General features: G+C 58.9%; 43 protein-coding genes (1 of these 43 running past the window's edge). 18 read left to right on the top strand and 25 right to left on the bottom strand.

The window, feature by feature from the left end; translation table 11 throughout:
- Positions 1-292: 292 nt before the first annotated feature.
- Positions 293-1,885 carry an MBL fold metallo-hydrolase gene (locus GVK95_RS09740; RefSeq protein ID WP_159948955.1) on the top strand — a complete coding sequence of 531 codons (1,593 nt, stop codon included), beginning with the start codon at positions 293-295 and terminating at the stop codon, positions 1,883-1,885.
- A 35-nt stretch (positions 1,886-1,920) separates the two neighbouring features.
- On the opposite strand, the gene GVK95_RS09735 is transcribed toward GVK95_RS09740, so the two are convergent.
- Positions 1,921-2,097, bottom strand: a complete 177-nt coding sequence (locus GVK95_RS09735) for a hypothetical protein (protein ID WP_159948953.1) — start codon at positions 2,095-2,097, stop codon at positions 1,921-1,923.
- Between GVK95_RS09735 and GVK95_RS09730 the strand changes: the two genes are divergently transcribed.
- From GVK95_RS09730 to GVK95_RS09720, 3 genes are all read left to right on the top strand, one after another.
- A complete protein-coding gene (locus GVK95_RS09730) occupies positions 2,096-2,872 on the top strand; it encodes an amino acid ABC transporter substrate-binding protein (RefSeq protein WP_159948951.1) in 777 nt (258 codons plus the stop codon). The genes GVK95_RS09735 and GVK95_RS09730 overlap by 2 nt on opposite strands.
- 120 nt (positions 2,873-2,992) lie before the next feature.
- Positions 2,993-3,673, top strand: coding sequence for an amino acid ABC transporter permease (locus tag GVK95_RS09725; protein WP_159948949.1), 681 nt, complete (start codon positions 2,993-2,995; stop codon positions 3,671-3,673).
- Complete coding sequence (locus tag GVK95_RS09720; RefSeq protein WP_159948947.1) at positions 3,670-4,431, top strand: amino acid ABC transporter ATP-binding protein; 762 nt, start codon at positions 3,670-3,672, stop codon at positions 4,429-4,431. The genes GVK95_RS09725 and GVK95_RS09720 overlap by 4 nt, the downstream gene beginning before the upstream one ends.
- Before the next feature lie 75 nt (positions 4,432-4,506).
- Here GVK95_RS09720 and GVK95_RS09715 read toward each other — a convergent pair whose 3' ends face one another.
- The 7 genes from GVK95_RS09715 to GVK95_RS09685 all read right to left on the bottom strand — a co-directional run bounded on the left by GVK95_RS09715 (position 4,507) and on the right by GVK95_RS09685 (position 11,727).
- Positions 4,507-6,126, bottom strand: a complete 1,620-nt coding sequence (locus GVK95_RS09715; protein ID WP_159948945.1) for a dihydroxyacetone kinase subunit DhaK — start codon at positions 6,124-6,126, stop codon at positions 4,507-4,509.
- Between the two features lie 12 nt (positions 6,127-6,138).
- On the bottom strand, positions 6,139-7,134 hold the full coding sequence (locus GVK95_RS09710) for an ABC transporter ATP-binding protein (RefSeq protein ID WP_159948943.1): 996 nt from the start codon (positions 7,132-7,134) through the stop codon (positions 6,139-6,141).
- Positions 7,127-8,224, bottom strand: coding sequence for an ABC transporter ATP-binding protein (locus GVK95_RS09705; RefSeq protein ID WP_159948941.1), 1,098 nt, complete (start codon positions 8,222-8,224; stop codon positions 7,127-7,129). Before GVK95_RS09705 ends, GVK95_RS09710 begins: the two co-directional genes overlap by 8 nt.
- Before the next feature lie 3 nt (positions 8,225-8,227).
- Positions 8,228-8,416, bottom strand: coding sequence for a hypothetical protein (locus GVK95_RS09700; protein ID WP_159948940.1), 189 nt, complete (start codon positions 8,414-8,416; stop codon positions 8,228-8,230).
- Positions 8,413-9,354, bottom strand: a complete 942-nt coding sequence (locus GVK95_RS09695) for a carbohydrate ABC transporter permease (protein ID WP_159948939.1) — start codon at positions 9,352-9,354, stop codon at positions 8,413-8,415. Before GVK95_RS09695 ends, GVK95_RS09700 begins: the two co-directional genes overlap by 4 nt.
- Positions 9,351-10,298: a sugar ABC transporter permease gene (locus tag GVK95_RS09690; protein WP_159948938.1), complete on the bottom strand. Its 948-nt coding sequence runs from the start codon at positions 10,296-10,298 to the stop codon at positions 9,351-9,353. Before GVK95_RS09690 ends, GVK95_RS09695 begins: the two co-directional genes overlap by 4 nt.
- Before the next feature lie 94 nt (positions 10,299-10,392).
- Positions 10,393-11,727 carry an extracellular solute-binding protein gene (locus tag GVK95_RS09685; RefSeq protein WP_159948937.1) on the bottom strand — a complete coding sequence of 445 codons (1,335 nt, stop codon included), beginning with the start codon at positions 11,725-11,727 and terminating at the stop codon, positions 10,393-10,395.
- Between the two features lie 299 nt (positions 11,728-12,026).
- Between GVK95_RS09685 and GVK95_RS09680 the strand changes: the two genes are divergently transcribed.
- The 6 genes from GVK95_RS09680 to GVK95_RS09655 all read left to right on the top strand — a co-directional run bounded on the left by GVK95_RS09680 (position 12,027) and on the right by GVK95_RS09655 (position 17,945).
- Positions 12,027-13,049, top strand: coding sequence for a LacI family DNA-binding transcriptional regulator (locus GVK95_RS09680; RefSeq protein WP_159949507.1), 1,023 nt, complete (start codon positions 12,027-12,029; stop codon positions 13,047-13,049).
- 183 nt (positions 13,050-13,232) lie between these two features.
- A complete protein-coding gene (locus GVK95_RS09675; protein WP_159948936.1) occupies positions 13,233-13,985 on the top strand; it encodes a FadR/GntR family transcriptional regulator in 753 nt (250 codons plus the stop codon).
- A 451-nt stretch (positions 13,986-14,436) separates the two neighbouring features.
- Positions 14,437-15,456, top strand: coding sequence for an ABC transporter permease (locus GVK95_RS09670; protein ID WP_159948935.1), 1,020 nt, complete (start codon positions 14,437-14,439; stop codon positions 15,454-15,456).
- On the top strand, positions 15,453-16,343 hold the full coding sequence (locus tag GVK95_RS09665) for an ABC transporter permease (protein WP_159948934.1): 891 nt from the start codon (positions 15,453-15,455) through the stop codon (positions 16,341-16,343). Before GVK95_RS09670 ends, GVK95_RS09665 begins: the two co-directional genes overlap by 4 nt.
- Positions 16,344-16,347: 4 nt before the next feature.
- Positions 16,348-17,187 carry an ABC transporter ATP-binding protein gene (locus GVK95_RS09660; RefSeq protein ID WP_159948933.1) on the top strand — a complete coding sequence of 280 codons (840 nt, stop codon included), beginning with the start codon at positions 16,348-16,350 and terminating at the stop codon, positions 17,185-17,187.
- Positions 17,184-17,945, top strand: coding sequence for an ABC transporter ATP-binding protein (locus GVK95_RS09655; protein ID WP_159948931.1), 762 nt, complete (start codon positions 17,184-17,186; stop codon positions 17,943-17,945). Before GVK95_RS09660 ends, GVK95_RS09655 begins: the two co-directional genes overlap by 4 nt.
- 201 nt (positions 17,946-18,146) lie before the next feature.
- Here the strand turns inward: GVK95_RS09655 and GVK95_RS09650 are convergent, their stop codons facing one another.
- The 8 genes from GVK95_RS09650 to GVK95_RS09615 form a co-directional block, all read right to left on the bottom strand.
- Positions 18,147-19,745 carry an ABC transporter substrate-binding protein gene (locus tag GVK95_RS09650; RefSeq protein WP_159948929.1) on the bottom strand — a complete coding sequence of 533 codons (1,599 nt, stop codon included), beginning with the start codon at positions 19,743-19,745 and terminating at the stop codon, positions 18,147-18,149.
- A 63-nt stretch (positions 19,746-19,808) separates the two neighbouring features.
- The gene (locus GVK95_RS09645) at positions 19,809-20,468 is read right to left on the bottom strand and encodes an SGNH/GDSL hydrolase family protein (RefSeq protein WP_159948927.1); all 660 of its coding nucleotides are present in this window, start codon (positions 20,466-20,468) and stop codon (positions 19,809-19,811) included.
- A 13-nt stretch (positions 20,469-20,481) separates the two neighbouring features.
- On the bottom strand, positions 20,482-21,630 hold the full coding sequence (locus tag GVK95_RS09640) for a mandelate racemase family protein (protein ID WP_159948925.1): 1,149 nt from the start codon (positions 21,628-21,630) through the stop codon (positions 20,482-20,484).
- A gap of 411 nt (positions 21,631-22,041) precedes the next feature.
- Entirely contained in the window at positions 22,042-23,670 is a 1,629-nt protein-coding gene (locus GVK95_RS09635; RefSeq protein ID WP_159948923.1) for an FGGY-family carbohydrate kinase, read from the bottom strand.
- 63 nt (positions 23,671-23,733) lie between these two features.
- Positions 23,734-24,462, bottom strand: coding sequence for an SDR family oxidoreductase (locus GVK95_RS09630; RefSeq protein WP_159948921.1), 729 nt, complete (start codon positions 24,460-24,462; stop codon positions 23,734-23,736).
- Between the two features lie 21 nt (positions 24,463-24,483).
- Positions 24,484-25,749 (bottom strand): sugar ABC transporter permease, encoded by a 1,266-nt coding sequence (locus GVK95_RS09625; RefSeq protein WP_159948919.1) that lies wholly within the window; start codon positions 25,747-25,749, stop codon positions 24,484-24,486.
- A complete protein-coding gene (locus GVK95_RS09620) occupies positions 25,746-26,567 on the bottom strand; it encodes an ATP-binding cassette domain-containing protein (protein WP_159948917.1) in 822 nt (273 codons plus the stop codon). The genes GVK95_RS09625 and GVK95_RS09620 overlap by 4 nt, the downstream gene beginning before the upstream one ends.
- A 76-nt stretch (positions 26,568-26,643) precedes the next feature.
- Positions 26,644-27,690: a sugar ABC transporter substrate-binding protein gene (locus GVK95_RS09615; RefSeq protein WP_159948915.1), complete on the bottom strand. Its 1,047-nt coding sequence runs from the start codon at positions 27,688-27,690 to the stop codon at positions 26,644-26,646.
- A gap of 280 nt (positions 27,691-27,970) precedes the next feature.
- Between GVK95_RS09615 and GVK95_RS09610 the strand changes: the two genes are divergently transcribed.
- Positions 27,971-29,044 (top strand): LacI family DNA-binding transcriptional regulator, encoded by a 1,074-nt coding sequence (locus GVK95_RS09610; RefSeq protein WP_159948913.1) that lies wholly within the window; start codon positions 27,971-27,973, stop codon positions 29,042-29,044.
- Positions 29,045-29,114: 70 nt separating this feature from the next.
- Here the strand turns inward: GVK95_RS09610 and GVK95_RS09605 are convergent, their stop codons facing one another.
- The 8 genes from GVK95_RS09605 to GVK95_RS09570 form a co-directional block, all read right to left on the bottom strand.
- Entirely contained in the window at positions 29,115-29,759 is a 645-nt protein-coding gene (locus GVK95_RS09605; RefSeq protein ID WP_159948911.1) for a carbon monoxide dehydrogenase subunit G, read from the bottom strand.
- Between the two features lie 44 nt (positions 29,760-29,803).
- A complete protein-coding gene (locus GVK95_RS09600; RefSeq protein WP_159948909.1) occupies positions 29,804-30,622 on the bottom strand; it encodes an XdhC/CoxI family protein in 819 nt (272 codons plus the stop codon).
- A 2-nt stretch (positions 30,623-30,624) separates the two neighbouring features.
- A complete protein-coding gene (locus GVK95_RS09595) occupies positions 30,625-31,812 on the bottom strand; it encodes a VWA domain-containing protein (protein WP_159948907.1) in 1,188 nt (395 codons plus the stop codon).
- 1 nt (position 31,813) lies between these two features.
- A complete protein-coding gene (locus GVK95_RS09590; protein WP_159948905.1) occupies positions 31,814-32,695 on the bottom strand; it encodes a MoxR family ATPase in 882 nt (293 codons plus the stop codon).
- 11 nt (positions 32,696-32,706) lie between these two features.
- The gene (locus GVK95_RS09585) at positions 32,707-35,136 is read right to left on the bottom strand and encodes an aerobic carbon-monoxide dehydrogenase large subunit (RefSeq protein WP_159948903.1); all 2,430 of its coding nucleotides are present in this window, start codon (positions 35,134-35,136) and stop codon (positions 32,707-32,709) included.
- The gene (locus GVK95_RS09580) at positions 35,133-35,633 is read right to left on the bottom strand and encodes a (2Fe-2S)-binding protein (RefSeq protein WP_159948902.1); all 501 of its coding nucleotides are present in this window, start codon (positions 35,631-35,633) and stop codon (positions 35,133-35,135) included. The genes GVK95_RS09585 and GVK95_RS09580 overlap by 4 nt, the downstream gene beginning before the upstream one ends.
- A 10-nt stretch (positions 35,634-35,643) precedes the next feature.
- Positions 35,644-36,510, bottom strand: a complete 867-nt coding sequence (locus tag GVK95_RS09575) for a xanthine dehydrogenase family protein subunit M (RefSeq protein WP_159948900.1) — start codon at positions 36,508-36,510, stop codon at positions 35,644-35,646.
- Positions 36,511-36,722: 212 nt separating this feature from the next.
- A complete protein-coding gene (locus GVK95_RS09570; RefSeq protein ID WP_159948898.1) occupies positions 36,723-37,931 on the bottom strand; it encodes an MHYT domain-containing protein in 1,209 nt (402 codons plus the stop codon).
- A gap of 721 nt (positions 37,932-38,652) precedes the next feature.
- Between GVK95_RS09570 and GVK95_RS09565 the strand changes: the two genes are divergently transcribed.
- Positions 38,653-39,345, top strand: a complete 693-nt coding sequence (locus GVK95_RS09565; protein WP_007608762.1) for a response regulator transcription factor — start codon at positions 38,653-38,655, stop codon at positions 39,343-39,345.
- Here the strand turns inward: GVK95_RS09565 and GVK95_RS09560 are convergent.
- Complete coding sequence (locus GVK95_RS09560; RefSeq protein ID WP_244618722.1) at positions 39,335-40,708, bottom strand: histidine kinase; 1,374 nt, start codon at positions 40,706-40,708, stop codon at positions 39,335-39,337. The two genes, GVK95_RS09565 and GVK95_RS09560, sit on opposite strands and share 11 nt — an antisense overlap.
- A 380-nt stretch (positions 40,709-41,088) precedes the next feature.
- Here GVK95_RS09560 and GVK95_RS09555 point away from each other — a divergent pair, with 380 nt between their 5' ends.
- The 6 genes from GVK95_RS09555 to GVK95_RS09530 all read left to right on the top strand — a co-directional run.
- A complete protein-coding gene (locus tag GVK95_RS09555; RefSeq protein ID WP_159948894.1) occupies positions 41,089-50,553 on the top strand; it encodes a peroxidase family protein in 9,465 nt (3,154 codons plus the stop codon).
- Positions 50,554-50,623: 70 nt separating this feature from the next.
- Entirely contained in the window at positions 50,624-52,357 is a 1,734-nt protein-coding gene (locus GVK95_RS09550; protein WP_159948892.1) for a type I secretion system permease/ATPase, read from the top strand.
- Positions 52,358-52,386: 29 nt separating this feature from the next.
- On the top strand, positions 52,387-54,816 hold the full coding sequence (locus GVK95_RS09545) for a cadherin-like domain-containing protein (RefSeq protein ID WP_159948890.1): 2,430 nt from the start codon (positions 52,387-52,389) through the stop codon (positions 54,814-54,816).
- A 38-nt stretch (positions 54,817-54,854) separates the two neighbouring features.
- Positions 54,855-56,159 carry an HlyD family type I secretion periplasmic adaptor subunit gene (locus GVK95_RS09540; protein ID WP_159948888.1) on the top strand — a complete coding sequence of 435 codons (1,305 nt, stop codon included), beginning with the start codon at positions 54,855-54,857 and terminating at the stop codon, positions 56,157-56,159.
- A 305-nt stretch (positions 56,160-56,464) separates the two neighbouring features.
- Complete coding sequence (locus GVK95_RS09535; protein WP_159948886.1) at positions 56,465-56,980, top strand: sigma-70 family RNA polymerase sigma factor; 516 nt, start codon at positions 56,465-56,467, stop codon at positions 56,978-56,980.
- A gap of 186 nt (positions 56,981-57,166) precedes the next feature.
- A protein-coding gene (locus GVK95_RS09530) for a FecR family protein (protein ID WP_244618721.1) crosses the window boundary here: on the top strand, positions 57,167-57,671 show its 5' portion. It continues 491 nt past the right edge of the window; only the first 505 of its 996 coding nucleotides appear in the window; it begins with the start codon at positions 57,167-57,169; its stop codon lies beyond the right edge, outside the window.

The following is a 57,671-nucleotide window of genomic DNA, read 5'->3' as shown; positions in this document are numbered from 1 at the left end:
GACGCCAGCAACCTTGCTTCAGTTCCAACGTCGTTTCGATGATTGGAATATAGGCGCTTCCCCGCCCTAACAAAAGTGACAAGCTCACAGGTCAGCCATGCAAATCATGCATCGCCAAAGTGAGATCGAAGTAAACAGGGACTTTCAAACACATCAAGCAAGACCGGAAGGCGCCCGTCGCCACGGAATAGCATGGGCAAATGCGACCTCAAATGGCTTGATGTGGATCATGGTCAATCCGGACCTACAAATTACGATCGCCCTTCCACCATTTGCTTTAGGAGGATGAAGCATGTCGGACGAACCCATTATCCGCTTTCACGGAGCAGCAGGGGCCGTCACCGGCTCATGTCATCTGCTGGAATGGCGGGACCAGCGGGTCCTGATCGACTGCGGCATGTTTCAAGGTTCCAAGACCGAAAAGGAACTGAATTACCGGCCCTTCCCGTTCCAGACGAGCCAGATTGATGCTGTCATCCTGACGCATGCCCATATCGATCATTCCGGCCTGTTGCCCAAGCTTTCAAAGGCCGGGTACGAAGGGCCGATATATGCGACGCAACCAACGGCGGACTTGTGTTCGATCATGCTGCCTGACTCTGCCCATATTCAGGAGAGCGAGGTCGAGCACCTGAACCGGCGTAACGAACGTCGGGGCCGCGACAGTGTCGAACCAATCTATACGGCAGAAGACGCAGCCGTTGCTCTCACCCTGTTCAGGCCGATCGATCTCGAAGTCTGGCAGCAGGCAACGCAGTCCATCCGCTTTCGGCTGTGGAATGCCGGACATCTGCTGGGCTCGGCGTCGGTTGAAATCGAAATCGCCACGCCCGACCGACCGCTCCGATTGTTGTTTTCCGGTGATATCGGTCCCAGCCACAAATTGCTGCAATTCGACCCGAAGGCGCCGGCCGATTTCGATTATGTCATTTGCGAAAGCACTTATGGCGACCGCGAGAGACTTGAAACATCGGATACTGCGCGCCGTGCGGCCCTCATGGCAGAGGTGCGTGCGGCCAATCATCACGACGGCGCTCTGATCATTCCATCCTTCGCCGTCGAGCGAACCCAGGAACTTCTGGCCGACCTCGTCTACCTGATGGACACAAAGGCGGTGGATACCTGCCCGATCATCATCGATTCGCCTCTTGCCACGCGCGCCAGCGAGATCTTCGGCCGACATGCCCGCAGGATGCAAAACGGCCAATTGCTGAGCAAGGCGCTGCATGCGAAAAACGTGCGCTTCACCCAGACGGTCGAGCAGTCCAAGGCCGTCGACTTCATCCGGGGTTTTCATATCGTGATCGCGGCCAGCGGCATGTGCGAGGCCGGGCGGATCCGCCACCGGCTGAAAAACTGGCTTTGGCGAGACAATGGTACGGTTCTCCTCGTCGGATATCAGGCGGCTGGAACGCTGGGAAGAATTCTCGAAGACGGCGCAACCACGGTCCGCATTCAAGGCGACGAAATCACGGTGCGTGCCCGCATCCGCAAACTCGAAATCTACAGCGGCCATGCCGACGGCACCGAATTGCTGGCATGGGTCAAGGCGAGACAGCCGATCAGGTCGGGTGTATTTCTGGTCCATGGCGAAGAGGCCGCCCTTTCGGGTCTCACCCAGCGCCTGACATCCATCCTGGCCGATGACCGGATCATCACACCCCATCTCGATTCCGCATTCAAGCTGACCCGGGATGCCGCGATTGATGTGTCCGAGGCCCGCGCGTTGCGGCTGGAACCATTGAAGGCCGGACACCACGACTGGCACAACACCTTCCAGTCCTTCATCCTCGAACTACAGGCAGAGTTGCAAAATGCCGCCAGCGACAAGGAGCGCGGCGTCGTGCTGCGCAAATTGAAGCGAGCGTTGGCCGGTGCGGATTGAGACAAGATGCCAGCTCGTTGATACATCGGTCCGCCTCATAAATTTTTGACCGGAAGGTTAAAAATTCTGCTTGCGGTTCGGCCGATGACAAAACCTTCGCGGTTTGGCGCAAACATTGGGGATTTGTCCGCTGCTATAACCGGACCGACATGCGAGGCTTGTTTCAACGCCGGATTATCAGGCCAACGATCAACAGATTGGACAATCACCATGAAATGGTTCCAGACACTCGCCGCTGCCGCAGCATTGACCCAGCTTCTTTCCGTCGGCATTGCACATGCAGGCGCCAATCTTGACGAGATCAAGTCGGCGGGCGTCCTGAAGATCGGCACAGAAGGAACCTATGCCCCGTTTACGTTTCATGACACGTCTGGCGCCCTGGTTGGCTTCGATGTCGAAATCGGCAAGGCCATTGCGGAAAAGCTTGGCGTTACCGCAGAGTTCCTCGAAGGAAAATGGGACGGCCTGATCGCCGGACTCGATGCCAAGCGCTATGACATCGTGATCAACCAGGTCGGCATCACCGACGAGCGCAAGAAGAAGTATGACTTCTCCGACCCCTACATCGCCTCCAAGGCCGTGCTGATCGTCAAGGCTGACAATGACGGTATCAAGTCGTTTGCCGATCTGAGCGGCAAGACGGCGGCGCAGTCACTTTCCAGCAATTTCGGCAAGCTTGCCCAGGCATCCGGCGCTGAACTCGTCGGCACGGATGGCTTTGACCAGTCGATCCAACTGGTGCTGACCGGCCGCGCGGATGCTACCATCAATGACAGCCTCTCCTTCCTCGACTTCAAGAAGCACAAGCCCGATGCGCCGGTGAAGATCGCCGCCGAACAGGCCGATGCCGATTTTTCCGGCGTGATATTGCGCAAGGGCGAGACAGAGCTGCAGGATGCCATCAACAAGGCTTTGAGCGACATCAAGGCTGACGGTACCTATGAGGCGATTTCGCAAAAATACTTCGGCGCCGACGTTTCCAAGTAAAAGGCACAGATAGTCGAAGCGCGGGACGGTATCGAACGGACCCGCCTATCGCTATAGTCTGATCCGCTCCGAACGACTCAAAGCGTTTGGAGCGGATCGTTTCATTCGAGGGATCAGAACTTGCCCGCCTGGCTTCAACTCATGCTGGATTCGCTCCAGCCGCTTTTATGGGCGGGTCTGGTCTTCACCATCCCGCTGACCCTCCTGTCTTTCGTGCTCGGTCTTGCGCTCGGGCTTACTGTCGCCGTCACGCGCCTCTTCGGGCCGAAGCCGCTGGTCGCCGCCGCCCGTTTCTACGTCTGGGTGATCCGTGGCACGCCGCTTCTGGTTCAGCTCTTCGTCATTTTTTATGGCCTGCCGAGCCTCGGCATCTTGCTGGATGCCTTCCCTGCAGCCCTGATCGGCTTCACTTTGAATGTCGGTGCGTACACGTCGGAAATCATCCGCGCCGTGATCGCTTCTGTCCCGCGCGGACAATGGGAAGCTGCCTATTCTATCGGGATGAGCTGGGGCCAGGCCATGCGCCGGACCATCCTTCCGCAGGCGGCGCGCGTTGCCGTGCCACCGCTGTCCAACACCTTCATTTCCCTGGTGAAAGACACGTCGCTCGCAGCGGCCATCACCGTACCTGAACTCTTCCAGACCGCGCAGCGCATTGTTGCCACAACATACGAGCCCTTGATCCTCTATATCGAGGCCGCCCTCATCTACCTCGCCATGAGTTCTGTTCTTTCTGCCTTGCAGGTTCGGCTGGAAAAGCGCTTTGCCCGGTATGGCGGCTTTCTGGAGGCCAGGACATGATCGAGCTATCCCATATCGAAAAACGCTTCGGCGACAATGTCGTGCTGAAGGATATCAGCGTCACGATCGCAGAAGGCACTGTGACTGCACTCGTCGGCCCATCCGGCGGCGGCAAGAGCACGCTGCTGCGCTGCATCAATCTGCTGGAAACGCCGACATCCGGGACGATCCGGCTCGGCGATGAAACCATCCGGTTCCAGCCCGGCCAGAAGACCGGCTGGGATGCGACCCAGCGCCTGCGTCGCCAGACCGGTATGGTGTTTCAGAATTTCCAGCTTTTTCCCCACCAGACGGCGATTGAAAACGTCATGGAAGGGCTGGTCACCGTGCTCAAATGGCCGAAGGAAAAGGCACGGCTTCACGCCGCCGACCTGCTGCAAAAGGTCGGCATGGCGCACAAGGCCGATGCCTGGCCCGCAACGCTTTCCGGTGGCCAGCAACAGCGCGTGGCAATCGCACGTGCACTGGCGCCCTCGCCCCGCGTGCTTCTCTGCGACGAGCCGACTTCGGCACTCGACCCGGAACTGGCGGAAGAAGTGGTCGAAGTGCTGAGCCGGCTTGCCCGTGAAGGCACAACCATGATCATGGCGACCCATGACCTCAGACTTGCCTCGCGTGTTGCCGATCAGGTTCTGTTCCTGGATGGCGGCCTGATCGTGGAGAGCGGAGCCCCGAAGTCGATCTTCCAGTCACCGGAACGCGATCGCACGAAGAAGTTCATCTCTTCACTCAGCGCCGGCCACAGCTATGACATCTGAAGGGCGCAGCGAGTTGCCAACGACCCGACTGATAACGTAGCCATCTCCCAGCAACTTTACGCTGGCCGAAGAAGACTAGCGCGCGACATATTCAAACAACCGCGCTACCGCTTCCGCACCCGGATCAACATGACCTTGCAACTGTTTGGCGTTTATGTAGGCGGCGCGTCCGGCCTTGGCGCGTTCCAGCGTCGCGGTCATATTTGCGCCTTCCCGCGCGGCTTTCGCAGCGACCCGGATACCGTCAGCTAGGGCGTCGAGTGCTGGTGCCAAGGCATCAATCATGGTGCGATCACCAACCTGTGCGCCACCGATCTCCTGCATCCGCAAAAGCCCCGCCTTCAATGCATCGCGCATCGATAGCCCGCTTGCTGCGCCGTCGCCGGCCGCGGTAAAGAATATTGCCAGGAGTACGCCGGACGAGCCGCCCATTGTCTGACTGAGTTCCTGGCCGATGGCGCGGTAGAGCTGGGTATGATCCGACAAAGGAAGACGATCCATCGCTCTGATCAGGGCCTTTGCCGCCCCCGCCAAAGTCGATCCGGTATCGCCGTCACCCGACTTGGCATCCAGCATGTTTAAATCCTGCTCCGCCGCGATCATGACATTGCAGCAACCGATGATGAACTGCCTGGTTTCAGCATGATCCGAGGCCAAAGGCGTGATCGGTGTCAAACCATCCGGAAGCGCAGCAACATTGATCGGCGTGATCGCGGCAAGCCCAGGCCAAGCGGAAAGCAAGACCGGCCGCGAAAGGGCATCAAGCTCCTGCGTCTCAGCCGGCAGTAGCGAAATCGAAAAGCCGCGCATGTCGAGTGAGGTCATCATCGGGGCTGGTCCAACGACATGCGAGATTTGCCGGCCAAGCGAAGAATGCAACAGTTCATGGGTCAGGACCGACATTTCCAGCACCGACGTTCCGCCAAGATTATTGATCAGAGCCACATGTGGCCTGTCTGCAATATGAGGCCCCAGTTTCGCAGCAACGGCGGCCATCGCGGTTCGGGCATCGGAAAAATCGATCTGTTCGACCCCTGCTTCCCCGTGAATACCGAGCCCAAGCTCTACCATGCCCTGCGGAATGCGATCTTCCTTTGGGGAGCCGGGAACTGTGCAGGTGTCAAGCGACATGCCGATGCTCATCGTTGAAGCGACCACGCGCCTTGCCGCTGCTGTCACGGTATCAAGGTCGGCGCCGGTCTCAGCCAGTGCACCGGCAATCTTGTGAACGAATAAGGTGCCGGCAAGCCCACGCGCTTGCGGGAGATCCGGCAATGCGATGTCGTCATCAACAATGACCATGCTGACATTCAGTCCGAAAGCGCGGGCGCGTTCCGCGGCCAATCCGAAGTTCAGCCGGTCGCCGGTATAATTCTTGACGATCAGGAGACAACCGGCCGGACCTGTCACGGCAAGGATTCCGGCCAGCACGCCATCGACGCTGGGGGAGGCAAAGACGTCTCCACAGACCGCCGCGGTCAGCATGCCGGCACCGACAAAACCGGCATGGGCGGGTTCATGGCCGGAACCGCCACCGGACACCAGCGCCACCCGCGACTTGTCCCAATCATTGCGGATGACGACACGGATATGGGGATAGCCGTCCAGCCGTGCGAGCATGCCGCGAGACGTTGCCAGCAAACCATCGATCGCTTCGGTGACGACATCTTCCCGCCTATTGATGAACTGGGCCATTTTCTTCCTCCCTTAAGAAATACGCATGCCGTCTGCATCGAAATAGAGCGGCTTATCTGGCTGGATTTTTACGATATCGCCATGGCGCAACAGGCTATGGGGCTCGGTCACGGTGACGAGTTCATGATTGCGAAACGACAGGTGCAAGCGTGTCTGGTCGCCCAGATGCTCGACGCGGGTGACCAGACTGTCTTCGCCCTGACCTTGGGTAATTTGTTCCGGTCGAAGTCCGATGGTGAGGGCTCGCGGCGGCGCGCCTGCGAACACGTCGGCCGGGAGCAGATTGATGCGGGGCTGCCCAAGCCGCGTCGCAGCATAGGTGCTGACCGGCCTCTCGTAAACGTCACGGGGAGAACCAAACTGTATGAGCTTGCCATTCTGAAGAACGCCGACATGCGTTGCCATGGTCATCGCCTCGATCTGGTCATGGGTCACGTAGAGCAGTGTCGCCCCGGAATTGGCCTGAATGCTTTTCAGTTCGATACGCAAATCGGAACGGAGCTTGGCGTCGAGCGAACTTAGTGGCTCATCCATCAGGTAGACCTGCGGATTGCGGACCAGCGCACGACCGATCGAAACGCGCTGCATCTCGCCACCGGACAGGGCTGTCGCCTTGTTGTCCAGTTTGTGCGATATCTGAAGTATATCGGCTATTGCCCTGACTTTGCGCTCTATTTCGCCTTGAGGCGTGTTCAGAAGCGGCGATTTCAGCGGGAACTCAAGGTTTTGGCGCACTGTCAGATGCGGATAGAGCGAGTACTGCTGGAAAACCATCGCCACATTGCGCTGGGCCGGCGTCAGGCCTCGCATCGGCTGGCCGCCGATCAATACATCTCCACTATCCGGCTGATCAAGCCCCGACACCATGCGCAACGTGGTTGTCTTTCCGGCTCCAGTCGGGCCCAGAAGGACAACGAAAGAGCCATCGGGAATGGTCATCGACACATTGTCCAGCGCCACGTGATTGCCGAAAGCCTTGGTGACGCCCCTCAAGATAACTTCAGCCATGGCGCAGCACCCCCTCATTCGCTTGCGACAACAGCGCCAGGCCTCTTTCCTCGGTAAAGATGGTGAGCGTGCGCGCATCGAATTCCAGGCCGATGAGATCGCCTGGATTGACCACTTTGTGGGAGGAGATCCGTGCCTTCAGCACCCCATTGGCGGTCGACATGGTGACGATCTGCGTTGTACCGAGATATTCGGTGGCAATGACCCGGCCGCGAAATTCGGAGGCGTCGGAAAAACGGATATGTTCGGGACGCACTCCGAGCGTCAACTTGCCCTTGGCGCCTTGTCTGGTCACCGGAACATGAACTTTTTGACCCGACAGATCGATGCTGTCGGCGCCGTTTCCGATCATGCCCTCGAATTCCAGGAAATTCATCGCCGGAGAACCGATGAACTTGGCAACGAACTTGGTTGCCGGCCAATCATAGATCTCCTGGGGTCGGCCGAACTGCTCGACCACACCATGGTTCATCACCACGATCTTATCGCCCATCTGCATGGCTTCGAGTTGGTCATGCGTGACATAGACCGTCGTCGCGCCCATGCGGTCATGCAGTGCGCGAAGCTCTTCAGCCATGTGCTCGCGAAACTCAGCATCCAGTGCACCAAGGGGTTCATCCATGAAAAAGGCCTTGGGTCGGCGCACGATTGCCCGGCCGAGCGCCACGCGCTGGCGGTCGCCGCCGGACAGTCCGCCAACAGGCCTTTCGAGGATATCCTCGATTTTCAGGATATTGGCCACCTCGGCTACACGCTGCCTGACTTCTGCCCTGGGCACACCTTGACTGAGGAGTGGATAGGAAATGTTGCGCCGTACGTTCATGTGTGGATAGAGCGCGAACATCTGGAAAACGAAGGCGATGTCGCGCTGGCTCGCCCGTTTCATGCCGACTTCTTCGCCGTCGATATAGATTTCACCGCTGGTCGGTAGTTCGAGGCCTGCCATCATGCGCAAGGTCGTCGTCTTGCCGCAGCCGGAGGGACCAAGGAGCATGAAGAACTCACCGTCCTCGACCGTGAAGCTGGAGGATTGGACGGCCGTGAAGCTTCCGAATTCCTTGCGCACATTTTCAATACGAATCTGGGCCATGCTTCACTCCGGAAAATGGCTGACGATGATGAACATCACCGTGCCGACCAGGGTGACAACAAAGGAATATGAGAACATCCAGAGAGCGAAGGGCTGCATGAGCATGAAGACGCCTAAAGCGATCAGGACGGAAGCGACAAGCTCCCAGGCGCTGCGTCGCATATGCAGTAATCCATTCAGAAATTCAGTCATTTACGGACAGCTCCGAAAGTGATGCCACGAAGCAGATGCTTGCGCAGGAGGATGGTGAAGACCATCACGGGAACCAGGAATAGTGTGGCGCCGGCCGCAACGGCCGGCCAGTCCTGCCCGCCCACGCCGATGATGGTCGGAATGAAGGGCGGTGCCGTCTGCGCCGTGCCGGAGGTCAACAGGACCGCAAAAGCATATTCGTTCCAGGCGAAGATCAGGCAGAAGATGGCGGTCGAAGCGATGCCCGTCGCCGCCTGCGGCAGCACAACCTTGTAGAACGCCTGGAAGCGCGTGTAGCCATCGATCAGCGCAGCCTCCTCGTATTCGATCGGGATCTCGTCGATAAAGCCCTTCAGTAGCCAGACCGAAAGCGACAGGTTGACCGCAGTATAGAGCAGGATCATGCCGGCATGAGTGTCGCTCAGGCCGAGCGAGCGGAACATCAGAAAGATCGGGATTGCGACCGCAATCGGCGGCATCATCCGGGTCGAGAGGATGAAGAACAGGAGATCATCCTTCAGCGGCACCCGAAAACGGGAGAAGGCATAGGCCGCAGCGGTACCAAGCACGATGCACAGCACGGTCGAACCGAAGCCGATGATCACCGAATTGGTGAACCGCTCGCCGAAGCGCGACGGACCGGCAATCACCAGACCATCCTTGCGAACGATCCGCTCATACCAGGTCTTCGGCTCGCCCAACTGCTGCAGCGTTTCTTCGGAGACGCGCGTACGGGTGGTGAAAAGGTTCACATAACCTTCCAGCGTCGGTTCGAAAACGATCTTGGGAGGATAGGCGATGGCGTCGGAGGGCGACTTGAAGCCGGTGGTGATGATCCAGACCAGCGGCAGGATGGTGACCACCGCATACAAGATCACCAGGGTGCCGGCGAGCCATTTCTGGCGCAGCGACGGTTCTGTAACGGAATAGCTGCTCATCTCTGTTTCACCTTGTTCAAGGCCTTGACGTAGATCGACGCCAAACCAAACACAGTCACGAAGAGAATGACCGCATAGGCGGAGGCGTAACCTGTCCGCCACTTCTCGAAGGCTTCGCGCTTCAGGTTGATCGAGGTCAGTTCCGTCACAGAGCCGGGGCCACCGCCGGTCAGTTGCACCACGAGATCGAACATCTTGAAATTCTCGATGCCGCGAAACAGCACCGCCAACATCAGGAACGGCAGCACCATGGGTATGGTGATTGTCCAGAACTGGCGCCATTTGCTGGCGCGGTCACATTCCGCCGCTTCATAGATACTGTCTGGAATCGAGCGCAGTCCCGCCAAACAGATCAGCATGACGAAAGGCGTCCACATCCAGGTATCGACAATGATAATGGCCCAGGGCGCCAGATTGACATTGGCGATCATCGAGAAGCTGGAAGGATCCGCACCGGTAAAGAAGCTCACGGCGTAGTTGAAAAGGCCGATCTGCGGCTGATAGAGGAAAGTCCAGAAATTGCCGACCACGGCCGGGCTTAGCATCATCGGCAAGACGATCAGCGTCGTCCAAAGATCGTTGCCGCGAAACTTCTTGTTGATCAGATAGGCGAGTGAAAACCCCAACAAGACCTGGAGCACGATCGTCCAGATCAGGAAATGGGCAGTGGCCTGCATTGTCAGCCAGATATCGGGGTCAGTCAGGATGCGTCGATAATTCTGCAATCCGATGAACTCGATCTCGGCATTGGGGCGGTTGACGCGGAAATTGGTGAAACTCAGCCGGATCGTCCAAATGAGCGGGAAAATATTGACCGCAAGCAGAAGGACAATCGACGGCGCCACGAACAGCCAGGCAATGGAGCGGTCGGAAAGGCCGGTGATCCGCCTTGCCACAGCCGGCGGCGTCGCCTGTGCAATCCGGTCTATCGGTGTATCGGACATGACACCCCCTCAACATATGTAGGATGAATGGCAGGACCGGATGATTGGTCCCGGCCCTGCCTGTTGCCGTCCGCTAAGGCGGACCGGCGGCGGATCAGTACTTGCCTTCATCCTCGAAGACGTCGGTCCAGTCCTTCACCAGGCCATCCAGCGCCTCCTTCGACGTGCCCTGCCCAGCCACGACATAGTCATGGAAACGCTTCTGCGACGCCTGAAGCAGGGACGCATAGGAGGGCTCGGCCCAGAAATCCTTCACGATCGCCATGGAATCGAGGAAGGTCTGCGCATAGGGTTGGCTGGTGGCAAAACCTGGATCCTCGACCACCGCGCGCAGAGCCGAGTAGCCGCCGAGGCTCCACCACTTGGCCTGGATCTCAGGCTGCGCGAACCATTTGATGTATTCGAGCGCCGCAGCCTGCTTTTCCGACGCAGCAACGACGGAGATGCCCTGGCCACCGAGCTGGGCAAGCTGCTTGCCGCCTGGGCCTGCAGGATTGGCGAAATAGCCCGACTTCTCGCCGCCAACCTTGGCGTCTGCATGAATGCCCGGCCAGATGAAGGCGAAGTTCATCTGAAGTGCGACCTGTCCGGATTTATAGGCATCGATGTTTTCGGACATATAAGCATCCGAAGAGCCGGGCGGCGTGCAGCAATCATAGAGCGCCTTGTAGAATTCCAGGCCGGCGATAGCATCCGGCGAATTGACGAAACCTTCCAGTTCATAGGGCTTGTCGGGATTGTCGTAGCTGAAGCCGTAGCTGTAGAGCACATCCATGGCCCCCATGGTAATGCCCTCCGAGCCACGCTCGGAATAGATTGCCGCTCCATAGACCTTGGTGCCGTCGATATCCCTCCCTTGGAAGAACTCGGCAATATCCTTCAATTCGGCAAAGGTCTTGGGCACGGCCAGTTCGCGGCCATATTTGCTTTTGAATTCGCCCTGAAGCTCGGGCCTTGCAAACCAGTCCTTGCGATAGGTCCAGCCTACCACGTCACCGAATGCCGGCAGCGCCCAATAATTCGGGGTGTTTTTTGGCCATTCGGAATAACCCGTCACGGTAGCCGGGATGAAATCGCTCATCTTGATACCTTCCTTGTCGAAGAAATCATTGAGCTTGATGTACTGGCCGTTCTCCGCAGCACCGCCGATCCACTGACTGTCGCCGATCATCAGGTCACAGAGCTTGCCGCCGGAATTCAGCTCGTTGAGCATGCGATCAGCAAAGTTAGGCCATGGCACGAATTCAAACTTCATCGTGTGGCCGGACTTGGCCTCGAAGTCCTTGCTGAGCTCAACCAGCGCATTGGCCGGATCCCAGGCCGCCCAGCAAAGAGTCAGATCATCGGCCCTGGCCGATGTCGCAGTCACTGCGCCGAGACCGACGAACACGCCGACGGCAGTAGCGGATTTCAGTAGTTTGGACCTCATGATCGAAAACCTCCCTTTGTGCCTCCCGACCTCCATCAGGAAACGAAAACGCCCCGTGCGGAGCCCCTTGGCGCAGAAGTCAAGATTGCGACAGGCCGCCATCCTCCCTGGCCTCAACAGCAATGCGCTCCGCCGATCCCCATCGACCGAGCCGCTTGATGCTGGAGACAGTGATAGTTGAGGTGCGCACCTCAATGCAAGAGATTTTTGAGGTGCGCACCTCAATTTCTTGCCTTTTGCCGAAATGTGTCGCAAAAGCAGCCATCGAACCATTGACGAGAACACTCAAAGGAGACGGCATGCGGCCGACAGCGAAAGACCTTGCCGAAGCCGCCGGCGTCAGCCTGGCGACGGTTGATCGTGTCCTCAATGACCGACCCTTCGTCAGCAAGACATCATCGCAAAAGGTCAACGAAGCGATTGAACGGATTGGATTTATCCGAAATCCGGCGGCAGTGAACCTTGCCCGAAACAAGACCTACCGCTTCCTCTTCCTGCTGCCCGTGTCGGGTGACCAATACCTCCTGGAATTGCTCCAGCGGGTGGATGAGGCACGCGAAGCGGTCAAATCCGACCTCACGCTCGTCGACGTCGAGCAGATCCCGATCAACGATCCGCATCAGGTCGCCAAATACCTGTCATCGATCGACAGCAGCCGCATCGACGGCGTCGCCATCATGGCGCCGGAATCACCACAGGTACGCGATGCGATGGCAAGACTGCTTGAGCGCGGCACCAAGGTCGTGCAGTTTCTCTCCGGCCAGGAGAAGCTCGACAATACCGACTTCGTCGGCATCGACAACTTTGCCGCCGGCGCTACGGCCGGAAAAATTATCGGACGCTTCCTCGGGCACGAGGCCGGGCAGATCATGGTCATCGCCGAAACCATGATGGCTCAGGACAGCATCGAGCGCAGGCTCGGCTTCGACAACATCATCAACCGTCAGTTCGGCCACCTGAAAGGTCTTCCGTCACTCGAAACCTATGGCGATGAGCGCCGTGCTCAGACGATCATACAAAGGACCCTGGAAAACAATCGCGACATCAAAGCCGCCTACATTCTGAGCGCGGAGGCTCGCATCCCCGTCTGGGCGATAGAGCACTGCAGCGACATCCGCGCATTGACGGTTGTTGTGCATGAACGCACGCCGTTCACCGAAGCCGCACTCAGGGATGAGCGGATCGACACGATTATCGCGCAGGATCCCGGACATGCCGTTAGGAGCGCCCTCAGGATCATGCGCGCACGCACCGATCTTCGCGCGCCATTGGCGTCACAGGAAAAGATCCGGATCGAAGTACTACTGAAGGAAAACCTCTGAGTTTCGCACAAAGGCATCAGCTCCAAGACCGGCGACGGCACGCGCCGATCATCGAAGCCGCGCGACGACCGCCCGATCGGCCCGAACGACAACTGGGGCCTTGCCAGTTAACTATACTGCTGGCATAGGATTGGCATTGAACCTGATCAAAGCTGCCTGACAGATTCTGCGGGAGACCGAGACATGACCAACGAAACCGCCAGAACCGAAAGACGGGGCGAGTCGCTCGTCTCCAGGATCAGCACGGATCTGCGTCGCGACATTGAGGCTGGAAAGTTTGCGCCCGGTTCGCGCCTGCCGAGCGAAAACGAACTCACTCGCGAATACTCCGTCAGTCGGGCCGTGGTTCGCGAGGCCATCGCCATATTGCGCGCAGGCGGCCTCGTTGAGGCGCGCAAAGGGGCCGGCGTCTTCGCGCTTGAAGTCAACGCAAAAGCGCAGCCCTTCCACAACCTCGATCCAGACCGGGTCTCCTCGGTGATCGAACTCCTCGAAATCAGGACCGTGTTCGAAGTGGAATCGGCGGCCCTTGCCGCATCAAGGCGATCCGCAACTCAGATCGAGGCAATACTCGAGGCACACAACCATATCCGAGAGTGCCTGATACACGGCGCCCCGACACGCGACGCGGACTTCGCCCTGCATCTGGCGATTGCCGAAGCCACGCAGAACCGCCGCTTTGTCGAGTTTCTCCAACTGATCCGGACAGGCATCATTCCCCGCGGGGAATTGCAAGGAGCAGAGCCTGGCGCCCGTCCAAAGGACTACAATCTCAATTTGCAGGAGGAACATGGGCGGATCGTCGATGCCATCATCGAAGGCGACGCGGAATCCGCCCGCGTGCATATGCGCACCCATCTTCGCGGCAGCCTCGAACGCTACAAGGCCCTGCTGCGCACCAAGCGAAGCGATGAAACGCCGCAACTGGCGGGCTGAGCCGCAGGAACAAGTCCGACAACTTACACCCGACCTTCATGCACCTGCCACCCACAGGGCCCGACTGGGAAATGCGCAGACATTCGGCCCAAACTTCCCCGCCGGATGAAATTGAACGGGACGCCAAGCCAAAAAAGATCATATACGGCCATTCCGGGCCAGCTCTGAAGACGGCCGAAAAGCGTGCCGGCATGAGGGCATACATCGCGCCACAGCGTCGGCCTTACTTGCGCGCTACACATATTTTCCCAGGAATTTGCGAACACAGCTGGCCTTGTATCTAGCCCCCACCAGATGAAAGACCCTGTCATCCTGCGGCACGGCGACCTGGTCGGCCATACACGGCCTTGACATGCTCACAAGATTGCGGCAACTTGTTATATAGTTGTCGTACAGGATGGGGAGCCTGTAATTGCCGCCCGATCAGGCGGCGGAGACATGCGGAGGATTTATGATAAGACGCCCGTCGTTCTACGGTGCCGTGAGCCAGATCGGCACGATTGCCGTAACGCTGCTCGGGCTACTGGTTCTGACCTTTTTCATCGGTCGCCTCATGCCGGCCGATCCGGTGCGCGCGATTGTCGGCGAGGATGCCACGCGCGAAACCTATGACCAGGTCTTTCTCGCACTTGGTCTCGACAGGCCCATCTGGGAACAGTTCCTGCTCTACCTGGGCGACGTGCTGACGGGCAATTTCGGCACATCGATCCGCACCGGAAAACCCGTCATCGATGACATCCTTCATGTCATGCCGGCAACAATCGAACTTGCAACATTCGCCATCCTGATCGGCGCAAGCCTAGGCGTGACGATGGGCGTCATTGCGGCGGTCAACAAGGATCGCTGGCCCGATCATCTTGTGCGCGTGTTCAGCCTGTTCGGCCATTCCATGCCCATTTTCTGGACCGGCATGATTGCGCTGATTGTATTTTACGCCCATCTCGGCTGGGTTGGCGGAAGCGGTCGCATGAGCCAGTTCTACATCGGCATGATACCCGACCGGACCGGCTTCCTGTTGATCGACAGTCTTCTGGCCGGCGACATGGATGTCTTCTATTCGGCAATCAATCATCTGATCCTGCCCGCGTCCCTTCTCGGCTATTCGTCGTCGGCCTACATCACCAGAATGACCCGCAGCTTCATGCTCGACCAACTCGGCCAGGAATATGTGACAACAGCACGCGTCAAGGGCCTGTCGCGCAATCAGACTATATGGCGGCATGCTTTTGGCAACATACGCGTCCAGCTCGTGACGATCGTCGCGCTGGCCTATGGCTCCCTGTTGGAAGGTGCCGTGCTGATCGAAACCGTCTTTGCCTGGCCGGGCTTTGGCCAATATCTGACCAGCAATCTGATCATTGGCGACATGAACGCGGTGATGACCTGCGTCCTGATCGTTGGGGTGATTTTCATCGGGCTCAATCTGCTCTCCGATCTCCTCTACAAGCTGTTTGACCCGAGGACACGATGACCCAACCCACCAATCACGCGCCGCGACGCCTTCCGGAGCCCATCATTGCACTTGGCAATATCCTGACCTTCCTGATGCGAAGCCCAACATCTGCCTTTGGCCTTGTCGTACTGTCGATATTGATCGTTACCGCGATTTTTGCACCCCTTGTGGCAACACATGATCCCTATGTACAGGATCTCAACATCACATTGCAGGCGCCGGGTGCCGGGCATCTGTTTGGGACGGACGAACTCGGCCGCGATATCTTCAGCCGTCTCGTCTGGGGTTCGCGCATCACGCTGACGATCATTTTCCTGGTGTCGATCGTTGTTGGTCCAATCGGCCTTCTGGTGGGCACGACGGCGGGCTATTTTGGCGGCCGGCTGGATACGGTGATGATGCGTATCACCGACATATTCCTCTCCTTTCCGAGCCTCATCCTGTCACTTGCATTTGTTGCAGCGCTCGGACCGAGCCTCAACAATGCGATCATCGCCATCGCGCTGACATCCTGGCCACCGATCGCCCGCCTGGCGCGTGCCGAGACGCTGACATTCCGCAAGGCCGACTATATCGCGGCTGCGCGCCTGCAGGGGGCGTCGTCGTTGCGCATCATCATCAAATCAATCGTGCCGATGTGTCTGCCATCGGTTCTGATCCGTCTCACCCTTAACATGGCGACCGTGATCCTGACCGCGGCCGGTCTTGGCTTTCTTGGCCTTGGGGCCCAGCCGCCCATGCCGGAATGGGGCGCGATGATTGCCACCGGCAGGCGCTACATGATCGACAGTTGGTGGCTCGTCACCTATCCCGGCCTCGCGATCCTTTCGGTAAGCCTTGCCTTCAACCTTCTGGGTGATGGCCTGCGCGACGCGCTGGATCCAAAACAGATGAACCGGAGATAGGCCGATGGATCGCCCCATGCTCGAGGTGAAGAACCTGCGCATCCGTTATGCAAGCGCATCGACCGATGCGGTCCGCGATGTTTCGTTTACGCTCGGTCGCGAGCGGCTTGGCATCGTCGGAGAAAGCGGTTCGGGAAAATCCACGGTCGGACGCGCCCTGCTCAGACTGCTGCCCTCGGCAGAAGTCACAGCCGACACACTGCGCTTCGACGATCTGGAACTGCTTGCCCTTTCGGAAAGGCAGATGCTGAAAGTGCGCGGTCGTCGCATGTCGATGATCCTTCAAGATCCGAAATTCTCGCTCAATCCGATCCAGCGGGTCGGACACCAGGTCGCCGAAACCTATCTGCGCCACTTCCGCTGCAGCAAGGCGGATGCGCGCGCAAAGGCGATCGACATGTTGGCCTCGGTGAAAATCCGCGATCCCGAGCGTGTGTTCGATCTCTACCCGCACGAGATTTCCGGCGGCATGGGACAGCGCGTGATGATCGCGATGATGCTTCTGGCGGATCCCAGCCTTGTCATTGCCGATGAGCCGACGTCGGCGCTGGATGTGACCGTGCGACTGCAGGTTCTCAACATCCTTGACGCGCTGGTGCGCGACCGGGGTATCGGCCTAATCATGATCAGCCATGACCTCAACCTGGTTCGCAACTTCTGCGACCGCGTCCTGATCATGTACGCCGGACGCGTCGTCGAGACGCTCGCCGCTGCAGACCTGGACAAGGCACAGCATCCCTATACTCGCGGACTTCTGGCAGCCCAGCCACGCATCGGCGGATCGCGCGCACCGCTTGCCGTTCTCGAGCGTCGTCCGGAATGGATCGAAGAGGAGAGAGCATGACCGTATCGATCGAAATCAAGGACCTCTCGATCATTTTTGGTAGCGGCCCCTCAGCTGCAAAAGTCCTGCCAGGCCTGTCGTTTTCCGTTGAACCGGGCACCTGTTTCGGACTGGTCGGAGAGAGCGGCTCCGGCAAGTCGACCGTCTTGCGCTGCATCGCCATGCTGACAGACTTCTGGAAGGGCGAGATCCGGATTGCCGGTCATTCCGTGCGCAATATGGAGGTCATCAACCGCTGCAGAACCCTGCAGATGGTGTTCCAGGATCCCTATGGTTCGCTGCATCCGAGGCAATCGGTGCGCACGGTTCTGTCAGAGCCCTTGCGCATTCACCGCCTCGGCGATCGCGAGGACCGCATGCGGGCCGCCCTCACCGATGTCGGCCTACCGATCGACTTCCTCGACCGCTACCCGCATCAGCTTTCCGGTGGCCAGAGACAGCGGGTTGCGATTGCAAGAGCCCTGATCCTTGAACCTTCCGTATTGCTGCTCGATGAACCAACCTCGGCGCTTGACGTCTCGGTTCAGGCCGAGATTCTCAATCTCCTGTCCAGGCTTCAGGCCGAACGCGGCTTCACCTATATCATGGTCACTCACGACCTCGCCGTCGTCGATCATATGTGTGATCGGTTCGCGGTGATGCTGAATGGCGAAATCACCGAAATCCTGCCCCGCACCGCCATTGCCGGTAATCAAGCGACCCATCCCTATGCCAGGGAACTGATCGGCGCCTCGCTTGAATATGAAGGGCATCACTGAACGCTGGACTTTAACCTTCCTCCTCCGGGTCCAGCCGAGCGCCGCGTGTCGTAACAGACCGCGGCGCTTTTTCGTTTACAAGTCCTGCTAATGGCAGCGTCATATCCCTATGAATTCTCACGGGTTCTAGCTTGTACCGGAATAGCAAAACGGGCGTGTCCATCAGACACGCCCGCTAGCTTGGGAGGTTATTCTTGTATTTTACCGATCCTTGGTGACACTCTCGAAGCGCGACAGCCATGGATTGACAGTCATGCCTTTGACATCCGCCTGGGAGGCTGCCGTATCCACCACCTCTGAGAAGGGCTGGATCGACATGACGATCGCCTCCATATAGGTCTGGATTTCCTCATAAAGCTTGGTCTGCTTGGCCGCATCCTGCTCGACAAGGGCGGCCTGGATCATCGTGTTGAGCTTCTCGTCGAAGAAGCTTGTGCGCCAGCCTTGATAATTGGTCAGCTTTGCCTCGTCCGAATTGTCCGGATTGTACGCAAGGGCGCGCAGATTGTTGTCCGGATGCGGCTGCTGCCCGCCGCCGCCGCGGCCGACGAGAAGTTCGAACTTTCGCTCACGCATCGCACCGTAGATCTGGTCACCGGACCCGGTGATCAGTTCAGCCTCGATACCAGCCTGGGCCAGCGTGTTCTGGATTGCGGTCGCCGCCTTCATGAAGGGCTCCTCCGACAGCACCCGCAGCGTCGTCTTGAAACCGTCGGGATAACCGGCTTCGGCCAGCAGAGCCTTTGCCTTTGCGACATCCAGCTTGTAGCCCGGATCAGGCAGAGAACCCATCACTCCGGTCGAGATCTGGCGCTGGCGCAGCTTTCCATAATAAGGCATTACAGCCTTGTCGAGACCGTCATAGTCGATGAGATAGCGCAGCGCCTCGCGGACTTTTGGCTTGGCAAAGCGCTCGTCCTTCATCGAAACGCCGAGATAGTAGAACCCCGAACCCGGTGTGGATTCGATCTGGACCTTGTCGTTTGCTTCCAATGCCGTCAGGTCGGGTGCAAGCAGCGAATAGGCAACATCGATATCCCCCTGCTCGAGCATCAGGCGCTGCGACTGCGATTCCGGCAGGTGCCGCATCAGCACGCGGGCCATCGCCGGCGCTTCACCCCAATATCCATCGTTGCGGGTCAGGATGATGTATTCGTTCGAGGCCCATTGGGTTAGCGCGTATGGACCGGAACCTGCCGAATTCAGCGTCAGCCAACCGGCACCCAGATCGCCATCCTTCTCATTCTCGAGAACTGTCTTGCTGTCGAGGATCGACCCCGGACCATTCTGCGCCAGGACCATCAGGACGAGTGAAGGGTCATCGGCCTGTGGAAGATTGAGGACGAACGTGTTGGCATCCTCGGCAACAAACAACGCATCCGCCTTGTCGGCAGAAAAGCCGCGGGTCTTCAACAGCGAAGACTGTGCAAGATTGCGTGTCAGCAAGCGCTTCAGGCTCCAGACGACATCCTCAGCCGTAACAGGATTGCCCGATGCGAATTTCGCGTCCTTGCGTAGATGGAAGCGGATCGACATACGATCGGCCGCCACTTCCCATTTCTCGGCCAGACGTGGCTGAATGCTGCGATCCGTGGGCGAAAGCTGCACCAGTGTGTCGTAGATGTTGTTCAGAACCTGAACGGTTTCGCGACCAGTGATGGCAGCGGGGTCAAGGGTCAGGATGTTGCTCATCGTTGTGGCAACAACGAGCTGGTTGTCGGGCGTCTCCGCCAGGCTGGTGAGCGGTGTTGCACCGATCATTAGAGCGCCAAGCGCCACCGTTGCTAGAAAATGCCTCATCATTCCTCCCATATCATGCCGCGACATTACGGTGTGCGGCTCTCCGTTTGACTGCATACCGCTTCAGACTTTCTCCTCAAGTCTGAAGCGACCACCCGAAAGAAGCTCCGAAACTGGCTCGGCAAGCGCCGTGCCGATTGCAGCGGTCATCTCGCGATCGAGATGCACGCCATCGATCGGCGAGGCTTTGGCCACCGCACCCGCATCGAAGAATGAATGCCCCAGCTCCAGGGCAAGTTTTTGATAGAGCGGTGCAAGCCGTAGCGATTCCGCAATGCTGCGGCCTGCGGCCGGCACGCCGTCTGGCCCGGCGCAACATGCCGGCGGCGCAGCGATCAGTATCGAAGGTCGCGCAGATTGCGGCTTGTAGGGAAAAGCCGTCACGATCTGAACCAGGCGGCGCATGCCTGAGACCGCCACTTGCGCCCGCCCGCCATGAGCCGGCTTGAGGTCATTGGTGCCCAGCATGATGATCACAAGATCGAGTGGCATATGGCTCGCAAGGGCGACTTCAAGTGCCTTGGCACCATTGCGGCAACTCGGGCCTGTGTGGTCATCATAACATGTGGTGCGCCCACCCAAACCTTCAGCGAGAACACGCGCACGACCTTCAAGCAGGTATTCAAGCCGTTCCGGCCAGCGGAACTTCACCGGATGCCTGAGCCCCGTCTCAGGATCCGCGCCCCATGTCAGGCTGTCACCGAATGCCAGAACGGTTTTCATGACCGACCCTCACCTAGCGAAACCGGTTATTGTCGATGAAAGCAAAGTCAATATCTTCGCCAAGACCGGGACGATCCGGCACATGCACATATCCGTCCTGATCCATCGGATCCGAAAGCTGTTTCAGATAGTCATGTCCGTCATCATACTCGAGGAAAGGGTGCAGCAGACCGCGCTCATACCAGCGGCAATTTTTCGACGCCGCCACCACATGCAGGTTCATCGCGGTATTGCCATGCACTTCGCAGTCCATGCCGAAACATTCGGCCATGCGCATGGTTTTCAGCGCCGGGGTGATGCCGCCGACATCGTTGACGCCGGTCCTGAGAATGTCACAAGCCCCCTGTTTGACCCATTCGGCACGATGCCAGTGCTTTCCTGCAGCACTTTCCGGACCGACAACGGGAATGTCGAGATTGTCAGCCAGCCACTTGTAGGAAGACATCGACTGCTCGTCCATCGGCTCCTCGATCCAGTCAAAGCCGAGCTTCTCCAGACCACGGCCGAGCGCAAGCGCGTCGCTGCGGCTATACCAGTGGAAGGCATCGATCATCAGGTGAATGTCGGGACCGACGGCTTCACGGACTGCGGCACAGGCTTTCAGATCCATCTTCACATCCGGCGCCCAACTGACCGGCGGCATCCAGGTATGCAGCTTGATACCCTTGTAGCCGCGCTTGACCAGCGTCTCGCCAAACCGCCCATAGTCTTCCGGTGTTGCCAAGCCACCGTCCAGTTCGTCACCACACATGATCGAACCATAGGCGAGGACCTTGTCGCGATAGGCGCCGATCAACTTGTGAACAGGCGTATTGGACGCACGTCCGGCCAAGTCCCACAATGCGCAATCGACCACCGCCAGTGTCCGATCGGTCAATTGCGCAGCTGAGCCGCGCTGCCAATGAGCCAGGTCCTGCCAGAGGCGCTCGCGATCACGATAGTCTTGGCCGATCAGCACCTTCTTGACAAATTTCTCGATCAGATGGGGACGAACGATTTCCGGAGCCGTGAACGAATGGCCTTCATGGCCATCTTCTGTGCGAATGCTCAGCATGGCCTGCTCGACCTGATGAGGCGCACCGGGATGCGCATGACCTGCACTGTCCGAATGCCGCCGCGTCGTCGTACGGAAAACACAGACCTCAACATCAGTGATCAGCATATTCCCTCCCGAATTCCAATCTTGTATTATTCTTGTAATACATCTTACTCAATAAATGTCAACATGCTGAGCGCTCACCCAGCGCGGCGATGACTGCAGCAAGAGATGGGAGGGAGATTTTATCCTGAGGCAGCAAGCCAAGTGGATCAAAGCCAGTGCCAGTGCGCCGAGCAGACTGCGCAGATAAGCCACCGCCGGCCACAGGCAGCAAGCCAAACAACGCGAAATCTATTGATTGCTATCTTTTAACAGAACGGATGCCAAACAGTGCCCAGTCGGCGACATGCATGCACCAGCGTCGCCCGCCGATGTGTCAACAGCATCTTGCAAATCTGTTGACACGTGAAGCTCACCCGGAACCGGCGGACGACCCGGCTCAAGTTGAACTTGCGCTAACGTTGAAACTGGAGATCAGAACAATCTGATAGACCGTGCGAGGTCCTGGAGCCCAATGAAGGCAGAGTAGCGCTGGGCATGAATCTCGGCCAATTCCCCACCGACGGGCTCGTAGACATCCGCCACGCTGCAGAGGCTTCCCATGGCTGTTCGCGCGTCATGGAACGCAGCGCTGGCGACCGCGCCAAGGATCGCCGAGCCAAGCAGGACCGGCTCCTGGGACTGCGTGGCGACCACCGGCTTGCCGCAGGCGTCGGCAAGGATCTGACGCACCAGATCATGCTGACCCGCACCGCCGCTGATTACAACACGCTCGACATGCGCGCCTGCCTTGTCCTGGGTCTCGATGATCTGGCGCAGGCCGTAGCCAATGCCACAAAGGCCGGCGACATAGAGTGCAACGAGACTATCGAAATCGCGCTCCATACCAAGGCCCGAGATCAGCGCGCGAGCTTGCGGATCAGCAAACGGTGCGCGGTTACCGAGAAATTCCGGTACAACATGCAGGCCGGTGGCGAGACGCACGGCTTCGGAAAGGTTGTCTAGCTTACTTGCCGCAGCATCAGCTATCATAACCGGCAGCGGCAGGTGCAGTTCAGCAGCATTGGCGTGGGCATCGCCTGCGGCCGGATGAAACGACAGCAATTGATCGATCGCCGCGCCGGCGGCACTCTGCCCCCCCTCATTCAGCCACATACCCGGTACCATGGAGGAATAGTATGGCCCCCAGACACCAGGAACGAAGACGGGTTGCGATGTTGAGGTCATCGTGCAGGAAGACGTGCCAAAGACATAGGCAAGATTGTCTTCGGGCCGGCCACCAATCCCAACCGTGCCTATTCCACCGGCATGGGCATCGATCATGCCAGCTGCAACAGCGGTCCCGGCCGCCAGGCCCATCGCCTCTGCGGCCTCAACCGTCAACCCCGTTCCGAGGGCAGTGCCCGGTTCGACGATATTCGTCCCGATGCGGGCAAAACCTTCGCCCGCCAGCACACCGAGGCCGATCTTTTCGAAATAGCTGGGATCCCACCTTTGCTCATGCGCGAGATAGGTCCATTTGCAGGTGACCGTGCAGGTCGAGCGCGCGAGATCACCCGTGGCCTTCCAGGTCAGGAAGTCGGCAAGGTCAAAGAACTGCCAAGCGTCATCAAAGGTCTGCGGCCGGTTTTCCTTCAGCCACAGGATTTTCGGCGTTTCCATTTCTGGAGAAATCCGCCCCCCGACATAACGCAGGACATCATGACCCAACTCGTTGATGCGCTCCGCCTGTTCGACGGCGCGGTGGTCCATCCAGACGATGATGTCGCGGTTCTGATCCTCCGATGGGCCCACTGCCAAAGGATGTCCGCCCTCACCCAGAACGACCAGCGAGCACGTCGCGTCAAACCCTAGACCGATGACCGCACCCGGTTCGACACCGGCGGTGATAACTGCCTCCCGTATGACGGCGCAGACAGCCCTCCAGATCTCACTGCTCGACTGCTCGACGAAAGAACCAGCGCCGCGAAACAGTGTTATATCGCGCTTGGCAGCCGCCAGCATCCTGCCCTCAAGATCGAAAATCCCGGCGCGGGCACTTCCCGTTCCGACATCGACCCCGATGAGGTAACGGGCGGGTTTCGTGTCTATTGCATCGGTCATGGTACTGGCTCTTGCTGATCTTTGCTGATCTGGGACTATCAGGTCAATTGAGGCTGGCGCCGATCACAAATCGACGCTGTTGGGCAGGATCACAAGGTCGCGAATGGTGACATTCCTCGGTCGCGACAGCATGAACAGTACGGCATCGGCCACTTCTTTCGGCTGCATCAAGCTGCCATTGGCCAGCGCCTCTTCCATCTTCGCCTTTGGCCAGTCGTCAAGCAGAGCGGTGACCACGGGGCCAGGCAGGACGGCGCCAACGCGAACACCATGCTGCGCGACCTGACGGCGGGTCGAATGGACAAAGGCCTGAACGGCGAATTTCGACGCCGTGTAAATCGGCTCCCAGACGACCGGAACGACGCCGGCAATCGAACTGGTGAACAGGATATCGCCCGACTTCTGCGCAATCATATGCGGCAAAACTGCGTGGACGGAGCGGAAGGCGGCATTGATGTTGAGGTTCAGCATGCGGTCCCACGCATCTGGATCGCCTTCGGCGATAGGCCCACCGATATAGCCACCGGCATTGGCATGGAATATGTCGAGGCGACCGGCCAGTTCCAGGATGCGTGGCAGGATGGCGGACAGTTCCTGTCCGTCCAAAAGATCAACCACCAACGGTTTGGCGCGATCACCAAGTTCCTTGCACAAGGTCTCAAGCTTGTCCCTGGCGCGATCGATCAGGACCACGGTGGCCCCCTCTGCAAGCAGGGTGCGAGCGCACTCGAGCCCAATGCCAGAGGCGGCGCCGGTGATTGCGGCGACCTTGCCCTTCATCAGTTCAGACATGATATTTCCTCCGTAGTAGACTTAGGCGCGGCCGTGACTGACACGCGAGCGGCGCGCAAGAGAGTCGACGATCACCGCAATCGCGAGCACCGCACCGGTGATCATGTAGCGCAACGATGAATTCAGGTTCAAAAGTGTCAGGCCATTGGAGATTGCCTGAATGACGATGATGCCGAGCAGGGCGGAATAGGCACTGCCGCGACCACCGAACAGGCTTGTACCGCCGATAACGGCTGCAGCAATCGCGTTCAGGTTGACGTCACCCGTGCCTGCCTGCTGGCTGGACGAGGCCAGACGTGACGCCGAAAGGATGCCGCCAAGCGCTCCCAGCGTGGAGCAGAGGATGAAGGCACTCTGATAGATCCGTCGGACATTGATACCCGAGCGGCGAGCAGCCTCGCGGTTGCCACCGACCGCGAACATGGACCTGCCCCACTGGGTCTTCGTCAGCGCATAGTTGAGGATCACCACCAGTGCAACGAAAAGCCCGAACATCCAAGGTACGCCTCGGCCGAGATTGAGATAGTAGACAGCGAACTCCAGGGCGACCGTCAAGATCGTGGCTTTGACCAGGAGATTGCTCACGGGTTGCGAGGAAAGGTTGACGGACTGGCGGCGTTTGCGAACGGCAAATCCGACCACGACCATCACCAGACCCGGCACAAGTGCCAGAACATAAGATAGCCAATCAGGCATGACCAGGATCTGGCCAAAACGAACCAGCGGCGAGGCATAGGGAAGATTGATGCTGCCTGTTGGACCGAGAATGTAAAGCTGAAGGCCAAGCAAAGCGAGCAGACCAGCCAGCGTCGCGACAAAGCTCGGCATGCCAAGCCGGTTGTACATCAACGCATAGAGAGATCCGACAAGAGCGCCGGTCAACAGTGCTGCAAAGATCGCAACGATCAACGGAAGACCGGAATTCACCCATAGAACACCGATGATGGCCGATGACAGACCGCTCATTGAGCCGACTGACAGATCGATCTCGCCCAGGAGCAGGACACAGACGATACCGAGCGAGATAATGCCGACAGTCGCGCAGTCAAACAGCAGGTTGACGAGATTGTTCGGAGCAAGAAAGATGGGATTGAGTATGCTGAACACCGTTGAGATGACGATCAGACCTACGGCCACCGGCAGCATGCCGAGATCGCCCGAACGCACGCGATTGAGGAAGCTGCGCAGCACGCCGGATAGGCCGTCATCATGCTTCACACGCACATCGCTGCGATCAAGTGCGAGGCCCTTGTCGGCGGTCTTCTTGCTGGAAATGTCCTTGCTCATGCGGTGCTCCCGCCCAGTTCGTTGTTGTGGCCAGTCTTGCGATCTTGGCGGCGCGACACGGAGTTCTCCGTGGCGCCGGTAATGGACGCGACGAGTTCCTGATTGGATGCATCCGGGCTGAATACACCGTTGTTGCGCCCGAGGCGCAAAACCACGATGCGGTCGGCGACGGCACGAACATCCTCCATATTGTGGCTGATGATGATGACCCCGAGACCACGATCGCGCACGCGCTCGATCAGGTTGAGGACCTCCGCCGTCTGGGCAACACCAAGTGCGGCAGTCGGCTCGTCGAGCATGATAATCTTCGGAGCGAGGAGTAGCGACCTTGCGATGGCGACGGTCTGCCGTTGGCCTCCCGACAGGGAGGCAATCGGTTCCCGCACGGACGGAATGCGCGCGGCAAGCTCCCTCAGAAGCGTCCAGGCACGCACTTCCATGGCAACCTCATCGAGGTTCCAGGGCGACAGTTCATGGCCGAGAAAGAGATTGGCGACCACGTCCAGATTTTCGCAAAGCGCCAGATCCTGGAAGACAGTCGCAATTCCCAACTCGAGCGCCCGACTGGGGCTATGGAGGGAGACTTCCTGCCCGCAGAATTCGATCTTGCCTGAGGATGGCTGATGTACGCCGGCCAGAACCTTGATCAGGGTCGACTTGCCGGCACCGTTGTCACCCACCAAGGCCACAACTTCACCGGCACGCACTTCCAGATCGATATCGGTAAGCGCCGACACAGCACCGAAATTTTTGGAGATATTGCTCAGTCGAAGGATGGTACTTCCCTTCGCCGGATCCACTCTGTCTTGTTGCACCATGACTTGACGCTCTTCTTGGGTTCGATGGCAAGCCCGGCCGGACCATGAAGCCCGACCGGACGTCTCGGGAGAAACGTTACTGCGCGATGCCGAGCGTCTTGCAGCCTTCGGCATATTCGCCGGTGCAGACCTCTTCCGCCGTCTGGATCTTCTTGTCGAAGATTTCAGCCTTGATGTTTTCAGCCGTGACCACGGCTGGAACGAAGAGCTCGGACGGCGTGTCGTAAAGCGAGGTCTTTGCTTCAGGTGTCTCGCCCTTCAGGAGCTGTACGGCCACTCGGGCTGCCGCAGCCGCCACGATTTCCGATGGCTTGGAAATCGTGTTGTACTGGTCGCCGGAAATGATCAGCTGCAGTGCCGCAATGGTTGCGTCATTGCCGGTGACCGGCGGAACAGGGTCAACACCCGCTGCCTTGAAGGCAGCAATCGCGCCACCGCCAGTGCCGTCATTGGCCGCAACAACGCCCTTGATGTCGGCGCCGAAGCGAGTGATCTGACCGGCGGCCCATTCCTGCGCCTTTGGCGGCGCCCATTCGGGCGTATCGAATTCGGCCAGCGTCTTGTAACCGGAATCCTTCAGACCGCGATGGATGCCGTCGCGAATGAGGCCGGCTGCTGCATCCGTCGGCGAACCGTTGATTTGCAGAACGCCCGCACCCTCTGGAACACCACTTGCCTTCATATGCGCAACCAGCGACTGAGCGATCGCGTGACCGATACCTTCATTGTCGAATGACACATAGAAGTCGGCCGGTTTGGCCGGGATCGGCCGGTCATAGGCAATCACCTTGACGTCCTGCGACTGGGCAATCTCGACGAGTGCGGCAGCGGCAGCCGAATCCACCGGATCAAGCACGATCACCTTGGCACCCTGGGCGATTACCGAATTGAACTGCTGCTGCTGAAGGGCCGTATCAGCATTGGCGTTCTGATAGATCACTGCGCAGGTCGGGCAGAGCTTTTCCATCTCTGCCTTGAATCCCGGATAGTCATGGTTCTCGTAGCGTGTCGATGCCTGGTCCGGCATCAGGAACGCGACAGTTGCAGCGTCCTGCGCAAAGGCAGAACCGGCACACAGGGCAACGGCAGCAGCCGACACCAACAGCATTGAACGAAATGTCATAGTTTCCTCCTTTTGAATGCAAAAACCCGTGTCGAGAGACGCGCTCCGGTTTTCTGTCCAAGTCCCTGCCACCTTGCCGCTTGCGGCGGAAAAGTGTGCCGATCACAGCCCTCACCGACTACCGTCAGCGCGGTCATGAACGTGGATTTACCCGGACGCCTCCCCGGTCGACCCTCCACAGCCAACCAAATTCATCGATTGCGCAACCTTGCTCAATCGATGAAGCAGAATTGCCACCATCGCGCATTGATGTCAAGCTGTGTTTGAAAAGGAGAATGGTGTGAATCAAGACAGGCCGACCAAGAAGACCACGATCTATGATCTAGCGGAACTTGCCGGAACATCCGCAAGTGCCGTCAGCGCCGTCTTGAACGGCACGTGGAAAAAGCGTCGTATCAGCACACAGCTAGCCGAAAAGGTCAGCCGCATCGCCGAAGAACAAGGCTATGCCGTCAACATGCAGGCCAGCCTGCTGCGCCGGGAAAAGTCGAAAATCATTGGCATGATCGTGCCGAAATACGACAACCGCTACTTCGGTTCGATTGTCGAAACTTTCGAGACCATGGCCCGTGACCGCGGGCTATTTCCGATCATCACCTGCACGAGACGCGATCCGGAACTGGAGTTTGAGGCAGCACGGACGATGCTTTCCTACCAGGTCGAATGGCTGATTTCGACAGGTGCAACCGACCCGGATCGGATCAGCGACCTCTGCACAGCTGTCGGTGCCAGAAGCCTCAACGTCGATCTTCCCGGAACGAAAGCCCCTTCGATCATATCGGATAATTTCGCTGGCGCACGCGAACTGACGCGCCGCATCCTCGTCAACAGTCAGCGCAAGCTGGGAGGCATCCACCCTCTTTTGTTCATCGGCGGCCGTGGCAGCGATCACAACACGGCTGAACGCGTGCGCGGCTTTCGCGCTGCGCATGCAGACTTTGGTATCGCCATTGACGAAAGCCATATCCTGACCTGCGGCTACGCACCTGAAAAGGCGGAAACATCGCTGCAGACGCTAGCGACATCCGAAGGCGCCCTGCCAAGCGGCATGTTCGTCAACTCGACCATCTCACTGGAAGGTGTCATGCGCTGGATCAAGCGCTCGGGCCACTACAAGGGTCGCATGCCAGTGATCGGCTGCTTCGACTGGGACCCCTTCGCCGCCTTGCTGGGCGACGAAATCGAAATGGTGCGTCAGGATGTGCAAGCAATGCTCAATGCTGTGTTCGATATCATCGACCACGGTGGAGCAAAGACCATGCTGATAGAGATTCCTCCTGTATTTGTGGACGCGGAAGAAGGATCGCCAATAGGGGCATCACTTAGCCCTGACGCCCTCCTCGCTACAGAATGACGCGCAACTATTCCCCGAACGAGCGGCAACCACCAAGTCACCGGCGGGGAGCTTCAAAACTGTCCTGCCCCTAGACAAGAGGCTGCGATTTGCAGATTGAAAACGCCATCGTGTCATCGGCGGCATGATGCTGACCCATCACACAACATGCAGCCGGGCTCAAGGCCACCAACAGCAAAGCCACGGATGCTGTGCCGGTAAGCCGACCGAGCCAGCTTTTCTTGCCGGCCTCGCTACCCTGTGGCGTCTCCTCTGCCGCCGCAGCATCACCTGCAGGCGCACCAACGACCTCACCAAACTTGGCAAAGAAATCGCCAGCCAGCTTCTTGGCTGTACTGTCGATCAGCCGGCTGCCCATCTGCGCCAGCTTGCCGCCAATCTCGGCTGCGACCGTGTAGTGCAGGATCGTCGCCTCGCCATCCTGCTCCAGCGTTACCCTGGCACTTCCCTTGGCGAAGCCTGCCATGCCGCCTGATCCTTCGCCAGAGATCGTGTAGCCATTTGGCGGATCAAGATCGGACAGCGTCACCTTGCCGGCAAAACTTGCCTTGACCGGTCCAATGCGCAAGGTGACCTTGGCGACCATCTCCGTGTCGGAGGTCTTTTCGATGCTGTCGCATCCCGGAATACATTGGCGAAGCACATCCACATCGTTCAGACCGGCAAAGACCGTTTCCCGCGATGCCTCGATGCGCTGTGAACCATTCATATCCATCTTGTCTCTCCCAGTTCAGGTATCTTCTAATTTAAGCCGTTAGTTCAGGCGTGTCTCTGGCCGCGACGCCGGACTTCGATCATTTCAGCGACGATCGAAAGCGCGATCTCGTCCGGGGTGATGGAACCGAGATCAAGGCCCGCCGGTGATCGGATGTCGTCCATTGCGGCGACAGCGAGCCCCGACACCTCGAAATCGCGACGAAGCGCTGCGAATTTTTTCGTCGAGCCGACAAAGCCGATGTAGCGCGCTGTCACGCCGAGAACCGCCTTCATTGCGGCGCTGTCGCCCCGCCCTTGTGTGGCGATGACGATGAAGTCGCCAGAAGCAACACCAGCCGGCAGATCAAAGCCGTCAATGTTGCGGTCGACAACACCAAAAGCCGGCCGATCGGCCGCTGGTGCACAGAGCGTGATGAAAAAACCCATGCGCCCGGCAATATCGGCAAGTGCCACCGCCACGGGCGAAGCCCCGAAGATGATAAGATGCGGTCTTGGCAACACGGGTTCGACGAAAACATCCATCGTGCCCTGGCTCGGGCACATGTTGCGGGCGTAGAATATACCGTCTTTCTGCTCTCCGGGTTTCACCTGCTTCACATCCAGCAGATCCTCCGGCTGGATGCTGATCAGGCGGGGTTGACCATCGCGTATTGCTTCGTGTGCGGCCTTCAGAACAGCGCCCCTTGCACAGCCACCACCGATCCAGCCGGCTGATATGCTGCCATCGGCCAGAACGATAGCTTTCGCACCCGCCTTGGCAGCAGTCACCGAGACTGTGCGCACCACGGTCGCGATGGCAAAGGGCTCACCGCGTGCCCTTGCTTCGCTGACCAGATCGAGAATGTCGGACTGTGGCTGCATGATCAGATCCTCGCCAGATAGGGTTCGATGGCTTCCAGGCTCTCGAGATTATGGGCTGGCGCAAAAAGATCGACATAGGGGAGCGCCGCCTTCATGCCGGCGGCCTCCGGTGCGTAATCCTGCCAACCGATCATCGGATTGAGCCAGGCTATGCGTTTGCAGCGACGGCTCAGCGCCCGCATTTCCGAGCCAAGCTGCTCGGCTGGACCAGTGTCATAGCCATCCGAGACGATCATCACGCAACTGCGCGAATGGAGACAGCGCTTGGCGTGCCAGCGGTTGAAGGTGCCTAGACTTTCGCCGATGCGCGTGCCGCCACCGACACCTTCGGCCATCAGGGACATCCGCTCCACCGCCCGCTGAGGGTCGCGCTCACGCAATGCCGGCGACACATGGATCAATCGCGTGTGGAAGATGAAGGCCTCGGACTCCCGAAATGCATCCAGCACCCCGTGGATGAAGCGCAGGAACACCGCGGAATAAAGACTCATTGAGCCAGATGTGTCCAGCAGCACGACCAATCTGAGCGGCTTGTCCTTGCGGCGGCGATGGACCAGTTCGATCGGCGTGCCACCATGCCCGATGCTCTTGTGGATAGTGCGCCTCAGATCGAGCCGCTGCCCGGTGCGCCTTGCCCGCATCCGCCGTGTCAACCGTGCCCGCATGCTGCGCGCCAGGCGTGCGGCGAGATCATGGGCAGCAGCCAGATCGTCCGGATCGGTGAGGTGGCGAAAATCGGTCCTGGTCAAAATCTCTGCGCGCGAGGCACCCTCACGCTTCGACTGGCCGACCTCAGTCTCCTCGCTGCCTTCGCCGCGCTGCACATGATCGGCATTCTGATTGTCTCCCAGACCGCGATTACCCGAAGCCACAGCCTGCAGGCCGTCCGGCGCCTTTTGCGGCGCGCCCGACATGCGGGTCGCAGATTTCATGCCACGGCCTGCCCAAAAGGCGTCGAAAATCTCGTCGAACTTCTGCCAGTCCGAATGGCGACTGCAAAACAGTGCCCGAAGCGCCGGGCGAAATCGCGACGGTCGAGCGGCACTGGCGCTGCTCATCACGCCGAGCGCATCGCGCAGCTCGGCCAGACCGATGACAAAACCATTGTCACGCAGCGTCGAGACAAAGCTTGACAGCTTTGCCCGCATCATCTCGCCGAGATCGATCTCGCTTTTTCGCAACGCGTTCATCTCAGGCCACCTTGCCCAGGAGCCGGTCCGACACCTGCCGCGTCATCCGTGCTTTGTCCTCGGCAGTCTTGATCAGACACATCAGGGTCTCGTAAACGGCTTCCGGCTCGTCCCGCAGAAGACGGATGTCAAGGCCGGCCAAGGTTGCCGCCCAATCCAGCGTTTCTGCAACGCCGGGCGCCTTGCGCAGTTCTTCCTTGCGGATCAGACTGACCATCGCGGCGATCTGCAGTGCCAGTGCCGCGTCGATGTGCGGCAGTCGCGACAGGATGATGCGCGCCTCGCGATCGACGTCGGGGAAATCGACATAGTGGTACAGGCAGCGACGGCGCAGAGCATCGGACAATTCGCGCGTGCCGTTCGACGTCAGGATCACCATGGGAATACTGAGGGCGGTGATCGTTCCGAGTTCGGGGATAGACACCTGGAAATCCGAGAGCAATTCGAGGAGGAAGGCCTCGAACTCCTCGTCGGCACGATCGACCTCGTCGATCAGCAGCACTGGCGACTTGGGCTGCCGGATGGCCGCCAGCAACGGTCGCTCCAGCAGGTATTTTTCCGAAAATATCTGTTCCTCGACGACATCCGCATCGACGCCTTCGCGTGCCTTGATAGCCAGCAATTGCCGCTGGTAGTTCCATTCATACAACGCCGAACTTTGGTCCAGCCCTTCGTAGCATTGCAGCCGGATTAGCTTGGTATCGCGCGCCAGCGCCAAGGCACGCGCCACTTCTGTCTTGCCGACGCCCGCCTCCCCCTCCAGCAGCAGCGGCCGCTTGAGGCTGTCCATCAACCACAATGCGGTGGCAAGCTCGCGGTCGGGAACATACCCGACCGCTGCCATCTCTGTGGCAATCCTGTCCTGTGGAAGCGTGATCGCCATGCTCTTCAACCCTACGCGTGCAGACCCAGACGCTCGCCCACCGTCCACAGCCGCCATGCATCATGCGGCATCTGGATGTGGCCGGCGTCGAGGAAAGCGTAGGCATCATTTACCGCATTGGAGAAACACGGCACGCCGCCGACATGCGGGCTTTCGCCGACGCCCTTGGCACCGATCGGATGATGCGGCGACGGGGTGACGGTGAAGTCGGTTTCCCATTTCGGCGTCTCGACCGCGGTCGGCAGGAAGAAGTCCATGAAGGATGCGCCCATGACATTGCCCATCTCGTCGTAGCGGATCTCCTGGCCCATGGCGCAGGCAAAGGCTTCGGTGAGACCGCCATGTACCTGGCCCTCGATGATCATCGGATTGATACGCGTGCCGCAATCATCGAGCGCATAGAAGCGCCTTGTCTTGGCAACACCGGTATCGACGTCGATGTCCATGACGCAGAAATAGGCGCCAAATGGGTAGGTCATATTCGGTGGTTCGTAGTAATTCACCGCTTCCAGGCCCGGCTCCATGTTCGGAGGGGGAGCATTGTAGGCCGACCAGGCGATCTCCTTCATCGTCTTGAACTTTTCCGGCAGACCCTTGACCCGGAACCGGTCGATATCCCATTCCAGATCGCCCTCGTGAACCTCGAGCATATGGGCGGCGATCATCTGCGCCTTGGCCTTGATCTTGCGGGCGGCAACCGCCGTGGCAGCACCCGCGACGGGTGTCGAGCGCGAGCCGTAGGTCCCGAGACCATAGGGTGCGGTATCGGTATTGCCCTCCTCGATCATGATGTCGTCGGCGGGAATGCCAAGTTCAGTGGCGATGATCTGGGCATAGGTCGTCTCATGCCCCTGCCCCTGGCTCTTGGTGCCCATGCGGGCGATGATCGAGCCTGTCGGATGGATACGAATCTCGGCGCTGTCGAACATCGCAATGCCGAGGATGTCACAGTTCTTGGCCGGCCCCGCACCGACGATTTCGGTGAAGAACGAGATGCCGATTCCCATGAGCTCGCGGGTTTCGCCGCGCTTGAACGCTTCGCGCTTAGCGGCCTGCTCGTCGCGCAACTGCTTGTAGCCGATGGCGTCCATCGCCTTCTGCATGGCCGTGTGATAGTCGCCACTATCGTATTCCCAGCCCAGCGCCGAATGATAGGGAAACTGTTCGGCCTTGATGAAGTTCTTCATGCGCAGGTCGGCTGAATCCATGCCGAGCTTCTGCGCCAGCACTTCGATGGCCCTTTCGATGGCAAACACCGCTTCCGTCACCCGAAACGAGCAGCGATAGGCCACGCCACCGGACGCCTTGTTGGTATAGACGCCGTCAACCGCCAGATGCGCCACCGGAATATCGTAGGATCCCGTGCAGATATTCATGAAGCCGGCCGGCCACTTGGACGGGTCGGCGCAAGCGTCGAAAGCGCCATGATCGGCCAGAACATGCACGCGCATGCCGAGGATCTTGCCGTCGCTTGTGGCGGCCAGTTCCGTGGTCATGTGATAGTCGCGGGCAAAGGATGTGGTGGACAGGTTCTCCATCCGGTCTTCGACCCATTTCACCGGCACGCCGAGCACGATCGAGCCGACCACCGAGCAGACGTAACCGGCATAGGCGCCGACCTTGTTGCCGAAGCCGCCGCCGATATCGGGCGCGATGACATGGATCTTGTGTTCCGGCAGTCCGGAGATCAGCGACACCACAGTTCGGATAACATGCGGCGCCTGGAACGTTCCCCAAAGCGTCAGCTCACCCTTGACCTTGTCGAATGATGCCAGCGACTGGCAGGTTTCCAGCGGCGACGGATGGGTGCGGTGATCGACCAGCATTTCCTTGATCGTGACATCGGCATTGGCAAACACATCATCGGTCGCCTGCTTGTCGCCGATCGTCCATTCGAAGATGTGGTTGGGGTGCTTGCGCGGCCCATGCGCGCCAACCATCTTGTCCTGGATGTCCTCGCGCAGGATCGGCGCGTCCGCATCCATCGACTTGAACGGATCGACGATACAGGGCAGCGCCTCATAGACGACGTCCACCAGTTCGGTGGCGTCGGAGGCGATATAGCGATCCTCGGCGATGACGAAGGCCACCTCCTGGTTCTGGAACAGAACCTTGTGCTCGGCCAGCACCGCCTGCACATCACCGGCCAGCGTCGGCATATAGTGTAGGCCAAGCGGCTTGAGGTCCGCGGCAGTCAAAACGGCGACAACACCCGGCAGCGCCTTGGCGCGCGAAGTGTCAATGCTGACGATGCGGGCATGGGCATGCGGCGAACGGACAAAATCGCCAAACAGCATGCCGGGCAGCTTGATGTCGTCGACATAATTGCCCTTGCCCTGGGTAAAGCGGATGTCTTCGACGCGCTTGCGCTTGCACCCCATGCCCTGGAGCTTTTCGGTACGTTCGGCGCGATCAATATCGACCTTGACTTGCTCGTTCATTCCGCAGCCTCCAGGTAAGGTGTCCCGTTGATCTTGGCCGCCGCGTACTGGATGGCTTTGACGATATTCACGTAACCGGTGCAGCGACAGAGATTGCCGGATATGCCGTGACGGATTTCATCTTCGGTCGGATTGGCATTTTCCTGCAGCAGGCGGTGCGCCCGCAAGATCATGCCCGGCGTGCAATAGCCGCATTGCAGGCCATGCATCATGCGAAACCCTTCCTGCAGGGCGCTCAGCGTGCCGTCCGCATTGGCAACACCCTCGATCGTGGTGATCGAGGCGCCGTTGGCCTGTACGGCAAATGTCATGCAACTCTTCACCGACATGTCGTCAATGTCGACCGTGCAGGCACCGCAATGGCCTGTGTCACAGCCGATATGGGCGCCGGTGAGGTTCTGCTGCTCGCGCAGAAAATGGATCAGCAAGGTGCGCGGCTCGACCAGCGCTTCGACAGTCTTGCCGTTGATGGTAACTTTGATATGCGATTTGGTCATCGTTTCCCCCTCAGGCCGTGGCACGGGCGCGAGCCCGTTCAAGTGCGCGGCGCAGCATGACGCCGGCCATCTTGGTGCGATATTCGGATGGCCCGCGCATGTCCGATGCGGGATTGGTAATCGCCTCGGCAGCAGCTACAGCACGGTCGATGGTTGCGGCATCAAGCGCGCTGCCGGTCAGTATCAAGCCCGATTCGGCGGCCCAGAGCGGCGTTTCGGACACATTTGTCAGGCCGACGGAGGCACTGGTGCAGGTACCGGCAGCCATGGTGACAATCACTGCAGCCGCGGCTGTCGCATAGTCTCCAACCTTACGCTTGAGTTTTTCATAAGCGTAACCATGACCAGCCGGGGGGATGGGAATGCGCACGGATGTCAGGACTTCACCTGCAGCCAAAGCGGTCTCATAGGCGCCCAGGTAGAAGCTGCGCGCACTTACGTCCCGCGTTCCCGTCACACCCGTCAGCGCGTAACGGGCGTTCAGACATTGCATCAGCGCCGGCATGTCATTGCCCGGATCACCATTGGCACAATTGCCGCCGATCGTACCTTTGTAGCGGATCTGCGGGTCGGCAATCATCAGTGCCGTTTCCCGAACGATCGGCAGGAGTTCGGCCAGAAGCGGCGACGAGATCAAAGCATGCTGGGTGGTCATCGCGCCGATGACAATCTCATCGCCGTCCAGTTCAACGACATTCAGTCCTTCGATGCCGCCGAGGTCAATCAGATGTTCGGGCGCGGCGAGACGCGTCTTCATCAAAGGGATAAGGCTGTGGCCACCCGCCAGCGGACGGGCATCTTCACCAAGCTCGGTGAGCAGCGCGACCGCAGCGACGATCGTCGTTGGTCGATGGTAATCAAAGCTTCCTGGAATCATAATTGCGCTCCTCCCAAAGCACGTCTCGCGGCACGCTACCCGACCAGACAATGGCGCCCTGCGCCCTAGCAACCACCGCGTCTCCTCAGGCACGGTGTCGGGTGATAGAAGGAGGCGGAGATTGATGCGTAGACACAAGAGCAAGCACACCAAATGCCTGCAAATGCACGAAATGCGGTGCAGCCTGCACGAACTGCGACAGAGGGGCTGACCTAAGCGTTGGACAAATCGGTCGGCGCGGTCGCTTGTTGCAATGCCAGTTCCTGACGAAGTGCAGCCAACCGGGCGCGACTGACCGGGACCGTTCTGCGCACGGGTGTGTCCAGCTCGGCAACACCGGCATCCCCGGACTTCTTGACCCGCACAACGAAATCGAGATTAACGATATAGCTGCGATGGGTGCGAAAAAAGCGTGTGCCGCCAAGCCGTGATGCGATCTCGGAAATCGACAAGGGACAGAAGAGATCGTCGCGCCCATTGAAGACATAGGTGTAGTGGGCGTTGGAATGAACGGAGGCGATCTCATCGGGTGCGATGTGAAAGCGAGCGCCGTTTTTCTCGACAGGCAGAAGTGCGATTGCCGCATCGACGGCTGGCACGTCAGCACCACGCGCATCGCCGACGTATTCGTCCCCTGTCGCCGGCTCGATGCCCGCGGAGACCAAAGCATGCGCCGTACTCCATCCCGCATCTCCAGCCCCATCCTGTGTCTCGGACGGTATAAGCGCCAGCATGAAAACTGCGGAAATCGTACAGGCGACGACGCTGACGATTATGGCCAGCATATCGCCTGAAATCACAGACTTGGCCACCGCGTCGTGCGAACCGGACAGATGTAGGCTCATACCGGCCATCGCCATGTAATGCATGCCCGACACCGCACAGCCAAGCACGGCGGCACAGAGGAAAAGCGGCGGACGTCTGTCGGCGGAAAAGGCCAGCCAGAGTGCAAGACCCGAAGCCGCGATGGCGATCGTGACGCTTGCCAGCACATAAAGCGGATCATGATTGACATGCACGACGGAATGGATGGCAATCATGCCGACATAATGCATGGCGGTAATGCCCAACCCCATGGCAAAAGCCGCCAGAATCAAAAGACGCTGCGAGCGCAGGCTTGCCAGATAGATGGCAATGCCAGTGACCAGACCACTGACGAAGAAGGACAGAAGCGTCGGCAGGACAGCGTAGTCGATCGCGACGGATGTCGTGACGGCCAGCATGCCGATGAAATGCATGCTCCAGATGCCGACCGCGAGCGTGGTCGCCGATCCGGCGATCAGCAGGCGCCGCCGATTGGCAAATGCGCCGGGGATCAGAAGGGCAAGGCTGATACCGACATAACTTGCCTGGATCGCCACCAGAACCGAAAGCGCGACAAGGATTGGGCTGTAGCTGAAAGAGGCCACCATTTCATTCATCGCAGTAGTCACCAATCTTTTCAGCCAAAGTGTCGCGCGTGGCGGGACACGAGCGGACAAGATTCCAAATCCAGACGTCGACAAACGATTTGATGTGCCTCCGGGCCACGCTCCCGACATGACCTGCGCCAATCTATCGATCTCGTGCCCGATTTGTCGAGTGGAGCGGATTGCCCTTTCCCATTGACCGTCGCGGTGAGGCGCCTAGCAGATCGCAAAGGATCAATGATCCGATACAGGCACTCCTTCAAAGGCGATCCCGGATATCCTCCAATAATGGTACCACTGGCATATCACTTCAGACAGATTGCTATTGCGCTGGACCGCAAAATTCTGCCGTCCGAGTGGGGAGGCCATGCAGTGTGCGGCCCATCCGGAAGCAACGCATCCGTCAAAAATCATATCCTAAGGATGTGAACCAATATGGCGTGTTGGCAGCATTGCGAGAATGCACGCATCGCCACCTGACGGTAATTTTGTTTATTATCAATTCGTTGGCGCGTTCTTTCGTGGCTAACACTTCGAAACCAATGCCATAAACAGCCTTTGTCTGCCTGCGCCGCAACCCATAAACGGGGCAAGGCAGCACGCGTTCCACACTACCATTTTCGGGTGGTATTCTTCTATTTCGAACGTAACCGCAGTTAACCACTCTTTTACCATGAGCTTTATCTAATTGAGAAATAACGCTACCAATAGAAAAAACCAGACAGGTTGCGTTATGAAATTACGTGTCGCCTTCATTGATGACCACCATGTTTTGCTTGAGGGGCTTGTCAGCCTCTACAGTGAAAAGAGTGATCTTGAAGTGGTGGCGATGGGCCATTCTGCCTGCGACGCCGTGCGGATCGTTGAAGAAACTGCACCGGACGCAGTCGTGATGGACCTGACCATGCCAGGCGATACCTTTGCTGCCATTGAGCAGATCATGGCCAGTTCTCCCGCAACAAAGGTAATAGTTTTTACTGCCAGCAACATGATTCAACCCGCGATCGAGCTTCTTGAAGCCGGGGTTTCGGCCTATGTGCTGAAAGGAAGTTCCTCTTCGGAACTGCACGAGGCGATCAAGATTGCCTGTCGGGGTGAAACCTATGTGACCCCCGGGTTTGCCACCAAGGTGATCGTCTCGATGAAGACTGATCAGATGCGTCGGAACAACCAGCCTTCGCCGACGCGGTTGCATCACCGCGAAGAACAGATCGTCAGTGGCTTGCTCAAGGGACTAACCAACCGCGAAATCGGGCAAGCGATCAACATCAGCGAAAAGACGGTCAAACATTACATGACATCGCTCATGCAGAAGCTGAATGTGCGCAACCGGGTGCAGTTGGTGATTGCGGTGAAAAACCGGACCGTTCCACGTGATCGCACATCAGACCCAATGCTGTCACAGCCAGGCGGACCTAGACATTGATCGGCAGAATTGCAACAGCAATCGAGCCGGTAGGCCTTGGAAAGTAACGCATCCTTCCACCGAAGGAGCGAATGCGTCTCTTCTGACTGACCTTGCCCAATCTCGCCCGATTAACCTCCTTTGCAGACGACAGTACCTGCCTTGCACCAAAATCGGCGACGCTGACATAAAGCCGTCCGCGGATGAACACACATCGAACCATCTGGCGGTTCCCTCGTGCGTGGCGAAAACTGTTCATCAGACCTTCCAGCACAAAGCGGTAGAGGCAGATTGACAGGTCATGCACCCTGAGATCGATATCATCGCCAACCTCAAGTCTTACGTCACAGCCGGTTATTTCGAAGTAGCGCTTCAGCGCCAGTTCGATGGCCTCGCGGACACACACATGTTCGAGCTCCGGCAGGATCAAGCCGGCCGAAAGATTGCGCAACTCCTCCAGTGTCATCGACACCAGATCCAGGAGTTTGCCTAGCGCGCTTCGCGTGCTTTGTGGCAGGTCATCAGCCGACAGAAGGTCGCTCAACCTGAGCTTCACCAAGGTGAGAACCTGTAGCGAACCATCGTGCAGATCCGCGCCAATCTGATCGAGGATACGCTCGTTCAGCTTGCCCGCCTCGACGCGCGCATTGTCCGCCATGACCCTCAGCCGGTTGTTTTCAATCGACAGATCGATCGCATTGCGCAGACTTTCGCGCAGGGTCTGCCTCTGCTCGTCAATAACTCTCCCACTGCGACGGACGATCAAATAGAGCAACGAAAGCATGGGGACAGAGACCAGGAAGACCGCAATCATGGAAATCGCGCGTGAACGGGAGATCTGTTCCTCGAGCATGTTTGATTCCAGATAAATCTCGCCGGCCAAGATAACCCTGCCGTCGACATTGATCAGAAGCGGTGCATAGATCTCCAGAAGTGCTTCGTCCTTCTCGACCTGCGAATACCCGTGCTTCTCCTCGATTGTGCGAGAGACGATCGTTTCCCCCGCCAGTGCGGCCTTCAATTCATCAAACATCACGGCCCCGCCGGCATTCTCCGCCTTGACCGAAAACACCGCTGTTCCATCGGCCAGCCAGATCTTCACATTGGTGATCCGCTGGCCCTTGGGACCCTGCCCCACCAAAGAGTTAATGTCGCGGCGGAACTGATCATCGAAAAGGAAGGCATCACCCGCGCCACGGCGGATCAGCGGCGCAATCGATGTCTGCATACGTGCAGCCCCGGCGGACCCCGCAGCCTTTAGGGCGGATTGTTCGACCTGCGAAGCAGTGTAGAAACTGACCGCGGCCATCAGCCCGAAGACCACAACGGAAGCTGCGATCAGAAACTGGTTGGCAATGGAGAGGTTGGCGATCGAAGCCAGCATCCTGGCACACCATGACGGCTGCCGCGCCATTGTTGGCGGCCCTAAGGCTGTATTTTGTACACGTCGCGCGGTCCCAGGCATGTCTTCCCCTCAACGCGAGCTTCGAACAGAGCAGGCATTTTAGGCCAAACTGTTTAAATTAAATACAAAATCTCTGCTCTTGCCAAATTCCTACAGCAACGAACGTCCCGAAGTCTTCATACCTTGGTCTGAAGATCTTTCCGACCTTACGCTCGATCATCGTTGGACCAAGCTCCCTTTGAATTCTGGGGGGTTCTGGCAGGCTAATGACGGGATGCCAGCTCCAGATGTCCATGGGGGACGAAGCGGCGCATCGGGACATTCAACCTGGGAGGCGGGGTGCCAACCCCTGATATCAGATGGTTCAACTGAACACGCACGACCTCGATTTCATCTTGAAACAGATCAAGATCGCCGAAGCGAATTCCATTGCTCATTCGGGCGACTACGCCGCAGGCCTCAAGGAAATTTGGGTCGATCCCGCCGGGAATACATATGCGCTGGACAATGAGGGCTTTCCGGTCGGCAGCGATGGTCAGCGTATCCTTGTGGCGAATGTAGCTCAGACCGTAACGGACCTGGGCCTGGCACTCGCGATCAGTGCCGAACACGTGCCCTATGGGCTGCGCACGGTCGATGGCAGCTACAACAATCTGGGCGAGGGCCGGGAGGACTGGGGCGCCGCCGACCAGCCATTCGTCCGGTTGCTGGAGCAGGGTTGGCGCGCTGCCGACGGCGACACATTCCAACTTCTTACCGGCTTTTCCCAGGCTGGTCCAAGTTTCACGACAATATCCAACAGCGCCTACACCCCCGGGGGGGCCGTTGCCGATGCTGATCCGCGGCTCATCTCCAATCTGATCGTCGATCAGACGATGGCCAATCCGGCCGCGATCTACACCGCACTCCTGCAGTCTGGATATTCTGGCGACATCATGGCGGCGGTGAACGCGATCCGCGCCGAGTTCACCGCGGCGCTGGATGACGCCAAGGCAGAGAATGCCCTCCTTCCTGCAGTCCAGCAGAAAACCGTCGCCGTGCTTGCGGCGGAGGTGACGGAGGTGTTGGCTTCGGACCGTCCGGCCACTGAGACCGATCCAGCCTATGAAGGTCTGGAAAGCCGCTACGGCATCGCCTTCGACGGCCCATCGGTGCATATCGAAAACGTCGCCCCTGATGAAGGTCTGTCAGCGCCTTACAATTCCTGGTTCACATTGTTCGGCCAGTTCTTTGACCACGGACTCGACCTCGTGGAAAAGGGTGGAAACGAAAAGATTTACATTCCGCTGTCTCCCGATGACCCACTCTATGTTCCAGGGAGTTTTACCAATTACATGGTGCTCACCCGCTCGCCTCTGGAGCCGCGCAACTTCACCACACCCTTCATCGACCAGAACCAAACCTATTCCTCCACGGCCTCGAAACAACTGTTCCTGCGGGAATACGACCTTGACGGCGCTGGCAAGCCGATGGCGACGGGTCATTTGCTCGAAGGTGCAAAAGGCATTGCCACATGGGGCGAAGTCAAGGCGCAAGCGAGGACAGTACTCGGCATCGATCTCACCGACGAATATATCGGAACCGTTCCGCTCTTCCTGATGGACGCTTACGGCGAGTTCATCCGAGGCACGAACGGGTTCCCGCAACTCATAACCGCGAATGGTCTCGTCGAAGGCAATCCTGCCGCACCGATCAGCCTTGCGAATGCCGTCCTCACAGGACACGCCTTCCTTGACGATATCGCGCACAATGCCGTGCCCGGCCTCGTTGATCACGATCGCAATCCGTCGACCGCCGCTATTCTGAAAACGGCTGATGCCGACACGGACGCGGGCAATGCGATTCCCCTCAACAATTTCGGACAGGCGACTACCTACGACAACGAACTGCTCGACGCCCATTTCATCACCGGCGACGGTCGCGGCAATGAAAACATCGGCCTGACCGCCGTTCACCACATCTTCCACTCCGAACACAACAAGACGGTGGAGCAGGTCAAGGAGCGCGCGATCGAAGCCGCCCAGGCGGGCGATCTCGCCTTCCTAAACGAGTGGCTCGCAACGGATGTTCAGTCCCTGCCCCAGAACCTTGGCACGTTGAATTGGGACGGTGAGCGCCTGTTCCAGGCCGCACGTTTCACCACCGAAATGCAGTATCAGCATCTGGTGTTCGAGGAATTCGCCCGGAAAATCCAACCAGACATCGACCTCTTCGTGTTCAACCCGTCGATGGACATCGATCCGTCAATCTTCGCCGAGTTCGCCCATGTGGTCTATCGCTTCGGCCACTCGATGCTGAACGAAACCGTCGACAGCATCGACGCCAACGGCGTCGGTTCATCGATGGACCTTTTCGATGCCTTCCTCAATCCGCTCGCCTACGCGCCGGGGACCATCACCGCCGAGCAGGGGGCAGGTGCCGTCATTCGCGGCATGACGGGCCAAATCGGCAACGAGATCGACGAATACGTCACCGACGTCCTGCGTAATCATCTGGTCGGCATCCCCCTTGACCTTCCCGCGCTCAACATCGCTCGCGGCCGGGAGACAGGCATTCCGAGCCTCAATGCTGCACGTGCGCAGTTCAAGGAAATCGCCAATGGCGATACCCAGCTCGATCCGTACAAGAACTGGATCGACTTCGGGATGAACCTGAAGAACTCGGCCTCGATCGTCAACTTCATTGCCGCCTATGGCACGCATTCGACGATTACCTCGGCCACGACTGCCGATGCCAAGCGCGATGCGGCCATGAACCTCGTCTTCGGCAACGCTTCGCTCGATGAAGTGGACCGGCAGGCGTTCCTCAACGGCACCGGCACCTACGCGGCCGGCCTCGGCGGCCTCAACGACGTTGATCTCTGGGTCGGTGGCCTTGCCGAAAAAAAGATGGCCTTCGGCGGCATGCTGGGCTCCACCTTCTCCTTCGTCTTCGAACTGCAACTCGAAAACCTGCAGAACGGCGACCGCTTCTACTACCTGTCGCGCACCCAGGGCCTCAACCTGCTGAACGAGCTGGAAGCGAACTCGCTGGCCGAACTTGTCATCCGCAACACGGATATCGGCGAGAGCGGCTATGCCGTTCCGGGCGACATCTTCTCGGTTCCGGACCATGTGCTATATGTCGACCCGGCAGAACAGGCCAAGTGGGCCGGTCCGGACCCGACGGGCGAAGATCCGTTCCAGAACGCACTGTCGCCCATGGTGCAGCGGGGCGCCAATTTCATCCAGTTCAACAGTCTTGACCATGCCCTCATCCAGGGGACGAACCAGGCTGACACGATCATCTCCGGTGGCGGTGACGACACGGTCTGGGGACGCGGCGGCGACGACCGTATCGAAGCCGGCTACGGCGTCGACAAGGTGCATGGCGGCACAGGCGACGACATCATCACCAATTCGGGTACCGATATCGGTGAAACCGACTTCCTTATGGGTGAAGAGGGCAACGATGTCGTCCATGGCGGCTCGGGCCTCGCGCTCGTCTTCGGCAACCAGGGCTCCGACTACCTGGTTGCCGGGCCGGACGGCAAGGAAATGTTTGGCGGCGAAGGCAATGACTTCATGCTCGGCGGGGAAGGCAGCGACTTCCTGCTCGGCAACGAGGGGGACGACTGGATCGAGGCCGGCAACGGTTTCGATACGACGGCCGGCGACAATTCCGAACTCTTCTTCAACTCCACGATCATCGGCCACGACGTCATGTTCGCTGGTGAAAACGAACACGACTTCGACTCCGAATCCGGCGATGACATCATGGTGCAGGGCGAAAGCGTCATGCGCAATGAAGGCATGTGGGGCTATGACTGGGCGGCCTACAAGGGCTCTACCAAGGCCGCAGATGCTGATCTGCTACGTCCCATCTTCACGACGGAGCAGCAGGATATCCTGCGCAACCGCTTCGACGCAGTCGAAGGCTTGTCCGGTTACAAATCGGACGATGTCCTGAAGGGCGATGACCGCGCGACCGCCTTCACGACGACACCGCCGGCCGAGCCGGAGGTAAATCCAGGAGCGAACCTTGCCGGCGCCGAAGGCACCATGGTCAATCACCACCTGAGCCAGGCGGGCATTGATCGCATCACCGGTCTTCGTCAACTGCTCGGCGATCTCGTACAGAACAGCATTACCGTGGGAGAGGCTGCCCGCGAGGCAGAAATAGCCTTCGACGACGGCAACATTCTGCTTGGCGGCGGCGGCAGCGACCTGATCGAAGGCCGTGGCGGCGACGACGTGATCGACGGTGACAGCTGGCTCAACGTCCGCATCGGCTTCACGCATGGAGGTGTCGCCTATACCGTCGATGGTCTGGGCGACGTTGTCTGGAGGCTTGCGGACTATGTCGATGGCGCGCCTGTTTCTGGCGCCCTGCCCGCCTTCAACGGCCTCACGCTCGACGAACTGATGTTCAATCGTGTCGTCAATCCCGGTGCGCTTACCATTGTTCGAGAAATCGCCAAAGGCGGCAATGACGGCGACATCGACACGGCGGTCTATTGGGACAATTTCACCAACTATCAAATCACCGCGAACGCCGATGGAAGTTTCACCGTAAATCACGTCAACCCCACGGTCGGCGGAGTCGATCCCATCACCGGCAGGCAACTGGCTGCAGACGGCATCGACCGGCTGTGGAACATTGAGAAACTGCAATTCGCCGACCGCACTGTCTCGCTGATCGCGCCAGAAATTGAACTCAACGGTTTCGACATCGTCAACCGCAACTGGGCCGACACTTTCAGCACACGCTCCTATACCAACAACAACGGCACCAATGGTAGCTTCAATGCCGCTTGGAGCGAGGCCGGAGACGATCTCAATGGCAGCGCGACAGCCGGAAGCGTGCAGGTTACCAACGCCGGCACTTTGACCTTCTCGACTGGCAATGCAGACAATGCATCTGTCACCCGCGCGCTGAACCTTGCGGGCGCCTCCTCGGCGGTCATCACCTTCTCTATCAACGACGTAGGCGTCACCGCCTTTCCAATCTTTGGAGATGATGAGGAAATTCTCTTCGAATTCGCCGCCGACGGAACAAACTTCATCACTCTGCGCACGTTCAACGGCAACAACGGTGGAAACATCTCGGTGACACTGCCGACGGATGTTCAATTCACCGCCGATGCCGCCATCCGCTTCCGCGCCAACAATGCGCTGGACGCTGGGGAGTCATTCTCGATCGACAATGTCAGCATCAACGCGGTTTTCGAGATCCCTGCCAATCCAGCGTCCATCGATATCGTGACCAGCCATACCGAAAACGGCGCAGCAACCGCGATCGCCTCGCTGCCTCGCATCACCGATGACGGCGAAACCCTGGCATCGGCCAGCATTGTCCTGACCAATGCCTTCGCCGGTGACGAATTTGTCATCCCGGCTGCATTGACCGCGCAAAATGCGGCGATTTCGGCAACCACGCAGGTCATCGGTTCGACCATCGTCGTGACCCTGGAAGGGGTGGCATCGCTGGCGGCCTATCAGAACGCCATCCAGTCGATCAGCTATCGCAACACATCCGAGAATCCCGACACGACCCAACGTCTGATTGAAGTGACGGTCAACGATGGATTGCTGTCGTCTAACGTGGCTGAGACCAGGGTCAATGTCACGGCCACCAACGATCTGCCCAATGCCGGCAATGACATCGTCATTACCAATATCCAGGGCAACTTCAACGTGCCGGACTGGGCACTGCTGGCCAATGACGTGGATCTGGACGGAACGCTCTCGATCAGCGGCATGACCGAAAACTCGACCTTGTTCACGGTCGGGCGCGCCGGCGGCGTGACAACTTTCGGCTACACCACACAGCAAAGCCGGACCGCCACCTATACCGCAACCGATGGCCTCGCCAACGACACTGCAACGGTCTCAGTGAATTATGATGCCAACGACATCAATGGCGGCGGCAATTCTGAAGTCATCGTCGGCGGTGTGGCGGCAAGCACGATCAGCGCGGGTGGCGGCAATGACATCATCTTCAGCGGTGGTGGCGATGATACCGTCACGGGCGGCGCCGGTGACGATATGATGGTCTGGAATGTCGGCGATGGTCGCGACCGGTTCAACGGCGAGACCAACAACAACGCCGGCGATACCATCCGCGTCGAGGGGGATGCGTCGAACGAGGCCTTTGTCGTCTACAGCCGTGCAGCCGCTCTGGCGAACGGAATTACCAACCTTCTAAACACGACCGAAATCGTCATCACACGCAACGGACAGGTTGCTGTCGAGCTCGACAATGTCGAGGAGATCGTCATCAACACCGGAGCTGGCAATGACAATGTCACCACGCTCGGTAACTTCAACGGCACCAGCCTGAACTTCAACACCATCACCATTAATGGCTCCGAAGGTGACGATACCGTCAATCTCAGCGGACTGGCCTCTGCCCACCGTATCCTGTTCCGCTCGAACGGTGGCAATGACACGCTGATCGGAACCTTGCGGTCCCAGGATCGCATCGAAATCCCGGAAGGTGCCGATCCGGCCGACTATGTCGAGACGGTGAATGCCAATGGTACCAGAACCCTGTCCAATGGCACGCACTCGATCACGTTCACCGGCCAAACCCCGACACTTTCGCCGATCGGCGCAAATGGCGACAACGATGACGATAACAGTGGCAGCGAGCCGACAGGTCCGTTTACGCTGACTGCCAGGGACGTAGCGGGCATCACCAACCTCGTGCGTGGTTTGCCAGCCTTTGCCGACGATGATGACACCGACGGTGCCGTCGGTGTACGCAGCCTGTCGGGCCAAAGCAATAATGCTGACAATGCCGGCTTTGGCGCCGCCGATCAGCCGTTCATTCGCCTGACCGAGGCACGTTACGGCGAAGGTGTCGTCACCGACAGCACGGGAGCGATCATCAACCGCGCGCTCAATCCGATCTTCGACGGGCTGGATCCACGGCAGATCTCCAATGTCCTGGGTGAACAGGAGCTTGATCTGCCAAACAACGCTAACAAGGCCAATATCTTCTTCATGGCCTTTGGTCAGTATTTCGACCATGGCCTCGACTTCCTGCCCAAGGGTGGTGCCGGACAGGTCGTCATCGACGGTGTGGATATTCCAGGACCTGTCGCGTCCAACTTCACCGACCTTACGCGTGGTTCGCTGGCAGAGCCACTGGCATCGGCCGACGACATCCCGCAGCATATCAACAAGACCTCGGCCTATGTCGACCAGAACCAAGTCTACGGCTCAAACATGATTGTCGGCCAGTTGCTGCGCGAAAGTGATGGCAATCATGGATACGGTTCGCGGATCCTGATGGGCGCAGATGACCCGTCAGCATCCGGCTTCGATCTGATGTCGACCCTGCGCGAACTTCTCGACCACCATCGCGAAGCAGGCACGCTGTTTACAGGTCCCGGCCTGCCAGCCGGCGGCATCACGATCGATGGCTACTATCCCACCCTGTGGAACAGTGCCACAAACAGCTATGATGGTGCGACAGTGCGTGCGCTTGCCGGCAATTTCATGGGCTCGGACCATGCCTTGCTGCTCGACACCAATCCGGTGATCAACCTGCTCGACCACTATGTCGGCGGCGACGGTCGCACCAATGAAAACGTCACGCTGACCTCGATGCACACGATCTGGGCCCGCAACCACAATTTCCACATCGACACATTGCTCGATGCGGGCTTTGCCGGCACGACGGAAGAGCTGTTCCAGGCGGCCAAGATGGTCAACGAGGCCGAATACCAGCGCGTCGTCTTCACCGAATTCGCCGATGCGCTGATCGGCGGCATCCAGGGTGATGGAGACCATGGCTTCGAAGCCTACAACCCCGAAGCCACGGCCGGCATCAGCCACGAATTTGCCGCCGCCGTCTATCGCATCGGCCATTCGCTGATCGGTGATACGATTACAGTCAAGGGCGATGACGGACAGAACTACTCAGTCAATCTGTTCGATGCATTCCTCAACCCGAGCAATGACGTGTTCACGCCCGAGCAGCTCATCCAGCTGCAGGCGATGGGCTACGACCCGCAGCCCGGCTATGAACAACTGGGCACCGGCGCGATCCTTGCCGGCATCGTCGAGCAGCCGGCAGAAGAAGTCGATTTCAACATAGTCGACGCGGTCCGCAATGACCTGGTGCGCATCCGCGCCGATCTCTTCGCCTTCAATGTGGCACGCGGCCGTGATGTCGGCCTTGGCACCCTGAACCAGGTGAAGGCAAGCCTGCAGAATTCGACGGACCCTTACGTGAAGTTTGCCGTCGGCTTCCTTTCGGCCAATGGTGGTTCGGTGAACCCCTATTCCAGCTGGCAGGATTTCCAGACTCGCAATGGCCTGACCGACATCGTGATCGCCCAGTTCATGGCGGCCTATCCGGATCTTGTCCTGCGTGCCGACCAAGTCAATGCGTTCAAGGCGATCAATGGCGACATCGTTGCCGTCCAGGCTGACGGCACCGGTCTCGTCAAGGGCATCGACCGGGTCGATCTCTGGGTCGGCGGCCTTGCCGAAGCGCATTTCAACGGCGGCATGGCCGGCTCGACTTTCTGGGCAATCCTGCATGAACAATTCGACCGCCTGCAGGAGGCCGATCGCTTCTACTACAAGGAACGCTTCGACAACTTCGATCTCTATGAGGACTTCATCGACGGACAGAACTTCGTCGACATCGTCGAGCGCAATACCGGCCTCACCGGACTTCCGGAGGATATCTTCTCGTCCGATCTCGAAGACGGGGCAGACAATGAGGACGACGATGACGATCAGAATGACGATGATGAGGATGACGGCACCGTCGACAACGACGACGATGATGGCGACGTCGGCGGTATCGATGACGATGAGGATGATGAGACGGACGGTGACGACACCGATGAGGACGACACCGACGATGAAGCCGACGACGATACGGATGATGATCAGGATGACGACAGTGACGGTGATGATGATGGGGACGTGGTCACGCCGCCCACCGCGATCGCGGCCAAGACACTGATCGGCACGGGTGCAAGTGATGTCCTGCAAGGCGCTGCCGGAAATGACATCGCACTGGGAGGTGACGGAACCGATGTCCTGTCCGGCGATGGCGGCGCCGACATCCTGCGCGGCGAAGCCGGCGACGATGTCATCATCGGCGGTGACGGCGACGATGTCATCACGGGCGGCAGCGGCGCTGACGAAATCCATGCGGGCGCCGGCCGGGATATCATCTTCGGCAGCGAGGGTGACAACCTCATCTTCGCTGATGCCGGCGACGACATCATCGAAGGCGGTGCCGGAGCCGAAAGGGTCTGGGCAGGTGCTGGCAACGACACCGTTCTATCGACCGCAAACGACGGCAACGATGTCTATCATGGTGAAGATGGCATCGACACGCTGGACTACGCCGTCAACAGCAGCGGCCTGACCGTCGATCTCGGCAACGGCTTCATGGGCCGTGGTTCGGTCAGCGGCGGCTCGACGGGAAGCGATACCTTCTATGGCTTCGAGAACTTCATCGGCGGCTCGGGCCATGACGTGGTGACTGCATCGAGTGCCGTCAACATCATGGACGGGGGACTTGGCGACGACGTGTTCAAGTTCAATTCCGCGGCCGCCGCCAATGGCGACACGATCTATGGCTTCCAGGCCGGCGACCGTATCGACTTCTCGGGCACAGGCACAAACCTGCACCTGACCGCCGGGACGACCATGACCGGCATCGGCGACGTCACGGTGACCCACGAAGTGCGCGAGGGCGAGGAATTCACCGTCATCCGCGGCAATACCCAAGGGGATGACGGCGCTGACTTCGAGCTGGCTCTGCACGGACGTCACAACCTGACAGCCAACGACTTCCTCGGCGTTGCCTGACGGGGGGCCGACAAACCGGGCGGCCCGGCCATGACCATGGCCGGGCAGACAAGGGCAAAGGGGCAAGATCATGAGCAAGCAAGCAAGCTACACTATCCGCGGCATTGGCAGTCTTCTCTGGTTCGTCTTCGGACTTTCGGGGATCATCAACATCCTGGCACTGACCGGCGCATTCTACATGATGCAGGTCTATGACCGGGCGCTGACCAGTGGAAGCGTACCGACCCTGCTGTGGTTGTCCGCAATCGCGATCGGTCTCTATCTGTTCCAGGGTCTGTTCGACATCATTCGTTCACAGATCCTCGTGCGTTTCGCCGCCAATATCGACGCCAAGATCGCGCCGCTGGTGCACAAGGTGGTAATCGAGATGCCACGTTTCGGCTATGCGCCGGCAGAAGCAGCCGAACGCGGCCGGGATGTCGACACCGTTCGCGGCTTCCTCAGTGGCGCCGGCCCGGTCGCACTTTTCGACCTGCCATGGATCCCCGTCTACCTGATCTTCGTCTGGCTGCTGCATCCGGTGCTCGGCATGTTGACGCTGGGTGGCGCCATCTTCCTCTCCTGTCTGACGCTCGCGGCCGAACTCCTGTCGCGCCGCCATGCACGCGATCTGACCCGCACGGCGGTCCATCGCAATGTCGTGGCCGACAATCACCTGCGCAATGGCGATGTGCTCTATTCGATGGGCATGACGGAACGGGCGCTCGATCGATTCGAGCAGGCAAATGTCCGGCATATCGATGCGCAGACCGCGACCTCCGACATATCCGGCACGTTTGCCGGCATTTCGAAGGTACTGCGCATGATGCTTCAGTCCGCGATTCTCGGCGTCGGCGCTTATCTGACCATCAAGGGCGACATGTCAGCCGGATCGATCATTGCCTCGTCGATCATCACCGGCAAGGCGCTTGCACCTGTCGACCAGGCGATCGCCCAGTGGAAGGGCGTGATGGCCGCACGGCGTAGCTGGAGCCGGATCAAGGACACGCTTGCCGTCCTCAATCGTCCCGATACCCGCTTCGACCTTCCCGCTCCGTCCGAAACACTGACAGTCGAAAACATCACAACCGTCGCACCAACATCCGGCACAGTGCTTTTGACCGATGTCAGTTTCCAACTGAAGGCGGGACAGGCGCTGGCGCTGATCGGCCCGAGCGGCGGTGGCAAGACGACGCTGGTCCGGTCGATCCTCGGCATCTGGCCTGCGCTACGCGGTGCGATCCGCGTCGACGGCGCCGACCTGAAGCAGTGGCCGACGGAGTTCTTCACCAGCAACATCGGCTACCTGCCGCAGGATGTTTCGCTGATGGATGGAACAATCGCCGAAAACATCTCGCGTTTCGATGATGACGCCAATGCTCGCAAGATCTTCCGGGCCGCAAAGACTGCAGGCATTCACGACCTGATCGTTCGCATGCCGAGCGGTTACCAGACGGATATCGGCGTGGCCGGACAGGTTCTGTCCGCCGGCCAGCGGCAGCGCGTGGCTCTTGCCCGGGCGCTCTATGACGATCCTTTCCTGGTCGTCCTTGACGAGCCCAATTCCAATCTCGATGCCGAAGGTGAACAGGCGCTCGGCGAGGCGATCCTGAAGGTCCGCGAGCGCGGTGGGATCGTCATCCTTGTCGCCCACAGACCCAGCATCCTGCAATATGTCGACATGGTCGGTGTCGTCCAGGGCGGCAGACTGGTCTCGTTCGGACCGAAGGACGATGTGGTCAAGACACCGGCCAATGTCTCGACGCCGCCGCGCTATCCGATGCCCCAGTCAATGCCCCAGCCCATGTCGATCGCAGCCGAGTAAGCCCCAGGAGCGGAGGAAGACCAATGCTGATGGATCCGTTAGACACGCTTGACAAGCCACTCGTGCTCGAACGGGAGCAACCTGGTGCGGCCAAAGCTCCCGCACGCCGGTTTGACAGCCGGGAGCCACAGGACAAGCCGCTTTTCTCCCATGCTTTCTTCGCGCTACTCGCGGTCGGCGTCGGCACTTATCTCGGCCGGATGCAGGAGACCATCAATCCCGCTCCGAACGCAGATGAAGGCCGCGACGGTCGCCAACCGGCAGGCGACGCGCCGGACGGCGACATGAGCATGCTTGCGGCGTCCACTCCGAGCATGCTGGCCGAGGAACTTGCCGAGTTCTGGAACAGGTTCATCGAAGACTACAGACAGACAGACGGCATGGCGCCGCGCCTGGTGCGCCATCACTTTCTATCGACCGATCTTCGGCCAGTTGACTACGCAAGAGACGATGGCTACCGCGGCCAAACCAGCCGTTCATTCCGCATCGACGGTGGGGCGAATACCTTCGATTTTTCACCGCAAGACTTTGGCAAGCTGAGATTCGGCTTCCAGATAGCCGCCTCAAACGGTGCCGCACCTTCCGACAGCGCAACGACAGGTGGCCCTGCACCGGAAGGAGTCGGCCCAGGCAACGGGAACGGCAACGGGAACGGGAACGGGAACGGGAACGGGAACGGGAACGGGAACGGGAACAATGGTGGCGGATCCGACAAGGTCAACAGGTCCCCTGTGTCGACGGGACCACTTTATCTGGGGACCGGCCTTGCCAATCTGTCGATCCTGCTGACCTGGGCCGACCTGGCGCGGGCCGCGACCGATCCCGATGGGGATCGTCTCGTCATCTCGAATATCGAGACAGCGTCTGGAACCATCCGCGCCTATGGCACTGATGCGTGGATCTTCACTCCGACGCGCGACATGGTGGGTCTGGTGTCATTCAACTATTCGATCGGTGACGGGCTGAGAGCGGTTGGTGGCAGGGCCTGGTTGACGCTGAATGAAACACCGGCCCGCGAGACAGTCGGCACCGATGGCGATGATGTCCTGCTCGGCACGCCGTCGAAAGACATCATCCTGGCTGGCGCCGGCGACGATATCGTCTATGGCCGTGAAGCAGACGACACGATCTTCGGCGATGATGGCGATGACCTGCTGCTGGGCGGTGATGGCGCTGACGTCATCCATGGCGGGCACGGCAATGACCGGATCTTTGGCGGTAGCGGCAACGATGTCATCTTCGGCGGGGCCGGTAATGACATCGTGTTTGCAGAGGACGGCCAGGATTCGGTTCAGGGCGGCGCCGGCGACGATATCCTGTCGGGCGGCAACGGCAATGACCGCCTGTTCGGCGATGCCGACAATGATGTGCTATCAGGAGATGCCGGCGACGATGTCCTGGATGGCGGCGCGGGCCATGACGCGCTGGCCGGAGGCGCTGGCAATGACGTTCTTCTCGGCGCAGAAGGTGACGACGTCTTCGTCGCCGGGACGGCAACAATTCTTTCGCATGACATCCCGTCGTCTGATGAAATGGCCTCAAACACGATCGTTTCAAGCGACGGCAATGACACGATTTATGGCGGCGCCGGCACCGATACCTATGATGCTTCATCGGCGCGGAGCGGTGTCACCATCAACCTTGCGGAATGCACAGCGATTGGCACCGAGATCGGTACGGATCGTATCTTCGAAGTGGAAAACGCCATAGGCGGTACCGGCAATGATGTGCTGGTCGGCGACCAATCTGCCAACGTGATCCTCGGCAACGCCGGCGACGACGAAATCACCGGAGGCGCAGGCAATGACCAGCTGTCTGGTGGCAAAGGCGACGATGTGTTTCGGGCTGCCGTCCCGGCAAGCGACAGTGACGTCGGCGATGACGGCGATGATCATGTTGAAGGTGGGGAAGGATCCGACACCTATGATGCGTCCCAGGCTTCCAATTCCGTCGATATAGACCTGAATACCGGCATTGCACAGGGCGATGACATCGGGTCGGACATGCTCAACAATGTCGAGAATGCCGCCGGCGGGTCAGCCAACGACCGGCTGACAGCCAGCAATGCCGTCAACATTTTGATCGGCAACGACGGCGATGACGTCTTCGTCTTCGGCGCAACATCCCATCTTTCCAATTCCGGAAATGGCCGCGACGAGATCCATGATTTCGAGATCGGCGACAAGATCGACTTCTCCAAGCTCGGCCGCGAATTGGGGCGGCTTCAATTCGCTGACGGAGACGCGACGGTGACCGAGCTCGACGACAAGGACCACAAGACATTGATCAAGCTGTTCCGCGAAATGACCGAGGATGGCGACGATATACAGGTGGTTCAGCTCATCACCGATCTGGATGACGACAATCACTACGAACTCGTGGTGATAAGCCAGAATCCATTGAACAGTTCAGACTTCATCCTGACCGCGTTTGGCCTGCCGGACAGCCAGATAGCTTGACGACCAGACGCATCAACCAGAATTAGGGAGACCATCCTATGAGCAAGTTGGACAAGAGCGGACCAGAGCAGATTGATGTTCGTGGCAACGGCATACGGGGTCGCATTGTCTCCGCAACCATGCTGTCCGCTTTTCTGGTCGTCGGCATCGGCGGTTGGGCAGCGCAGGCAAAACTCGCCGGCGCCGTCATCTCCCAGGGCGAAATCGCCATCGCTGGCGAGATCAAGCAGGTTCAGCATATAGACGGCGGAACCGTTGTCGAAATTCCGGTCAAAGCCGGTGACTTCGTCAAGCGCGGAGATGTGGTTCTCAGGCTGGATGAAACCCAGGCGAAGATCGAACTCGGCATTCTCCAGACCCAGATCCAGCAACTGGGCACCATGCGTGCCCGGCTGGTTGCAGAGCGGGATGGCCTTGAGACATTTGTCTTCGACGGCAAATCCTTGCCGGCGGAGATCGAGCGGGAAGAACGCAAGCTGTTGCTTGAAAACCGCAAGATGCGTGAAAACCAGAGAGGACAGCTGCGCATGCAGTCGGCCCAGCTGAAGAACCAGATCGGTGGATTGGGCGAGCAGCGCAAGGCGAGCGAGGCAGAACAACTGCTTCTGGCCGAGGAAATCGAAATTCAGAACGGCCTGATCGACAAGGGGCTGACAAAGACGTCCGAGCTACGCGATCTGAGGCGCCAGATGGTTCGGGTAAGGGGCACCATCGGTGATATCGAGGCGAAGATCGCTGAAGCCCAGGCTGAAACCAGTGAGCTGGAAATCAAGCTGATTTCAATCGACCAGAACACCCGATCGGAAGTGCAGAAGGAAATCCTGACTGTCGATGCACGGCTTGCCGAACTTGAACAGCGGGCGATCGCCGTTGCCCATCGCCTGGATCGCTCGACCGTTCGTGCACCGGAAACTGGCTATATCTACGACCTGCAGGCACATACGATCGGCGGTGTCGTGGCGCCTGGGCAAGCGATCATGTCACTGGTGCCGGAACAGGGCGAACTCAGGGTCGACGTCAAGGTCGCGCCAACCGACATCGACCGTGTCACAACGGATCAGCAGGCCCGCATGCGTTTTATTGCCTTCAACCAGCAAACAACACCCGAAGTCCGCGGCGCGGTCGAGTTTGTCGCCGCCGGTACATCCATCGACAAGGCAACCGGTCTTCCCTTCTACAAGACTACGGTCTCTTTCTCCCGCAGCGACCTTGGCAAGCTTGCTGCAAAGCTTCAGCCCGGAATGCCGGTTGAGGTCTATATCGAGACGGACGAGAGGACGGTGGTCTCCTACCTGACAAAACCGATGCAGGACCAGATCATGCGCGCTTTCCGCGAGGAATAGGCAACGATAGACAAGACTGGCTTGAGAGATCGGACGTCGAGGGTCGGCCAAGCAGATGGCCGGCCCTCGACGTCTCCAGCCCCGTTGATCCGGGTATATTTTGTTACCCAGATTGTCCTGATGACTTTTGTCGATAAAACTTGACACCAGCGCTCCATATTTTATGTCCGGACGCATCGCGTCGAGACACAGCTTTGTCAGACAGATCGTCGGAGAGAACATTGAAGAGCGTCATCCACCATGACTGTTCGCATAATCCCTTCGCCGCCTCGCTTTTGTTCTGCGTCACCCGTGAGGCCGCCTGAATGTATGCCGCCCTGAACAGCGCGTTTCTGTCGAGCCGCAAATCGCTGATCTGGGGCGTCATGCGTATCGTGCATGATCAGCAAGCGGCCGAAGATCTGGCGCAGGAGACCTATCTGCGTGCGCGCAAGGCGATCGAGAACGGGCCGATCGAACATCTGGAAGCCTTTCTCCACCAGACCGCACGCAATCTGGCCATCGACCATCTGAGGCGACATGCGATCACGGGAGCCGTTGTCAGCTACGACATCCCGGAAAGCGAAACGGCCAATGTGGCCACTCCCGCGCCATCGCCCGAAGAAACACTGATCCAGCGTGAGCGGCTTGCCCTGCTATATTCAGCGCTTTCCCGGCTGCCCAAGCGCGCACAGACCGTCTGGATTCTGAGCCGTATCGAAAAGTGGCCTTATCCGAAAATCGCCGAACATCTCGGTGTTTCCCCGAACACCGTCTACAACGACCTGAAAATGGCGATCGGGCATTGCCACGATGCCCTTGAAAAGGCTGACCGCTCTTGACCGCACCACAGACCAAACCATTGCCTTCGCTACGCGGTCGAAACGGAACCCAGGACGATTGCCGCGCGTCTCGAGGTCGTTCGAGCCGAAAACCTTGGAGAAGGAGTATTTTTGTGAGATTGCACGGCAAAAATCGTCTCAACGATAGGGCGATGCCTTACCACAACTGTCTTTCGGATGACCACAGTGACAAATGACAGGACGCAGGCGCGCGACGCAGAGACCTATATGCATGCTGATCCGGTAACGGATGCTGCCCTGGACTGGCTGCTGCGATTGCAGTCGAGTCCAGCGGACGATGCGGAAAGAGCGCGCTTCGAGCAGTGGCGCGGACAGAATCCAAGGCATGCCGAGACCTATTCAAGGCTTGTCAAACTCGGGGCCATGCCAGAACTGGAGGCCGCCACGCAGCAACTGGCGCGCCAAGGTGGTGAAATCTTGCCCTTTCGGGCTCCAGCACGTCGGCGTGTCGGGCTCTGGGCAGGCGCGATCGCAGCCACCATCCTGCTTGCCGTCAGCATCCAGCAATATCCGGGCCTGATGATCGGGTGGCAGGCGGATTACCACACGGCGACGGGATCAAAGCAGGTCCTGGACCTGCCGGACGGTTCCCGCATGACACTGAACACGGCGAGTGCTGTCGCGCTCGATTTCGACAATGGCAGGCGCTCTGTGAGGTTGCTGCAGGGCG

Source organism: Rhizobium sp. 18065 (assembly GCF_902706095.1).
Lineage (GTDB): Bacteria > Pseudomonadota > Alphaproteobacteria > Rhizobiales > Rhizobiaceae > Allorhizobium.
The sequence above is the reverse complement of the archived record's forward strand: the minus strand, read 5'-3'. Positions and strand labels throughout refer to the sequence as shown.

Coding starts and splice junctions, on each gene's coding strand:
- GVK95_RS09740 (WP_159948955.1), top strand. CDS start 293: ATGTCGGACGAACCCATTATCCGCTTTCACGGAGCAGCAGGGGCCGTC.
- GVK95_RS09705 (WP_159948941.1), bottom strand. CDS start 8,224: ATGGCCCAGATTCGTATTGAAAATGTGCGCAAGGAATTCGGAAGCTTC.
- GVK95_RS09575 (WP_159948900.1), bottom strand. CDS start 36,510: ATGATTCCAGGAAGCTTTGATTACCATCGACCAACGACGATCGTCGCT.
- GVK95_RS09555 (WP_159948894.1), top strand. CDS start 41,089: ATGGTTCAACTGAACACGCACGACCTCGATTTCATCTTGAAACAGATC.
- GVK95_RS09570 (WP_159948898.1), bottom strand. CDS start 37,931: ATGAATGAAATGGTGGCCTCTTTCAGCTACAGCCCAATCCTTGTCGCG.
- GVK95_RS09595 (WP_159948907.1), bottom strand. CDS start 31,812: ATGAACGCGTTGCGAAAAAGCGAGATCGATCTCGGCGAGATGATGCGG.
- GVK95_RS09735 (WP_159948953.1), bottom strand. CDS start 2,097: ATGGTGATTGTCCAATCTGTTGATCGTTGGCCTGATAATCCGGCGTTG.
- GVK95_RS09680 (WP_159949507.1), top strand. CDS start 12,027: ATGCGGCCGACAGCGAAAGACCTTGCCGAAGCCGCCGGCGTCAGCCTG.
- GVK95_RS09695 (WP_159948939.1), bottom strand. CDS start 9,354: ATGAGCAGCTATTCCGTTACAGAACCGTCGCTGCGCCAGAAATGGCTC.
- GVK95_RS09540 (WP_159948888.1), top strand. CDS start 54,855: ATGAGCAAGTTGGACAAGAGCGGACCAGAGCAGATTGATGTTCGTGGC.
- GVK95_RS09645 (WP_159948927.1), bottom strand. CDS start 20,468: ATGAAAACCGTTCTGGCATTCGGTGACAGCCTGACATGGGGCGCGGAT.
- GVK95_RS09730 (WP_159948951.1), top strand. CDS start 2,096: ATGAAATGGTTCCAGACACTCGCCGCTGCCGCAGCATTGACCCAGCTT.
- GVK95_RS09580 (WP_159948902.1), bottom strand. CDS start 35,633: ATGACCAAATCGCATATCAAAGTTACCATCAACGGCAAGACTGTCGAA.
- GVK95_RS09630 (WP_159948921.1), bottom strand. CDS start 24,462: ATGTCTGAACTGATGAAGGGCAAGGTCGCCGCAATCACCGGCGCCGCC.
- GVK95_RS09600 (WP_159948909.1), bottom strand. CDS start 30,622: ATGCAGCCACAGTCCGACATTCTCGATCTGGTCAGCGAAGCAAGGGCA.
- GVK95_RS09665 (WP_159948934.1), top strand. CDS start 15,453: ATGACCCAACCCACCAATCACGCGCCGCGACGCCTTCCGGAGCCCATC.
- GVK95_RS09625 (WP_159948919.1), bottom strand. CDS start 25,749: ATGAGCAAGGACATTTCCAGCAAGAAGACCGCCGACAAGGGCCTCGCA.
- GVK95_RS09585 (WP_159948903.1), bottom strand. CDS start 35,136: ATGAACGAGCAAGTCAAGGTCGATATTGATCGCGCCGAACGTACCGAA.
- GVK95_RS09640 (WP_159948925.1), bottom strand. CDS start 21,630: ATGCTGATCACTGATGTTGAGGTCTGTGTTTTCCGTACGACGACGCGG.
- GVK95_RS09655 (WP_159948931.1), top strand. CDS start 17,184: ATGACCGTATCGATCGAAATCAAGGACCTCTCGATCATTTTTGGTAGC.
- GVK95_RS09700 (WP_159948940.1), bottom strand. CDS start 8,416: ATGACTGAATTTCTGAATGGATTACTGCATATGCGACGCAGCGCCTGG.
- GVK95_RS09605 (WP_159948911.1), bottom strand. CDS start 29,759: ATGGATATGAATGGTTCACAGCGCATCGAGGCATCGCGGGAAACGGTC.
- GVK95_RS09550 (WP_159948892.1), top strand. CDS start 50,624: ATGAGCAAGCAAGCAAGCTACACTATCCGCGGCATTGGCAGTCTTCTC.
- GVK95_RS09535 (WP_159948886.1), top strand. CDS start 56,465: ATGTATGCCGCCCTGAACAGCGCGTTTCTGTCGAGCCGCAAATCGCTG.
- GVK95_RS09685 (WP_159948937.1), bottom strand. CDS start 11,727: ATGAGGTCCAAACTACTGAAATCCGCTACTGCCGTCGGCGTGTTCGTC.
- GVK95_RS09660 (WP_159948933.1), top strand. CDS start 16,348: ATGGATCGCCCCATGCTCGAGGTGAAGAACCTGCGCATCCGTTATGCA.
- GVK95_RS09590 (WP_159948905.1), bottom strand. CDS start 32,695: ATGGCGATCACGCTTCCACAGGACAGGATTGCCACAGAGATGGCAGCG.
- GVK95_RS09560 (WP_244618722.1), bottom strand. CDS start 40,708: ATGCTGGCTTCGATCGCCAACCTCTCCATTGCCAACCAGTTTCTGATC.
- GVK95_RS09650 (WP_159948929.1), bottom strand. CDS start 19,745: ATGAGGCATTTTCTAGCAACGGTGGCGCTTGGCGCTCTAATGATCGGT.
- GVK95_RS09670 (WP_159948935.1), top strand. CDS start 14,437: ATGATAAGACGCCCGTCGTTCTACGGTGCCGTGAGCCAGATCGGCACG.
- GVK95_RS09620 (WP_159948917.1), bottom strand. CDS start 26,567: ATGGTGCAACAAGACAGAGTGGATCCGGCGAAGGGAAGTACCATCCTT.
- GVK95_RS09545 (WP_159948890.1), top strand. CDS start 52,387: ATGGATCCGTTAGACACGCTTGACAAGCCACTCGTGCTCGAACGGGAG.
- GVK95_RS09715 (WP_159948945.1), bottom strand. CDS start 6,126: ATGGCCCAGTTCATCAATAGGCGGGAAGATGTCGTCACCGAAGCGATC.
- GVK95_RS09720 (WP_159948947.1), top strand. CDS start 3,670: ATGATCGAGCTATCCCATATCGAAAAACGCTTCGGCGACAATGTCGTG.
- GVK95_RS09635 (WP_159948923.1), bottom strand. CDS start 23,670: ATGACCGATGCAATAGACACGAAACCCGCCCGTTACCTCATCGGGGTC.
- GVK95_RS09710 (WP_159948943.1), bottom strand. CDS start 7,134: ATGGCTGAAGTTATCTTGAGGGGCGTCACCAAGGCTTTCGGCAATCAC.
- GVK95_RS09675 (WP_159948936.1), top strand. CDS start 13,233: ATGACCAACGAAACCGCCAGAACCGAAAGACGGGGCGAGTCGCTCGTC.
- GVK95_RS09565 (WP_007608762.1), top strand. CDS start 38,653: ATGAAATTACGTGTCGCCTTCATTGATGACCACCATGTTTTGCTTGAG.
- GVK95_RS09615 (WP_159948915.1), bottom strand. CDS start 27,690: ATGACATTTCGTTCAATGCTGTTGGTGTCGGCTGCTGCCGTTGCCCTG.
- GVK95_RS09690 (WP_159948938.1), bottom strand. CDS start 10,298: ATGTCCGATACACCGATAGACCGGATTGCACAGGCGACGCCGCCGGCT.